Below are 57,313 nucleotides of genomic sequence, written 5' to 3'. Positions count from 1 at the left end.
GGTGCGCGTGGCGCAGCTGTGCCATGAGTTTGGTCTTACCTGGGGTTCTCACTCAAACAACCACTTTGATATTTCTCTGGCGATGTTCACCCACGTGGCCGCCGCTGCGCCGGGAAACATTACCGCCATTGATACTCACTGGATCTGGCAAGAGGGCAACCAGCGTCTGACGAAACAGCCGCTGGTCATTGCGGGCGGCAAAGTGCAGGTGCCCGATAAGCCAGGGCTGGGCGTTGAGCTGGACATGGACCGGGTGATGCAGGCCAACGCGCTGTACCAAAAGCACGGCCTGGGGGCTCGCGACGATGCGATAGGCATGCAGTATCTGATCCCAAACTGGACGTTTGATAATAAACGTCCCTGCATGGTGCGCTAAGCTTACAGCCGCTACTTCGTACAAGGACTGCTTATGAAGATTGTGATTGCCCCTGATTCGTACAAGGAAAGCCTGAGCGCCCTTGAGGTGGCCAGCGCCATTGAGGACGGATTTCGGGCGATATACCCCGATGCCGAGTATATCAAGGTGCCGGTTGCCGACGGCGGTGAAGGCACGGTGGAAGCGATGGTGGCTGCCACCCAAGGCCGCGTGGTGCAGGTGACGGTGACCGGCCCGCTTGGCGAGCCGGTGGCGGGCTTTTACGGTATCTCCGGCGATGAGCGCTGTGCATTTATCGAGATGGCCGCCGCCAGCGGGCTGGCGCTGCTTCCGCCCGCAGCACGTAATCCGCTTAAGACCACCTCATGGGGAACCGGTGAGCTGATCCGCCATGCGCTGGATCTTGGCGTGACGTGGATCATTATCGGCATCGGCGGTAGCGCGACCAATGACGGTGGCGCTGGCATGGTTCAGGCGCTGGGGGCGAAACTGTTGACCGCCGACGGTCAGCCGCTCGCCCCCGGCGGCGCGGCGCTGGCGACGTTAGCGAAAATCGATATCAGCGGGCTGGATAAACGCCTGGCGCGCTGTCGGATTGACGTAGCCTGTGATGTGACGAACCCGCTGATTGGTGAAGAAGGCGCATCGGCCATCTTTGGCCCACAGAAGGGCGCCACGCCGGAGATGGTCGCCCAGCTTGACCACGCGCTGGCACATTATGCCCGGCATATTGCCGACGACTTAGGGCTCGACGTGCTGACTCTGGAAGGCGGTGGTGCCGCGGGGGGAATGGGCGCCGCGCTGTACGCTTTTTGCGGCGCACAGCTGCGTCCGGGGATTGATATTGTCACCGAAGCGCTGCACCTTGATGCGCTGCTGGCGGATGCGGATCTGGTCATTACCGGTGAAGGGCGTATCGACAGCCAGACCATCCACGGCAAAGTCCCTGTGGGGGTTGCGCGGGTGGCTAAGCGCCACCGGATCCCGGTGATTGGTATTGCGGGCAGCCTGACGGCAGACGTTGGCGTGGTACATCAGCATGGTCTTGATGCCGTGTTTAGCGTGCTGTATCGCATTTGTTCGCTGGACGACGCGCTGGCGGAAGCGGGAGCAAACGTACGGATGGCGGCGAGGAATATTGCCGCAGTCATCAAGATTGGGCAGTCTCTGTAGGCCGGATAAGGCAACGCCGCCATCCGGCAATGTGCGCCGGGCGGCCTGATGGCGCGGTGCTTATCAGGCCGCCCTGTTTGCGCTAACCCAGCATTTTCTTTGTTTCGCGCGTGACGTTATCCATTTCATCAAGCAGCTCCAGCAGTTCAGGCTCCAGCTCCTCTGCCGGGGTGCCGCCGCGCAGCTGGCTTTCAATCAGATAACACAGATGCTTCAGACGCGGCACGCCGCTATAGCCGCAGCTGCCGTGCAGTTTATGAATGGTATCGACCAGATTTTCCGGCTCTTCACCGACCAGCTGTTCCTCAACTTTGTTACGGACTTCCGGCAGGAAGGCGATCAGCATGTGCAGCATTTCGCGCGCCAGGTCTGGCTTGTAGGCTGCCTGACGCAGCGCCAGCTGCCAGTCCAGCGTGGCGTTAAGATCCACCGGCGGTTCTATCGGCTCCATTTGCAGCGGGCGCGGCGGAGTGTTCAGGCCGGGTTTGTAGCGTAGCAGCAGGTCGTGCAGCCGGTTTTCTTCAATCGGTTTGGCCAGATAGTCATTCATGCCGGCGGCCATGAGCTTCTCTTTTTGCCCAGCCAGCGCGTGGGCGGTGACGGCAATCACCGGCGTCTGCTGCTGGTGCGGAAGCTGGCGAATCAGCTCACAGGCGCGAATACCGTCGATATCCGGCATCTGAATATCCATCAGAATCAGATCGAACTTCATCTGTCTGGCGCACTCAACCGCCTGCTGACCGCTTTCACACAGCTCGACGTGCTGCACCTGATCGTCAAGCAGCGCGCCGATGAGCTTCAGGTTCGCCGGGTTATCGTCTACGGCCATCACCGTCATTGGCAGGCGATGTTCGCTGGTTGGCAGCGCTATCGTTGACGACGTGACGTGGTTGAACTCCAGCAGCACCGGCAGCAGGCGGGTTGAGGTCAGCGGTTTCAGCAGGCAGGCCGCCGCACCGTTCTGTTTAAGCGACTCAGCGTCGACCTGTGCGTGGCACGGTAGCGCCAGCACCAGATGATCGGTCATCCCCAGCGCGGCGTTCAGCTTATCGCGGTGGATTGCGAGGTCGCGTACCGACACCGGTACGGCAACCAGCAGAATATCGTAGAACTCGGCGGGCAGGGCGGCAATGCTCACCGCGTACACCACCTCCAGCGGCGTTGAGGCCAGAATATCCAGCGTCGCCTGCGCGGCGGCGGCGTTAGCCTCGACGTAGGCGATACGTTTGCCTGCCAGGCTGCGGGTATCGGGCCCGTCGGCGATCACGTTCGGATTGAGATCGAGATTGATGTTAAACCAGAAGGTCGAACCGCGGTTTGGCTGGCTGTGGAAGGAGATATCACCGCCCATCTCGCGCACCAGCTTCTGGGTGATAACCAGCCCCAGCCCGGTGCCGCCGTGGCGGCGGGAGATGCTGGCATCGGCCTGGCGGAAGGCCTGGAACAGCCGCGATTGATCGCGCTCCGGAATGCCGATGCCGGTATCGCGGATTTGGACTTCAATCTGCACTTTGTTATTGCTGACGGCGCGCTGTTCGACCAGTACGTCAATATTGCCGTTCTCGGTGAACTTGATGGCGTTGCCGACCAGGTTGGTGATCACCTGCTGAAGACGCAGCGGATCGCCGATGACGTTGTCCGGCACGTCATTTTTAATGTTTAGCGTCAGCTCCAGACCTTTATCGTGCGCCGAGTGCGCCAGCAGCGTGACCACTTCATCCAGCGAATTGCGCAGCGGGAACGGGATGCTTTCCAGCAGCAGTTTACCGGCCTCGAGCTTCGAGAAGTCCAGCACGTCGTTGATGATCGCCAGCAGGTTGTTGGCCGATCGTTCAATGGTATTGAGGTGATCGCGCTGGGTCGGGTTCAGCTCGGTTTTGAGCGTCAGGCGAGTAAAGCCAATCACGCCGTTCAGCGGCGTGCGCAGCTCATGCGACATGTTCGCCAGGAATTCAGACTTGATGCGCGCCGCTTCCTGGGCGCGTTTCTTGGCCAGATCCAGCTCGACGTTCTGAATCTCCATCTGCTCCAGCGTTTCGCGCAGGTCCGAGGTGGCCTGGTCGACGTTGTGCTGCATCTCCTCATGGTAGGCCGCCAGCGACATGGCCATCGAGTTGATGCCGTTTTTCAGCATATCCAGTTCGCCGAGCATAAAGCCTTCAACGCGGCTGTCGAGCTGCCCACGACGGATACGGTCAACGGTATTCACCATGTTGCGAATCGGCCCGGTCACGTCCTGCATCAATCGCCAGCCGAAGATTAACGCAATGCCGATACAGAACAACATCATCACGCTGGAGATGAAGATCTCTTTGTACTGCTGGAGACGCACGGATTTGAGGTCCAGCTCCAGCGCGACGTAGCCCAGCATATTGACCGGGGTTTTCGCATCTGACTGCGGCGACTCATCCGGCGAGTAGTGCTCGGAAATAATCGGCGTTCGCAGAATCATGATATCGCCGTGGCGCGTCACGCTTAGCCTTCGCGGGAAAGGCATACCGCGCGGCAGCTGAAGCTCGCCGGGGTCCAACTGATAGTTCGAGGTGACAAACAGCTTGTTGTGTTCATCATAAACTGAAATGGCCCGCACGATATCGGAATGGCGGCGGTGAAGTACGCTTATCAACTGACCGATCGATTCACGGTTTTGTAAGTTCATACCGTATTCACTGGAGACGGCAAGCGGCTCGATAATACTCGCGCCGGCGTCTTCCAGTTGACGCTGCAGGTCGTTATAGCGGTGTACGACGAAGAAGATGCTGAGCAGTAAACCGATAAGTACGGTCGGCGCCAGGATCAAAATCATCATTCTTGCACGCAGGCTGTAGTTGGTCATGGAGGTCCGTTGTGGGAGAATCAGGGCAATATATTTGATTGAGAAAAATCTCTACGATGGCGCAATTCTACTCTGCAAAACGGCGCGTGACGACGCGTCAGATCATAACCGTGACAGTCAGCGATCTTGATCCCTTTGGGCAAGGTGTGGCGCGCCACAACGGTAAAGCATTATTCATCAATGGCTTACTTCCAGAAGAACGGGCTGAAATTACCCTCACGGAAGATAAAAAACAGTATGCGCGCGGCCAGGTCAAACGTCGTCTGAACGACAGCCCGGAGCGCGTTTTGCCGCGCTGCCCGCACTTTGGCGTCTGTGGCGGCTGCCAGCAGCAGCATGCTGCGGTTGCACTACAACAGCGCAGCAAGCGCTCGGCGCTTAATCGTTTAATGAAGCATGAGGTTGATGAGGTTATCGCCGGTGACGCCTGGGGATACCGCCGCCGTGCGCGTCTGAGCTTGAATTATCAGCCGAAGACCCAACAGTTGCAGATGGGTTTTCGCAAGGCGAATTCGAACGATATTATCGATGTGGTGCAATGCCCCGTTTTGGTGCCCGCTCTTGAGGCGCTGCTGCCGGCGGTGCGTGAATGCCTGAGTAACCTGAAGGGGCAACGTCAGCTCGGACATGTGGAGCTGGTGGGCGCGGACAACGGCGCGTTGATGGTGCTGCGCCACACCGCGGCGCTGAGCGACGACGATAAAGAAAAACTGGAACGCTTTTCGCATTCTTCCGGCGTGGCGCTGTATCTGGCGCCGGAAAGCGAGATACTTGAACGCGTTACCGGTGAAGCCCCCTGGTATTCTTCAGACGGTCTACGCTTAACCTTCAGCCCGCGTGATTTTATTCAGGTGAACGACGGCGTAAACCAGCAGATGGTGGCCACGGCATTAGCATGGCTGGATGTACAGCCCACAGACCGAGTGCTGGATCTGTTCTGCGGTATGGGTAACTTTACGCTGCCGCTGGCGAAGCGTGCGGCGAGCGTCGTCGGGGTAGAAGGCGTTCCGGCGCTGGTGGCGAAGGGGCGTGAGAACGCCGCGCAGAATCATCTCGAAAATGTCACTTTCTTCCATGAGAATCTGGAGGACGACGTCACCCGTCAGAGCTGGGCGAAGCATGGTTTTGACAAAGTTTTACTCGATCCTGCCCGTGCTGGCGCACCGGGCGTGATGCAGCATGTTATAAAATTAGCGCCGACGCGGGTGGTGTACGTGTCCTGCAACCCGGCTACACTTGCGCGCGATAGCGAGGCGTTGCTGAGTGCGGGTTACCAAATTCAGCGTCTGGCAATGCTTGATATGTTCCCGCACACTGGGCACCAGGAATCTATGGTGCTGTTTGAGCGTCGGTAATAACGGTGGCTTGTCGACTTCGACAGGCCGGTCCCTGAAAGGAGAGGACAATGGTTGCGGTAAGAAGTGCACATCTCAATAAAGCTGGTGAGTTTGACCCACAGAAATGGATCGCAAGTCTGGGAATTTCCAGCCAGCAGTCGTGTGAACGCTTAGCCGAGACCTGGGATTATTGTCGCCGACAGACCGTAGGGCGCGATGACGCCGAGCTGATGCTTTGGCGCGGGGTTGAGATGGTCGAGATCCTCTCCACGCTGAGTATGGATAACGACACGCTGCGTGCGGCGCTGCTGTTCCCGTTAGTCGACGCTAACGTGGTGAGTGAAGAAGTGCTCAGCGAGAGCGCCGGAAAATCGGTTGTTACCCTGATTCACGGCGTGCGCGATATGGCGGCGATTCGTCAGCTGAAGGCGACGCATACCGACGCGGTATCCTCCGAACAGGTCGACAACGTGCGCCGCATGCTGCTGGCCATGGTCGATGATTTTCGCTGCGTGGTGATTAAGCTCGCCGAGCGCATTGCTCACCTGCGCGAAGTGAAAGACGCGCCGGAAGATGAACGCGTGCTGGCGGCGAAAGAGTGTACCAACATCTACGCTCCGCTCGCCAACCGTCTCGGCATTGGCCAACTGAAATGGGAGCTGGAGGATTACTGCTTCCGCTACCTGCACCCGGCCGAGTACAAGCGCATTGCCAAACTGCTGCACGAGCGCCGCATCGACCGCGAACATTACATCAATGAGTTTGTCGGCCACCTGCGCAGCGAAATGAAAACCGAAGGGGTGAAGGCCGAGGTTTATGGCCGTCCGAAGCATATCTACAGCATCTGGCGCAAAATGCAGAAAAAACACCTCGCCTTCGACGAGCTGTTTGACGTGCGCGCGGTGCGCATCGTCGCCGAGCGTTTACAGGACTGCTACGCCGCGTTGGGGATAGTGCACACTCACTATCGCCACCTCCCTGATGAGTTCGACGACTACGTGGCTAACCCAAAACCCAACGGTTATCAGTCTATCCATACCGTAGTACTGGGGCCGGGTGGCAAAACGGTTGAGATCCAGATTCGTACTAAACAGATGCATGAAGATGCCGAGCTGGGTGTCGCCGCGCACTGGAAGTACAAAGAAGGTACTGCCAGCGGGCCACGCTCCGGCCATGAAGATCGTATTGCCTGGCTGCGTAAGCTGATTGCGTGGCAGGAAGAAATGGCTGACTCGGGCGAAATGCTCGACGAAGTGCGCAGCCAGGTCTTTGATGACCGCGTTTACGTGTTTACGCCAAAAGGTGACGTGGTGGATCTGCCGGCGGGATCAACGCCGCTGGACTTTGCCTACCACATTCACAGCGACGTCGGTCACCGCTGCATTGGCGCGAAAATTGGCGGGCGTATTGTGCCGTTTACCTACCAGCTACAGATGGGCGATCAGATTGAAATCATCACCCAGAAGCAGCCGAACCCGAGCCGCGACTGGCTGAACCCGAACCTGGGCTACGTAACGACCAGCCGCGGGCGTTCAAAAATCCACGCCTGGTTCCGCAAACAGGACAAAGACAAGAACGTGCTGGCCGGTCGACAAATCCTCGACGACGAGCTGGCGCAGCTGGGGATCAGCCTCAAGGAAGCCGAAAAACACCTGCTGCCGCGCTACAACTTTAACGACGTTGAAGAGCTGCTGGCGGCCATTGGCGGCGGCGACATTCGCCTCAACCAGATGGTCAACTTCCTGCAGGCGCAGTTCAATAAACCAAGCGCCGCCGAGCAGGACGCGGCAGCGCTCAAGCAGTTGCAGCAGAAAACCTACACGCCGCAGAATCGCAGCAAAGATAACGGCCGCGTGGTGGTAGAAGGCGTGGGTAATCTGATGCACCACATTGCCCGCTGCTGCCAGCCGATTCCCGGCGACGAGATTGTTGGCTTTATTACTCAGGGACGCGGGATTTCCGTACACCGCGCCGACTGTGAACAGCTGGCGGAGCTGCAGTCGCATGCCCCTGAGCGTATCGTTGATGCCGTCTGGGGCGAAAGCTACTCGGCGGGCTACTCGCTGGTGGTTCGCGTGCAGGCCAACGACCGCAGCGGCCTGCTGCGTGATATCACCACGATTCTCGCCAACGAGAAGGTTAACGTGCTGGGCGTTGCCAGCCGCAGCGACACCAAACAGCAGATGGCAACTATCGATATGACGATTGAAATCTATAACCTGCAGGTGTTGGGACGCGTGCTTGGCAAGCTCAATCAGGTGCCGGACGTGATCGACGCGCGCCGCCTGCACGGCGGGTAATCTTTCTGTAGGCCGGATAAGGCGAAGCCGCCATCCGGCAATTTCACCACGCCGGATGGCGGCATAAATGCCTTATCCGGCCTGCTATTTTTAAATTTCCAGGATTGTCACATGACTCAAATCGACCGACTGCTCGGCATCATGCAGCGCCTGCGCGACCCGGAAAACGGCTGCCCGTGGGACAAAGAGCAGACGTTCAGCTCTATTGCCCCTTACACCCTCGAAGAGACATACGAAGTGCTCGATGCGATTGCGCGCGAAGACTTTGACGACCTGCGCGGCGAGCTGGGTGACCTGCTATTCCAGGTCGTGTTTTACGCCCAGATGGCCCAGGAAGAAGGGCGCTTTGATTTCAACGATATTTGCGCAGCCATCTGCGACAAGCTGGAACGCCGCCATCCGCATATTTTTGGCGACGCGCGCGCCAGCAACAGCCAGGAAGTGCTGGCCCGCTGGGAGCAAATCAAAACCGCCGAACGCGCGGAAAAGGCGCAGCATTCTGCGCTGGACGACATTCCACGCGCTTTCCCGGCCCTGATGCGAGCGCACAAAATCCAGAAGCGCTGCTCGGCTGTCGGCTTTGACTGGACGACGCTGGGCCCGGTGCTGGACAAAGTGTACGAAGAGATCGACGAAGTCATGGACGAAGCCAGGCAGGCGGTGGTTGATGAGGCTAAACTGGAAGAGGAGATGGGCGATCTGCTGTTCGCGACCGTTAATCTGTCTCGCCATTTAGGGGTAAAAGCCGAGACCGCGCTTCAAAAAGCCAACGAAAAATTTGAACGCCGTTTCCGCGAAGTGGAGCGAATTGTCGCGGCGCGCGGCCTGGAAATGACCGGCGTAGACCTCGATGTGATGGAAGAAGTTTGGCAGCAGGTAAAGCAGCAGGAACATGATCTCTAAAGAATTTTTGCGGGGAAGGGCGAAAAGTGCGAAATCTTAAATGACAAGCGCTTGATTTGCGTCAAAAACATTTACCCAAAAGGGGCTATTTTCTCACTCCCCATGTTTGTTTCTGCGGCGATTGAGGAGCGAGAATGAAAGTTTGTGGCGCTCGCCATGTTCGGGTATACTACTTTCCCGTCTTGGTTATTCCATCGTTTCACCCTAACTTCTCAGGTTCAGCATGACAACGAACTATATTTTTGTGACCGGCGGGGTCGTATCCTCTCTGGGTAAAGGCATTGCCGCAGCCTCCCTGGCAGCCATTCTTGAAGCCCGTGGCCTCAACGTGACCATGATGAAATTGGATCCGTACATCAACGTCGATCCAGGCACCATGAGCCCGATCCAACACGGGGAAGTGTTCGTTACCGAAGACGGCGCTGAAACCGACCTGGACCTGGGTCACTACGAGCGTTTCATCCGCACCAAAATGACGCGCCGCAATAACTTCACGACCGGTCGTATCTACTCCGACGTTCTGCGTAAAGAACGCCGCGGTGACTATCTGGGCGCGACCGTACAGGTCATTCCTCACATTACCAACGCCATTAAAGAGCGTGTCCTTGCCGGTGGCGAAGGTCACGACGTGGTACTGGTCGAAATCGGCGGTACCGTAGGTGATATCGAATCCCTGCCGTTCCTGGAAGCGATTCGTCAGCTGGCGGTTGATATTGGTCGTGAACACGCGCTGTTCATGCACCTGACTCTGGTGCCTTACCTGGCGGCTGCCGGTGAAGTGAAAACTAAACCGACTCAGCACTCCGTCAAAGAACTGCTTTCTATCGGTATTCAGCCAGATATTCTGATCTGCCGCTCCGATCGCGCGGTTCCGGCCAACGAACGTGCAAAAATTGCATTGTTCTGTAATGTGCCAGAAAAAGCGGTTATTTCGATGAAAGACGTCGATTCCATTTATAAAATTCCAGGCCTGTTGAAATCTCAGGGGCTGGACGATTATATTTGTAAACGATTCAGCTTAAACTGCCCGGAAGCAAACCTGGCCGAATGGGAACAGGTTATCTACGAAGAAGCGAACCCGGCAGGCGAAGTCACGATTGGTATGGTCGGCAAGTACATTGAACTGCCGGACGCCTACAAATCCGTGATTGAAGCGCTGAAGCACGGTGGTCTGAAAAACCGCGTTAGCGTCAACATCAAGCTGATTGACTCGCAGGATGTGGAAACGCGCGGCGTCGAAATTCTGAAAGATTTGGATGCTATCCTGATCCCTGGCGGCTTCGGCTACCGTGGTGTAGAAGGTAAGATCGCGACCGCGCGCTATGCGCGTGAAAATAATATTCCTTATCTGGGCATCTGCCTGGGTATGCAGGTTGCGCTGATTGAGTTTGCGCGCAACGTTGCGGGGATGGACAACGCCAACTCCACGGAATTTGTGCCAGACTGTAAGTACCCGGTTGTGGCGCTCATTACCGAATGGCGTGATGAAGAAGGCAATGTCGAAGTTCGTACTGAAAAGAGCGACCTCGGCGGCACCATGCGCCTTGGCGCGCAGCAGTGCCAGCTTAGCGATGACAGCCTGGTACGTCAGATGTACGGCGAACCCACTATCGTTGAACGTCACCGTCACCGCTATGAAGTCAACAACATGTTGTTGAAACAGATTGAAGCTGCAGGTCTGCGCGTTGCGGGCCGTTCCGGTGATGATCAGTTGGTCGAGATCATCGAAGTACCGAATCACCCGTGGTTCGTTGCTTGTCAGTTCCATCCGGAGTTTACTTCCACGCCGCGTGATGGGCACCCGCTGTTTGCTGGCTTTGTGAAAGCCGCAGGCGAGTACCAGAAGCGCCAGGCGAAGTAAAAAAAGTTAGAACGGCAGCGCCCCACGAGGGGCGTTGTTTGTCTGGAGTTTTAGTTTAACTTGTACTGAGGAAAACCTAATGTCCAAAATCGTTAAAATCATCGGTCGTGAAATCATCGACTCCCGTGGTAACCCGACTGTTGAAGCAGAAGTACACCTGGAAGGTGGTTTCGTCGGTATGGCAGCTGCCCCGTCAGGTGCTTCTACTGGTTCCCGCGAAGCGCTGGAACTGCGCGATGGCGACAAATCCCGTTTCATGGGTAAAGGCGTACTGAAAGCGGTTGCCGCTGTTAACGGTCCGATTGCTCAGGCTCTGCTGGGTAAAGATGCTAAAGATCAGGCTGGCATCGACAAGATCATGATCGATCTGGACGGTACTGAAAACAAATCCAACTTTGGCGCGAACGCAATCCTGGCCGTTTCTCTGGCAAACGCCAAAGCAGCAGCTGCCGCTAAAGGCCTGCCGCTGTACGCTCACATCGCTGAGCTGAACGGTACTCCGGGCAAATACTCCATGCCGGTTCCGATGATGAACATCATCAACGGCGGCGAGCACGCTGACAACAACGTCGACATTCAGGAATTCATGATTCAGCCAGTTGGCGCGAAATCCCTGAAAGAAGCCGTACGTATGGGTTCCGAAGTGTTCCACAACCTGGCTAAAGTTCTGAAAGCTAAAGGTATGAACACTGCTGTTGGTGACGAAGGCGGCTACGCTCCTAACCTGGGCTCCAACGCTGAAGCTCTGGCTGTTATCGCTGAAGCGGTTAAAGCAGCTGGCTACGAGCTGGGCAAAGACATCACTCTGGCGATGGACTGTGCAGCGTCTGAATTCTACAAAGACGGTAAATACGTTCTGGCTGGCGAAGGCAACAAAGCATTCACCTCCGAAGAATTCACTCACTTCCTGGAAGAACTGACCAAACAGTACCCGATCGTGTCCATCGAAGATGGTCTGGACGAGTCTGACTGGGATGGTTTCGCATACCAGACTAAAGTACTGGGCGACAAAATCCAGCTGGTTGGTGACGACCTGTTCGTAACCAACACCAAGATCCTGAAAGAAGGCATCGAAAAAGGCATCGTTAACTCCATCCTGATCAAATTCAACCAGATCGGTTCTCTGACCGAAACTCTGGCTGCGATCAAAATGGCGAAAGACGCTGGCTACACCGCTGTCATCTCTCACCGTTCTGGCGAAACTGAAGACGCTACCATCGCTGACCTGGCTGTTGGTACCGCTGCTGGCCAGATCAAAACGGGTTCTATGAGCCGTTCTGACCGCGTTGCTAAATACAACCAGCTGATTCGTATCGAAGAAGCGCTGGGTGCACAGGCTCCGTACAACGGTCGTAAAGAGATCAAAGGCCAGGCGTAATCCTGTCTTTATCTGATATAAAAATGCCAGCCTTCGGGCTGGCATTTTTTTTATTTGAAATCGACCGCCATCTGCTGAGGGATCGATAGCCCGCGGGTTGTCTGCACGCAGCGATCGATATAGTCGGTAAAACGAGGGGGTTTGGGCATGCCCATGCTCAGCAGCTTATCGTTGCTGAAGCGCACGTTCAGCGTGGCGAACGCGCCGTACAGCCGCATGGCTTTCAACATCAGCCGCTCGTTACAGGGCCCGAAGATGCCTTTAAGCTCGCGGCGCATTTTCACCAGCGTCTCATAGCTTACCTGCGCATAGCGGTCGCCAACCGGTGCCTGCTCCAGCGCTGTCGCCATCGCACTGTCAATGTCGGCAAAACGAACGCTGTTCTCTTCCCCGGCGGAGATGTGCACCACTTCCCCCTGTGCGAGCGGTGAATGAAGCAGCATCAGCAGCGCGCTGGCGCAATAGTCCACCGGAATCACGTCGATGCGGTCTTCCATTGAACACATAAATTTTTGCAGCATCAGCCCCATGCTAAACACCCAGAAGATGCTGCTGGACGGCTGGCAGCCGTGGTGAGTATGACCCACCACGATTGAGGGGCGAGCAATAACTAACGGCAGCGCAGGGCACTGTTGTTGCATCAGCTGTTCAATGGTCGATTTAGAATGGGTGTACTCGACGAGGTGTTCCGCGCGCTCGCGAAATGCGGCGCTCTCGGCTACCAGAGAGTCTGGTTCCGGCGAGCAGGACATCGCTGTGCCAACGTGGAGAAAACGCTGCAGGCCTTCTACCTGTGCCATGCGCTGGGCAAACTTCAGCGTACCTTCCACGTTGACCTTCCAGATCAGCGGGTTGTTACCGAATGACGCTACGGCGGCACAGTTCAGCACGTGGGTAACCTGCGCCAGACGTGGGTCATTAAGAAACCCTTCCGGTGTGGCTAAATCGCCCAGCAGGATATTGCGTTCGCTTAAACCCGCGAGCTGCTCCTCGCTGAGATTGAACTTGCGCAGGTTTGCTTTCACCCGTGCGACAGCCTCTGCACCGTTTTCAGCACGTACTAAAAGCAGTAATTGAGGATGGTTATTGCCATTGAGGATCGCTTCCAGCGCCGCTCCACCCAAAAAACCGGTAACGCCCGTCACTAATAATGTATTCATGAGTACTGTCTCATCAGGGTTGGTTTGCGGATTCTAGGATGAGAAAAGTAAACGGTGATTAAATAAAGAATGGCCGCTTTATGGCGTGTCTTAAGCTTATTTTAAGACTCGGCATGAATGTGGATTACATTCGACAAGTCGCGCTTTGTAAAAATTCAATAAAAATCAATTATAATTATATATTGTTGATTTTATTGTAAATTTATTTATTTCTGAGTTGTAAATTAAAACATTATTTGTTACATCAAAAGTGGCATTTTTTCTTTGTGAAATAAATGAATTATCCGGTTTTAGTGGCGAAATGTTTGCAGGCTAAGTTTTATAATGGTTGGTATGGTTAAATTGAAAAATAATACAATCAACGTTTCGACAACGGAGTTAATTCATTTTCGCGGCGTGTCGTTTTAAAAGATATCTTTAATCAGAAGCGCGGCGTGCGGCGTGTACTCGCGGTTGCGCAAGAAGTGCGCGGGATCGTTGGGGCGAAGTATGCAATAATAACGGTTTACCACTATTGAAGAGTTGACGATGCAGTACCCGATTAACGAGATGTTCCAGACCCTGCAGGGCGAAGGTTATTTTACTGGCGTTCCCGCCATTTTTATTCGTTTACAGGGATGCCCGGTAGGCTGTGCCTGGTGTGACACTAAACATACCTGGGAGAAGCTCGAGGATCGGGAAGTTTCTCTGTTCAGTATCCTGGCAAAAACCAAAGAGAGCGATAAATGGGGCGCGGCAAGTAGCGAAGACCTGCTGGCGATTATTGGCCGCCAGGGCTGGACGGCGCGCCACGTGGTTATTACCGGCGGTGAACCGTGTATTCACGATCTGACCCCGCTTACCACAATGCTCGAGCAGAATGGCTTCAGCTGCCAGATTGAAACCAGCGGCACGCATGAAGTGCGCTGTTCACACAGTACCTGGGTTACCGTCTCACCAAAAGTGAATATGCGCGGCGGCTTCGACGTGCTGTCGCAGGCGCTGGCCCGCGCCGATGAAATCAAGCACCCGGTAGGCCGCGTGCGCGACATCGAAGCGCTGGACGAACTGCTTGAGACGCTCTCCGACGATAAGCCCCGCATTATTGCCCTGCAGCCTATCAGCCAGAAAGAAGACGCTACGCGCCTGTGCATTGAAACCTGTATCGCACGTAACTGGCGTTTATCGATGCAGACGCATAAGTATCTGAATATCGCCTAAGACGCTGTTCTTAACCCAGGGCGAGGGGCAATCCGCCTCGCCCGTGGTTTTTTCGTCGGCTGGATAAGGCGACGCCGGCACTGGTCAATTTGCACCGTAGTGCCCGATGGTGACGCGCTTAGCAGGCCTGCTGATTATTACCTGGCGGCCTCATTCATCAGCTTCGAGAAACGGTCCATCGGACAGAAACCGTTGGCATCCACCGGGCAGCCTTTCAACGCCAGCGTGACGCGCTGTGGCGGTGTTTCCAGCGTCAGCTTATCGGCATTACGCAACTGTTCGGTGCTCTGATAAACGTACTCAATTTTCATTAAGTCCCGATTTTCTTTTGCGTCATGCCAGCGCTGGAAAACGATTTTTCCGCCAATGGGCGTACGCTCATATTGGCCAGGAAGCGTGTAGGCGTCGAAATCGAGCGCGGTTAACAGCGAAGCAATGTTGGAATCATGGCCGACTAATACGGTCACTTTTGGCGCTTTTGCCGCCTCGGTCACCAGCGCATTATCGATATATTTTACCAGCGGTTTTGCGACGTTCTGCGCCACTTCCGTTGAGGTAAACAGGCTATCCTAGTAGCCGTTTTTCAGCTGCGACAGCAGTTGCCACTGCTTATCCGTTTTAATTTCACCCCATGCCACCTGATCCAGCGGGAAACCTTCGTAATATTGCAGCGTAAACGCATCGACGAGCGAGTTACCCACCGCCAGCGGGCCTTTCACGCTCGGCTCTTTTTGGTAGTTAGCGCTAAAGCTGTCTTTTGCTTCGCTCAGAGAGCACTGCTGTTTTTCTTTGCAGGACGGAGAGTCCTGATAGCGAATGATTTGCGACAGCAGTTTAAAGCTTTCGTCCAGATGTTTACCCTGGCGCTCTTTTTCCATCGCCTGCACCGCTTTTTCGCGGAAGGCGTCAGAATCATTGGTGATCACTGGGTTAAACGTAGGGTCCATTGTGCCCATTTTTTCTTGATGGTGGACCACAATATCGCAGCCGGGGAAGGCGCCGTTGATAAAGAACTGAGCGGTGGCGACGGTACGTTGCAGGCTATTGGCATAGGCATAAACGCTGTTCGGCGGCGGGCATTCTCCGCTGGTGACCAGACCCTGCTGCGCCAGCCACTCGCGCATATAGTGCCCCATATACACTTCCAGAATGCCGCCCTTGGTGGTGAGCTGGCCGCCAGGAACTTCCCACGTAGGCCACGCGTTTGGCGTCGACTGTTGCAGCACGCTGCCGTTAGTGGCAAGCGGTGCACGAAGGTTGTGACGGCTCATCACCAGCACCTGTTGAAGCTGATACCCATCCTCGGTCGTTGTCGCGGCGCTCGCGCCAGAGGCAATGCACAGCGCAGAGAGCGCTACCGCAAGAAACGTTTTCTTCATCCCTATTTCCTCATTATGTATTTACCAACCTAATGAGTCTGGCAGATGTGGGCAATTTTTCCGCGCGGCAGGCCGCAGAATGAAAAATCAGTGAAATGAGGATGATAGCGGAAATGGTGGACGAGGCGGGGGAGTCGTGTACCGGCTCCCCGCGTGCGGGAGAAATTACTCGCCGCGATAAACGCAGCCAGCGGTGCAGGTTTCTTTAACCATGACCGCGCTCAGCAGCGGCACAACCGGTTTAACCTGTTCCCAGATCCAGCGGGACAGCACTTCACTGGTCGGGTTCTCCAGGCCAGGGATATCGTTCAGATAGTAGTGATCCAGACGATCGTAGGTCGGTTTGAACGCCGCTTTCAGTTCGGCAAAATCCATGATCCAACCAGTATGGGGATCGACTTCACCGGTAATCTCAAGACGCACCATAAACGAATGGCCGTGCAGGCGACCGCACTTATGCCCTTTTGGCACATGTGGCAGGTGGTGGGCGGCTTCGAAGGTGAAATCTTTAAACAGTGTGGTGGACATCATGAACTCTCAGTCTTGCGGAAAAAAACGCCGCATAGTACCCGAATGCACATTTTTCTGCATTAACTAAAACGGCTAAACGGGCAATGCGTGCAAATATTGGTCATGGTTATAATTATTTTTCAATTATATCAATTGGTTATTAAATCTGTTTTATCGCTATTAACTACCAGGAAAACAGGTTAGTCCATTTGGTTATTTGATATTTCTATCACTTCTTTAATTGTTATTATCGTCGTCGTTAACCTTACATTCAGTTTTGTTTTTCCTGATTAGAAACAGCTTTGCTACTGGAACATAACGACGCATGACAACACAGTCTCCCCCTTCAGCTTTGCTCCCGCTTAATCCGGAGCAGCTGGCGCGCTTACAGGCCGCCACTACCGATTTAACACCGACCCAGCTTGCCTGGGTTTCCGGCTATTTTTGGGGCGTGCTTAACCAGCAGCCAGGCGCAGCGGTCGCAACAGCCGCGCCGGTAGCCGCTGAAGTCCCGAGCATCACGCTGATTTCCGCCTCGCAAACCGGCAACGCGCGCCGTGTTGCCGAAGCGCTGCGTGACGATCTGCTGGCCGCCAAACTGAACGTGAACCTGGTGAACGCCGGGGATTATAAATTCAAACAAATCGCGTCAGAAAAGCTGTTGGTGATAGTGACCTCTACGCAGGGTGAAGGGGAAACGCCGGAAGAGGCCGTTGCGCTGCAGAAGTTCCTGTTCTCGAAAAAAGCGCCGAAGCTGACCGATACCGCCTTTGCGGTGCTGGGTCTGGGCGATACCTCTTATGAGTTCTTCTGCCAGGCGGGGAAAGACTTCGACAGCAAGCTGGCTGAATTGGGCGGCGAGCGTTTGCTCGATCGCGTCGATGCTGACGTCGAATACCAGACCGCGGCTGCGCAGTGGCGCGAGCGTCTGGTTGAGGTGCTAAAAGCCCGTGCGCCAGCAGCGTCTTCCGTCGCGGCCGTGGCAAGCGGTGCGGTCAATGAGGTTCACTCCAGCCCGTACACCAAAGAAGCGCCGCTATCGGCATCGCTCTCGGTGAACCAGAAAATCACCGGCCGTGATTCGCAAAAAGATGTCCGTCATATCGAAATCGATCTCGGTGACTCCGGCCTGCGCTATCAGCCGGGCGACGCGCTGGGCGTGTGGTATCAGAACGATCCCTCGCTGGTCAAAGAGCTGGTTGAACTGCTGTGGCTGAAGGGCGATGAACCGGTCACGGTTAATGGCAAAACGCTGCCGCTGGCGGAAGCCCTGCAGTGGCACTTTGAGCTGACGGTCAACACTGCCAATATCGTGGAAAACTATGCCACCTTAACGCGCAGTGAATCGCTGCTGCCGCTGGTCGGTGATAAAGCCCAGCTTCAGCAATATGCGGCGACCACGCCAATCGTCGATATGGTGCGCTTCTCCCCGGCACAGCTCGACGCCGAAGCGTTAATCGGCCTGCTGCGTCCGCTGACCCCGCGCCTTTACTCCATCGCCTCGGCACAGGCGGAAGTCGAAAGTGAAGTGCACGTGACCGTCGGCGTCGTGCGTTATGACATTGAAGGGCGCGCCCGCGCAGGCGGCGCGTCCAGCTTCCTCGCCGATCGCGTGGAAGAAGAAGGTGAAGTTCGCGTGTTCATTGAACACAACGATAACTTCCGCCTGCCGGCAAACCCGCAGACGCCGGTGATTATGATTGGCCCGGGCACCGGTATTGCCCCGTTCCGCGCCTTTATGCAGCAGCGTGCTGCCGATGGCGCCGAAGGCAAGAACTGGTTGTTCTTCGGCAACCCGCATTTCACCGAAGATTTCCTGTATCAGGTGGAATGGCAGCGCTATGTAAAAGAGGGCGTGCTGAGCCGAATCGATCTGGCCTGGTCTCGCGATCAAAAAGAAAAAATCTACGTCCAAGACAAACTGCGCGAACAGGGCGCAGAGCTGTGGCGCTGGATCAATGACGGTGCCCACATTTATGTCTGCGGCGACGCTAATCGCATGGCGAAAGACGTTGAGCAGGCATTGCTGGAAGTGATTGCTGAATTCGGTGCAATGGACATCGAAGCGGCGGATGAATTTTTAAGTGAGCTGCGCGTTGAGCGCCGTTATCAGCGAGATGTCTACTAATGAGCGAAAAATACCCAGGGCCTTTAGTGGTCGAAGGCAAACTGACTGACGCCGAGCGCATGAAGCGTGAAAGTAATTTCCTGCGTGGCACCATCGCGGAAGACCTGAACGACGGCCTGACCGGCGGCTTCCACGGCGATAACTTCCTGCTGATCCGTTTCCACGGCATGTACCAGCAGGACGACCGCGATATCCGCGCCGAACGTGCCGAGCAGAAGCTGGAGCCGCGTCACGCCATGCTGCTGCGCTGTCGTTTGCCGGGCGGGGTGATCACCCCAACCCAGTGGAAGGCCATCGACAAATTTGCCGCGGATAACACCATTTACGGCAGCATCCGTCTGACTAACCGTCAGACCTTCCAGTTCCACGGTATTCTGAAGAAGAACGTGAAGCCGGTGCACCAGATGCTGCACTCCGTTGGCCTGGACGCACTGGCGACCGCCAACGACATGAACCGTAACGTGCTGTGCACCTCGAACCCATATGAGTCCGAGCTGCACGCGCAAGCCTATGAGTGGGCGAAAAAGATCTCCGAACATCTGCTGCCGCGTACTCGCGCCTATGCAGAGATCTGGCTCGATCAGGAAAAAGTCGCGACGACGGACGAAGAGCCGATCCTCGGTTCAACTTATCTGCCGCGTAAGTTTAAAACTACGGTGGTGATCCCGCCGCAGAACGATATCGATCTGCACGCCAACGACATGAACTTCGTGGCGATTGCCGAAAACGGCAAGCTGGTCGGTTTTAACCTGCTGGTCGGCGGCGGTCTCTCAATCGAACACGGCAACAAGAAAACCTATGCCCGTACCGCGAGCGAATTCGGCTTCCTGCCGCTGGAGCACACCCTGGCGGTGGCGGAAGCGGTGGTCACGACCCAGCGCGACTGGGGTAACCGTACCGATCGTAAAAATGCCAAAACCAAATACACCCTTGAACGCGTTGGTATCGACACGTTCAAAGAGGAAGTGGAGCGCCGTGCGGGGATCAAGTTTGAGCCGATCCGCCCGTACGAGTTCACCGGTCGTGGCGATCGCATTGGTTGGGTGAAAGGGATCGACAATAACTGGCACCTGACGCTGTTTATTGAAAACGGTCGTATTCTGGATTATCCGGGCCGTCCGCTGAAAACCGGGCTGCTGGAGATCGCGAAGATCCACAAAGGCGATTTCCGCATTACCGCTAACCAGAACCTGATTATTGCCGGTGTACCGGAAAGCCAGAAAGCGAAGGTAGAGAAGCTGGCGCGCGATCATGGGCTGATGAATGCAGTGAAGCCGCAGCGTGAAAACTCGATGGCCTGCGTGTCGTTCCCGACCTGTCCGCTGGCGATGGCCGAAGCCGAACGTTTCCTGCCGTCATTCACTGACAAAGTGGAAGCGATCCTGGAAAAGCATGGCATTCCTGACGAGCATATCGTGATGCGCGTCACCGGCTGCCCGAACGGCTGTGGCCGCGCGATGCTGGCGGAACTGGGGCTGGTGGGTAAAGCACCGGGTCGCTACAACGTACATCTGGGCGGTAACCGCATGGGCACGCGCATCCCGCGTATGTATCGCGAAAATATTACGGAATCGGAAATTCTCGACGCCGTTGACGAACTGGTCGGGCGCTGGGCGAAAGAGCGCGAAGCGGGTGAAGGCTTCGGTGACTTTACGGTGCGTGCGGGCATCATTCGCCCGGTGCTCGATCCCGCGCGTGATTTCTGGGAATAACCTGAACTGCCGGATGGCGGCATAAATGCTTTATCCGGCCTACCAACCGCGTAGGCCTGATAAGCGCAGCGCCATCAGGCAAGGCAAACAGCGAGGAACTTATGTCCAAACTCGATCTCAACGCGCTGAACGACCTGCCAAAAGTCGATCGCGTGCTGGCGCTGGCTGAAACCAACGCCGAACTGGAAAAGCTGAGCGCCGAGGAACGCGTGGCGTGGGCGCTGGAAAACCTGCCAGGTGAATATGTGCTGTCATCAAGCTTCGGTATTCAGGCCGCAGTAAGCCTGCATCTGGTGAATCAGATTCGCCCGGATATCCCGGTGATCCTGACCGATACCGGCTATCTGTTCCCGGAAACCTACCAGTTTATTGATGAGTTAACGGACAAACTCAAGCTGAATCTGCAGGTTTATCGCGCGAAAGAGAGCGCGGCCTGGCAGGAAGCACGCTACGGTAAGCTGTGGGAGCAGGGCGTCGAAGGCATTGAGAAATACAATGACATCAACAAGGTTGAGCCGATGAACCGGGCGCTGAAAGAGCTCAACGCGCAAACCTGGTTTGCCGGTCTGCGCCGCGAACAGTCCGGTAGCCGCGCCACGCTACCGGTGCTGGCGATTCAGCGCGGGGTCTTTAAGGTGCTGCCGATCATCGACTGGGATAACCGCACGGTGTATCAGTACCTGCAAAAGCACGGCCTGAAATACCATCCGCTGTGGGATCAGGGCTATCTGTCGGTGGGCGATACGCATACCACCCGTAAGTGGGAACCGGGGATGGCGGAAGAAGAGACGCGATTCTTTGGGCTCAAGCGCGAGTGCGGGCTGCACGAAGGCTAAGGTCTTTTTCTGCACATTTCACGCCCCCGGCTCCGTACCGGGGGCTTTTTTAAGGGAGACGGGTTAGCTGTGCTTTCCCGCCTTCGCCAGCTCTTTCATCAGCGGCATCATCACTTTCACCACATCGCGGCTGCGGTGCTCAATGCGCCCCGGCAGCGCTTTATCAATATGCTGCTGGCTATCGAGCTGCGCATTATGCCAGCTGGTGCCGTCCGGGAAGCTGGCGCTTTTGGCGCGCTGCTGGTAACCGTCTTTTTTGCCGAGCGACCAGTTAGTCGCCTCAATAGACAGGACAGGAATGCCTGCTTTATCAAACACTTCTGCGTCGTTACAGCAGCCGGTGCCCTGCGGATACTGAGGATTAAGGCCCGGATTCGTCGCGGCGGCAATGCCGTGGCTGCGGGCCAGCGTCAGCGCGCGATCGCGGGTGAGTTTGCGCACCGAGGCAGGCGTTTTTACGCCGCTGTTAAAATAGAGTTTATCGCCAACGACGAGGTTATCGAGGTTAATGACCAGCAGAGTATTTTTCTTCTCCGCGCTGCTCATGCGTTTAAGTAAATTCTCTGCGCCGAGTTTGCCTTCCTCTTCGCCGCTGGTGGCAATAAAACGAATACCGTACTGGGTGGGAATATCTTTAAAGCGCTCAGCCAGCTCCAGCATCACGCCCAGGCCCAGCGCGTTATCATCAATGCCCTGTAGCGTCAGGCCGCCAAAATTCTGCTCAACGTCGCTGTCGCTGCGCGGGGCGTAGGTATCCAGATGTGCCATGATGATAATTTGCTGACTGGATTGACCTTCATGCGCGGCAATGACGGTGCTGCCGACCACGTTATGCCAGTTCTTACGGTTATCTTTGCTGGTGTAGATATAGCGGCTGTGAAACGTGCGGATATCGCTCTGGTAGCCCATTTGCGCAAACTGCTGGCGAATGTAGTTTGCGGAGAGCATTTCCGCCGGTGTGCCGGTAATGCGGCCGGGAAAATAAGTGGCGATATAGCGAGCCTGCGTATTGGCGATAGCGCCCAGCGAAGCGGATGCCGCGTGCGCCGGGAGGGTAAGACATACGCCGAGCGCCAGGGCTGCCATGCAGTGGCGCAGTGCGGAGAACATAGGACGTCCTTACAACAGTGCAAAAAAATAGACGCGCCTAGTATGAAACCAAGGTTTTCATTACACAATTTCCAATACGCTTAAATGCCCGAAAAATAGCATGTTAAGCACTTTTTGATATTTGCTTTTCCAGGGCGTTATTCCTTTGAGTAACTACTCATTCCTTTTCGTAATTTCATTTGGTCTAAACCTACCCCTATAGTCCCTCTATTGCTGATTGTTAGCGAGTTGTAGCACGACCCAATAAGCGCCAACGACAAGATCGGCCCTCAACACAACAGACGTGCAATGAATCAGGCTTAAGGAACGGTTATGGACCAAAAACGACTTACTCACCTGCGGCAACTGGAGGCGGAAAGCATCCATATCATCCGTGAGGTGGCCGCCGAATTTTCCAATCCGGTGATGATGTACTCCATCGGTAAAGATTCCAGCGTGATGCTGCATCTGGCGCGCAAGGCGTTTTACCCCGGTACGCTGCCGTTCCCGCTGCTGCACGTCGATACCGGCTGGAAATTCCGTGAAATGTACGAGTTTCGCGATCGTACCGCCAAGGCCTACGGCTGCGAGCTGCTGGTGCATAAAAACCCGGAAGGGGTGGCGATGGGCATTAACCCGTTTGTCCACGGTAGCGCCAAGCATACTGACATTATGAAAACCGAAGGCCTTAAGCAGGCGCTGAATAAATACGGCTTTGATGCCGCATTCGGCGGCGCGCGTCGCGATGAAGAAAAGTCGCGCGCTAAAGAGCGCATTTACTCCTTCCGCGACCGCTTCCACCGCTGGGACCCGAAAAACCAGCGCCCGGAGCTGTGGCACAACTACAACGGCCAGATCAACAAAGGTGAAAGCATTCGCGTGTTCCCGCTCTCTAACTGGACCGAGCTGGATATCTGGCAGTATATCTATCTGGAAAACATCGAGATTGTTCCGCTGTACCTGGCCGCCGAGCGTCCGGTGCTGGAGCGTGACGGCATGCTGATGATGATCGACGACGATAGGATTGATTTGCAGCCAGGCGAAGTGATCAAAAAACGCATGGTGCGTTTCCGTACCCTGGGATGCTGGCCGCTGACCGGCGCGGTAGAGTCCGACGCGCAGTCGCTGCCGGAAATCATCGAAGAGATGCTGGTCTCAACCACCAGTGAACGCCAGGGGCGCGTGATTGACCGCGACCAGGCCGGCTCCATGGAGCTTAAAAAACGTCAGGGTTATTTCTAAGGAGCCGCCATGAACACCACTATTGCACAACAAATTGCCGACGAAGGCGGCGTGGAAGCATACCTGCACGCTCAGCAGCATAAAAGCCTGCTGCGCTTTCTGACCTGCGGCAGCGTGGATGACGGTAAAAGTACGCTGATTGGCCGCCTGCTGCACGACACGCGCCAGATTTACGAAGACCAGCTGTCCTCGCTGCACAATGACAGCAAACGCCACGGTACCCAGGGCGAGAAGCTTGATCTGGCGCTGCTGGTGGATGGCCTGCAGGCCGAGCGTGAGCAAGGCATCACCATTGACGTGGCCTACCGCTATTTTTCGACTGAGAAGCGCAAATTCATCATCGCCGACACCCCGGGGCACGAGCAGTACACCCGAAATATGGCCACCGGTGCATCCACCTGCGACCTGGCGATCCTGCTGATTGACGCGCGTAAAAGTGTGCTCGATCAGACTCGTCGTCACAGCTTTATTTCAACGCTGCTGGGTATCAAACACCTGGTCGTGGCAGTCAACAAAATGGATCTCGTCGACTATAGCGAAGAGACCTTTAACCGCATTCGCGAAGAATATTTGACCTTTGCTGAGCAGCTGCCGGGCAATCTGGATATTCGCTTTGTGCCTCTCTCCGCGCTGGAAGGCGATAACGTGGCCAACAGCAGCGAAAAGCTGCCGTGGTACAGCGGCCCGACGCTGCTGGAAGTACTGGAAACTGTAGCGATTCGCCGCACGGTCGACAGCCAGCCGATGCGTTTCCCCGTACAGTATGTTAACCGCCCGAACCTGGACTTCCGCGGCTTCTCCGGCACGCTGGCTTCCGGCACCGTGAAGGTCGGCCAGCGCATCAAGGTGCTGCCGTCAGGCGTTGAGTCAACCGTTGCGCGTATCGTCACCTTCGACGGTGACCTGCAGGAAGCGGCCGCCGGTGAAGCCATTACGCTGGTGCTGAAAGATGAAATCGACATCAGCCGCGGTGACCTGCTGCTTGACGCAAAGGACGCGCTGCCGTCGGTACAGCGCGCCAGCGTTGATGTGGTGTGGATGGCCGAACAGCCGCTTACGGCGGGGCAGAGCTATGACATTAAGGTTGCCGGCAAGAAGACGCGCGCACGTGTCGACGGCATTCAGTACCAGGTGGACATCAACAACCTGACCCAGCGTGAAGTGGAAGCGCTGCCGCTGAACGGGATAGGTCTGGTGGATCTGACCTTTGACGAGCCGTTGGTGCTGGATAAATACCAGGAAAACCCGGTGACCGGCGGGCTTATCTTTATCGATCGGTTAAGCAACGTTACCGTGGGTGCCGGTATGGTTCGCGAGCCCAATACCCAGCAGGCGGTGGTCAATACTGACTACAGTGCCTTTGAGCTGGAGCTGAATGCGCTGGTGCGTAAGCACTTCCCGCACTGGGGCGCGCGCGATTTGCTGGGAGGCAAATAATGGCGGCACACGACGAGAACGTGGTCTGGCACGCGCATCCCGTCACCGCCCAGCAGCGCGAACAACTCCACGGTCACCGTGGCGTTGTGCTGTGGTTTACCGGTCTGTCGGGATCGGGCAAATCAACCGTAGCCGGAGCGCTGGAAGAGGCATTGCACGAGCTGGGCGTCAGCACCTATTTGCTGGACGGCGATAACGTACGTCACGGCTTGTGCAACGATCTGGGCTTTACTGATGACTCTCGTAAAGAGAACATCCGTCGCGTTGGCGAAGTGGCAAAGCTGATGGTGGATGCCGGGCTGGTGGTATTAACGGCCTTTATCTCGCCACACCGCGCTGAGCGTCAGATGGTGCGTGAACGCGTCGGCGAAGGACGCTTTTTTGAAGTGTTCGTTGATACGCCGCTGGCCATTTGCGAAGCGCGCGACCCAAAAGGGTTGTACAAAAAAGCGCGCGCCGGCGAGCTGCGTAATTTTACCGGGATTGATTCATCATATGAATCTCCCGAGCGACCAGCAATCCATCTCGACGGTGAACAATTAGTAACAAATTTGGTGGCTCAATTATTAGATCTACTGAGGCAGAGCGATATTATCAGATCCTGAAAACGTGTCGGCGTGTGCCTGCTCCGACCTAACAGGATTATTTATGCGTAATACTCAGAACATCAACGTGGCCCCGCCCGAGTCACTCGCCCCTGCTTATGACGAAACCACCTGGTCTTTGTCAGGGGCCTTTGTTGGCTTTGCGGCGTGGTTGATGGCGCTGGGAATTCCCTACCTGCACTACGGCAATAACACGCTGTTCTTCTTCCTCTACACCTGGCCTTTTTTCCTTGCCCTGATGCCGGTATCGGTTGTCGTTGGCGTGGCTTTTCATTCGCTGATGAAAGGCAAACTTGCCTACACTATTGTTGCCACGCTGCTGACCGTTGCCGTGCTGTGCAGCTTGTTATTTATGTGGATTATGAGTTAATCCTTGCGCAGTCGGCCTGGTCCAGCGCGTTAGCCGGTCCCCTGTGCGGGTGAAATGTGGTACATTTCCGGCGATATACGGTATTGCCCGCGGCCGGAGTGGAGTATGACGGCGAGTTATGGGATGATAGTGCCGTTTTTCAGGGGGCAGGATGGGTAAATTAACGCTGCTATTACTGGCTTTGCTGGTCTGGCTACAATATTCGTTGTGGTTTGGAAAAAACGGCCTGCATGACTTTAGCAGGGTCCGTGATGATGTATCCGTACAACAATCAACGAACGCAAAATTAAAAGCGCGTAACGATCAGCTTTTCGCTGAAATTGACGATCTCAACGGCGGTCAGGAAGCGATCGAGGAACGCGCGCGTAACGAACTCAGCATGACCCGTCCGGGCGAAACGTTTTATCGTCTGGTTCCGGATGCGTCTAAGCGCACGCAGAGCGCGGGGCAAACGCAAACTAATCGATAACCAGTCCCAGGATGACGACATGGCCGTGACTTTTCCGGGCGTATGCGCCGTGGTGCCGGCAGCCGGATTTGGCCGCCGCATGCAAACGGGCTGCCCAAAGCAATATCTCTCAATCGGTAACAAAACGATTCTTGAACACTCGGTGGATGCGCTGCTGGCTAACGCCCGCGTCCAGCGGGTGATTATCGCCGTCTCTGCCGGAGACGAACGCTTCGCGCAGCTTCCTCTTGCGCAACATCCTCAGATTACCGTCGTAGAAGGCGGTGCCGAACGTGCCGATTCCGTGCTGGCGGGCCTGCGTGCGATTGATGATGCCGAATGGGTGCTGGTGCATGATGCCGCACGCCCGTGTCTGCATCAGGACGACCTTGCTCGTCTGCTCGCGCTCAGCGAACGTAGCCGCGTGGGCGGCATTCTGGCCGCACCGGTGCGCGATACCATGAAGCGCGCCGAACCGGGGAAAGTGGCCATTGCGCATACCGTCGATCGTAACGATCTGTGGCACGCATTGACGCCGCAATTTTTCCCGCGCGAGCTGCTGTTAGCGTGCCTGACCCGCGCGCTGAACGACGGTGCGTCGATCACTGATGAAGCATCGGCATTAGAATATTGTGGCTTTCACCCCGAGTTGATCGCCGGACGCGCTGATAATATTAAAGTGACTCGCCCGGAAGACCTGGCGCTCGCTGAATTTTACCTCACCCGCTCGGGTAACCCGGAGAATGCATAATGCGAATTGGACACGGTTTTGACGTACACGCCTTTGGGGGCGTTGGCCCGATTATCATTGGCGGCGTGCGTATCCCTTACGAAAAAGGGCTGCTGGCGCACTCTGATGGCGACGTTGCGCTGCACGCGCTGACCGACGCGCTGCTGGGCGCTGCGGCGCTGGGTGATATTGGCAAGCTGTTCCCGGACACCGATCCGGCGTTTAAAGGCGCCGACAGCCGCGCGCTGCTGCGCGAAGCGTGGAAACGGGTTCAGGCCAAAGGCTACACGCTGGGAAACGTCGACGTCACGATTATCGCCCAGGCGCCGAAAATGCTGCCGCACATTCCGCAGATGCGCGTTTTTATTGCCGAAGACCTCGGCTGTCATATGGACGATGTTAACGTCAAAGCGACCACCACCGAGAAGCTCGGCTTTACCGGGCGCGGCGAGGGTATCGCCTGTGAGGCGGTCGCACTGCTGCATAAGGCAACGTCATGATTCAGTTTGATGAACTCACCTGGCTGCACGGTAAACCGCAGGGGACGGGGCAGTTAAAGGCCAATCCGGAAGATTTTCTGGTGGTCGAAGATTTAGGCTTTGAGCCTGACGGCGAAGGCGAGCATATTCTGGTACGCATCCTGAAAAATGGCTGCAACACCCGATTTGTGGCCGACGCGCTGGCGAAGTTTTTGAAAATCCACGCCCGCGAAGTGAGCTTTGCCGGGCAGAAAGATAAGCATGCGGTGACCGAACAGTGGCTATGCGCACGCGTGCCGGGCAATACCATGCCGGATTTAAGCCAGTTTCAGCTTGAAGGTTGTCAGGTGCTGGAATATGCCCGCCATAAGCGTAAGCTGCGTTTAGGGGCGCTGAAGGGCAACCAGTTTACGCTGGTGCTACGCGAGGTTCGCGGGCGTGACGACGTTGAGGCGCGCCTGCAGGCCATCGCCGAGCGCGGCGTGCCAAATTACTTCGGGGCCCAGCGTTTCGGCATCGGCGGCAGCAACCTGCAGGGCGCACTGCGCTGGGCAGAAAGCGGCGCGCCGGTACGCGATCGGAATAAACGCAGTTTTTGGTTGTCGGCGGCCCGCAGCGCGTTGTTTAATCAGCTAGTGAGCGAGCGCCTAAAAAAACTGGACTTTAATCAAGTTGTTGACGGCGATGCGCTACAATTAGCGGGACGCGGCAGCTGGTTTGTTGCCAGCGAAGAAGAGCGGGCCGAATTGCAGGCTCGCGTCGACGCGCGTGAATTGATGATTACCGCAGCGCTGCCCGGGAGCGGCGACTGGGGGCCACAGCGTAGCGCCCTGGAATTTGAACAGACCGTGCTGGCCGACGAGACGGCGTTGCAGTCGCTGCTGCTGCGCGAAAAAGTCGAGGCCGCGCGTCGCGCGATGCTGCTGTATCCACAGCAGCTAAGCTGGAACTGGTGGGACGACGTTACCGTCGAACTGCGTTTCTGGCTTCCGGCGGGCAGCTTTGCAACCAGCGTGGTAAGGGAACTTATCAATACAACAGGTGATTATGCGAATATTGCTGAGTAACGATGACGGGATCCATGCGCCAGGTATTCAGACGCTGGCCAGAGCCTTGCGGGAGTTTGCCGAGGTTCAGGTAGTTGCACCCGATCGTAACCGCAGCGGCGCATCGAACTCACTGACGCTGGAATCCTCGCTTCGTACCTTCACTTTCGATAATGGCGACATCGCCGTACAAATGGGCACCCCGACGGACTGCGTCTATCTGGGCGTCAATGCGCTGATGCGCCCGCGCCCTGATATCGTGGTCTCCGGCATCAATGCCGGGCCCAATCTGGGCGATGACGTCATTTACTCCGGCACGGTGGCGGCCGCGATGGAAGGCCGCCATTTAGGCTTTCCCGCGCTGGCGGTGTCGTTGAACGGTCATCAGCACTACGATACTGCTGCCGCCGTGACCTGCTCGCTGCTGCGGGCGCTTTCTCGCGAACCGCTGCGTACCGGGCGTATCCTGAACGTGAACGTTCCGGATCTGCCGCTCGATCAAATCAAAGGGATTCGCGTTACCCGCTGTGGCAGCCGCCATCCGGCGGATAAAGTCATCCCGCAGCAGGATCCGCGCGGTAATACGCTCTACTGGATTGGCCCGCCGGGCGACAAATGCGATGCCGGCCCGGATACCGATTTTGCTGCCGTTGATGCCGGCTACGTGTCGGTTACGCCGCTGCATGTCGATCTCACGGCACACAGCGCCCACGACGTGGTCACCGGCTGGCTTGAGCAGGCGAGGGTCGATACACAATGGTAGTCAGTAAACGTATCCAGAGCCTGCTTAATCAGCTTCGTCAGCTGGGCATACGCGATGAGCGCGTGCTTGAGGCAATGGCGCAGGTGCCGCGCGATAAATTTATTGATGAAGCGTTCGAACACAATGCGTGGGAGAACGTTGCGCTACCGATAGGTCAGGGGCAGACGATTTCGCAGCCGTATATGGTGGCGCGGATGACCGAGCTGCTGGAGCTGACGCCGGAGTCCCGGGTGCTGGAAATCGGCACCGGTTCAGGCTATCAGACGGCGATTCTGGCGCATCTGGTGCATCACGTCTGCTCGGTTGAGCGCATCAAAAGTCTGCAATGGCACGCCAGGCGTCGCCTGAAGCAGCTTGATTTGCATAATGTATCTACCCGCCACGGTGATGGCTGGCAGGGGTGGCAGGCACGCGCCCCGTTTGACGCCATCATCGTGACGGCGGCTCCGCTGGAGATCCCGGTTGCGCTGATGTCGCAGCTGGATGAAGGCGGAATTCTCGTTTTACCCGTGGGCGATGATCAGCAGTATCTTAAGCGCGTTCATCGGCGGGGAGACGAATTTATTATTGATACCGTTGAGGCCGTTCGCTTCGTTCCTCTTGTTAAGGGGGAACTGGCCTGAGACCCGGATTTTTCTGAGGGTTTTCAGCCCAATTCAGCGTATGGTGAGCATATTTTCCAGTGTTCATCACCTGCGTTGCACGGTATTAAGTCACTGGCAGTTAACCTATTCCTGGGGGATAAATGAGCGCGGGAAGCCCTAAATTTACCGTCAATCGTGTTGTGGCATTATCACTGGTTTCACTTTGGCTGGCCGGCTGTTCTTCTTCAAATAATGCGCCAGCGCCAGTGAGCTCCGTGAACAGCGGTGGCACCAGCAGCACCAACTCCGGCATGCTGATTACGCCGCCGCCAAAAATGGGCAGCACGGCGCAGTCAACGCCTCAGATTCAGCCGGTACAGCCGGTGCAGACCCAGCCCGTTCAAACCCAGCCTCGCGTGTCTCAGCCCGTTGCCGAGCAGCCGGTGCAGATGCAGAACGGCCATATCGTCTACAACCGTAAATACGGCGATATTCCAAAAGGCAGCTACACCGGTGGCAGCACCTATACGGTCAAACACGGCGACACGCTGTTCTACATTGCCTGGGTGACCGGCAACGACTTCCGTGACCTGGCGCAGCGTAATAACGTGGCGGCCCCGTACGCGTTGAACGTGGGTCAGGTACTGCAGGTCGGCAACGCTTCCGGCCAGCCGATTACCGGCAATAACCCGGTCGCTGTGGCCAGCGCGCAGGCCAGCGGTGGAAATACCGGATTAGTCTCAAAACCTGCACAAAAATCAACCGCGGTTGTTGCGTCGACTCCGACAATTACGTATTCTGAGGATTCAGGTGAACAAAGTGCTAACAAAATGTTGCCTAACAACAAGCCTGCGACGACTGTCACAGCGCCTGTAACGGCACCGACTGCGAGCACGACCGTACCGACTGCCAGCAGTACTTCAACCAGTTCGCCAATTTCTTCATGGCGCTGGCCGACTGACGGCAAGATCATCGAAAACTTTAGCGGCACCGACGGTGGCAATAAAGGCATCGATATTGCGGGCAGTAAAGGACAGGCAATCGTCGCAACCGCCGATGGGCGCGTCGTCTATGCCGGTAACGCACTGCGCGGTTACGGTAATCTTATTATCATCAAACACAACGATGATTACCTGAGTGCCTACGCTCATAACGATACAATGCTGGTCCGGGAACAACAGGACGTCAAGGCGGGGCAGAAAATCGCTACCATGGGTAGCACCGGAACCAGTTCAACACGTTTGCATTTTGAAATTCGTTACAAGGGGAAATCCGTCAACCCGCTGCAGTACTTACCGCAGCGATAAGTCGGCAAAGTCCTTCACATGAACGCTTTCAGGCGGCATCGGCAGCCGCAGAGGTCGCCTGAAGAGTGACATGATAAGGTGCATTGCCTGGGGATCACGGGTAGGAGCCACCTTAAAATGAGTCAGAATACGCTGAAAGTTCATGATTTAAATGAAGACGCGGAATTTGATGAGAATGGAGTAGAGGCGTTCGATGAGAAGGCCTTAAATGAAGAGGAACCCAGTGACAACGAACTCGCAGAAGAAGAGCTCTTATCGCAGGGTGCTACTCAACGTGTACTCGATGCGACCCAGCTGTACTTAGGCGAGATCGGCTATTCTCCGTTATTGACCGCTGAAGAAGAAGTCTATTTTGCACGCCGTGCTCTGCGTGGCGATGTGGCCTCACGCCGTCGGATGATTGAAAGCAACCTCCGTCTGGTGGTGAAAATTGCCCGCCGTTATGGCAATCGTGGTCTGGCGCTGCTGGATCTGATCGAAGAGGGCAACCTGGGGTTGATTCGTGCCGTAGAGAAGTTTGACCCGGAGCGTGGGTTCCGTTTCTCAACCTATGCCACCTGGTGGATTCGTCAGACGATTGAACGGGCTATCATGAACCAAACCCGTACCATCCGTCTGCCTATCCATATCGTTAAAGAGCTGAACGTCTATCTGCGTACCGCGCGCGAGCTGTCCCATAAATTGGACCATGAACCGAGCGCAGAAGAGATAGCTGAACAGCTGGATAAGCCGGTTGATGACGTTAGCCGTATGCTGCGTCTCAATGAACGCATCACCTCAGTTGATACCCCTCTGGGGGGGGATTCTGAGAAAGCGCTGCTGGATATCCTGGCCGATGAAAATGAAAACGGTCCGGAAGACACCACGCAGGACGATGACATGAAGCAAAGCATCGTGAAATGGCTGTTCGAACTGAACGCCAAACAACGAGAAGTGCTGGCGCGTCGTTTTGGTCTGTTGGGGTATGAAGCAGCGACGCTGGAAGATGTCGGCCGCGAGATTGGCCTGACCCGCGAACGCGTGCGTCAGATTCAGGTTGAAGGTCTGCGCCGTCTGCGTGAAATCCTGCAGACGCAGGGGCTGAATATCGAAGCGCTGTTCCGCGAATAAGCCTGTTTTATTCAAAGAGGTCAGTCGAGAGACTGGCCTTTTTCTTTGCCATTTTTCCGCGCTAGTCCATCATTTTACGAATCAACTGCGTAAACTGCTGCTGCTCTTCGGCGGTTAAGCGCTGTAAAAATTCATTATCGACGCGATTCCCCACCGGCTGACTGGCCGCCAGCAGCGCTTCACCTTCCGGCGTTAAAAAGACGAACCGACGGCGCTTATCGTCGGGATCGTGCTCGCGTTTGACCCATCCGCGCGTTTCCATCCTGCTCAACATCTCAGCCAGCGTGGCTTTCGTGCTGACCGCCACGCTGGTCAACGCCACCTGCTCAATACCGGGGCATTCGGCGATGGAGCGCATCACCGCGTATTGCGGTTTCGTCAGCTCGGGCAGCTCTTGCTGCCAGCGTGATGTATGTTGCTGAAAAAGATGGCGAAGCAGGTGAAAGGCTTCATTTTTAATTTCCACGAACGCTCTCCGACGATAACCCTGCGACTATGATAGCCGCTCACGTGTCATTGAACAAAAAATGCGAACGACCTTGTCAGATACCGTCGACAGGAGTAGGTTAAGCACATTGTTCGTACACGAACGAATTTGAGGTGAACGATGAGACTGATTATTGGCATGACCGGCGCAACCGGCGCACCGTTGGGCGTTGCGCTTCTGCAGGCGCTGCGCGACATGCCGGAGGTGGAAACGCATCTGGTGATGTCGAAATGGGCCAAAACCACCATCGAACTGGAAACCCCGTGGACCGTGCGCGAAGTGGCGGCAATGGCCGACTTCAGCCATAACCCGGCCGATCAGGCTGCGACCATCTCTTCCGGCTCATTCCAGACCGACGGCATGATTGTGATCCCCTGCAGTATGAAAACGCTTGCCGGTATTCGCGCGGGATATGCCGATGGTCTCGTTGGCCGTGCGGCCGACGTCGTATTGAAAGAAGGGCGCAAGCTGGTGCTGGTGCCGCGCGAAATGCCGCTTAGCACCATTCATCTGGAAAACATGCTGGCGCTCTCGCGCATGGGCGTTGCCATGGTGCCACCTATGCCGGCGTTTTATAACCATCCGGAAACGGTGGACGACATCGTGCAGCACGTGGTGACCCGCGTGCTCGATCAGTTCGGCCTCAAACATGATAAGGCGCGCCGCTGGCAGGGGCTGTCGACGGCGACACCACTTTCACAGGAGAATGCATAATGGCTTTTGATGATTTACGCGGGTTCTTGCAGGCGCTGGAGGACCAGGGTCAGCTGCTCAAAATAAGCGAAGAGGTTAACGCCGAGCCGGATCTGGCGGCGGCGGCCAATGCGACCGGGCGCATTGGCGACGGCGCACCTGCGCTGTGGTTTGACAATATTCGCGGCTTTACCGATGCGCGTGTGGTGATGAACACGATTGGCTCATGGCAGAACCATGCCATCTCGATGGGATTGCCAATCAACACGCCGGTTAAAAAGCAGATTGATGAATTTATTCGCCGCTGGGACAACTTTCCGATTGCCCCGGAACGCCGTGCTAACCCGGCATGGGCGGAAAACACCGTCGACGGTGACGACATTAACCTGTTCGACATCCTGCCGCTGTTCCGCCTGAATGACGGCGACGGGGGCTTCTACCTCGACAAAGCGTGCGTTGTCTCGCGTGACCCGCTGGACCCGGATAACTTCGGCAAGCAGAACGTCGGTATTTACCGTATGGAAGTGAAGGGCAAGCGCAAGCTTGGCCTGCAGCCGGTGCCGATGCACGACATTGCGCTGCACCTGCATAAAGCGGAAGAGCGCGGTGAGGATTTACCGATCGCCATTACCCTGGGCAACGACCCGATCATCACCCTGATGGGCGCCACGCCGCTGAAGTACGATCAGTCCGAATATGAAATGGCCGGCGCGCTGCGTGAAAGCCCGTACCCCATTGCCACCGCGCCGCTGACCGGTTTCGACGTACCGTGGGGCTCGGAAGTGATTATCGAAGGGGTAATCGAAGGCCGTAAGCGTGAAATTGAAGGTCCGTTCGGTGAATTCACCGGTCACTACTCCGGCGGTCGCAACATGACCGTGGTGCGCATCGACAAAGTTTCCTATCGTACAAAACCGATTTTTGAATCGCTCTACCTCGGCATGCCGTGGACCGAAATCGACTACCTGATGGGGCCGGCGACCTGCGTGCCGCTGTACCAGCAGCTGAAGGCTGAATTCCCGGAAGTGCAGGCGGTGAATGCGATGTACACCCACGGCCTGCTGGCGATTATCTCCACTAAAAAACGCTACGGCGGCTTCGCCCGCGCGGTCGGGCTGCGTGCAATGACGACGCCGCACGGCCTGGGGTACGTGAAGATGGTGATTATGGTTGACGAAGACGTTGACCCGTTCAACCTGCCGCAGGTGATGTGGGCGCTCTCCTCGAAGGTCAATCCGGCGGGCGATCTGGTGCAACTGCCGAACATGTCGGTACTGGAACTCGATCCGGGATCAAGCCCGGCGGGAATTACCGACAAACTGATTATCGACGCGACGACCCCGGTTGCGCCGGACAACCGCGGTCACTACAGCCAGCCCGTACAGGATCTGCCTGAAACGAAAGCATGGGCTGAAAAACTGACCGCTATGTTGGCTAACCGCAAGTAAGGAGAAAATGATGATTTGCCCACGTTGCGCCGATGAACATATTGAAATCATGGCAAAATCGCCGGTCAAAGATGTCTGGACCGTATACCAGTGCCAGCACTGTCTGTACACCTGGCGAGATACCGAGCCGCTACGCCGCACCCATCGCGAACATTACCCGGAAGCGTTCCGCATGACGCAGAAGGATATCGACGACGCGCCGATGGTGCCGAGCATTCCGCCGCTGCTGGCGGAAGATAAGCGCTGATAAACGGGTCGGCAAACTGTCGGTAGGCCTGATAAGTGAAGCGCCATCAGGCCATCCCGCTCTCTCTAAAGCTCGGACTCTCCGGGCTTTTTTATTTTGCGAGCAGCCTCGTAGCAACGGACTGAATTTATTCGCGATGCGGCAAGCGGACATAGAATAGCGGCGGGTGCTTGAGGCTTTGTGGGCTTTGAGCATTTTCAGGGTTCCAGAAAGACGAAAGCCCCAGACGATATTTCTATCAACCTGAGGCTAGCGTACAAACCCGAACAGTTTGAATGTTAGTCTCTTCTTTGCAGGGAGGCAAGATATGCTGACGAAGTATGCCCTGGTGGCAATCATCGTGCTGTGTGCCACAGCACTAGGGTTCACGTTAATGGTGCGCGATTCGCTGTGTGAGTTGAGTATCCGGGAGCGTGGTATGGAGTTTAAAGCTATTCTCGCTTACGAACCGAAGAAGTAGCGACGACGCGGGGGCAACCCCGCGTATTGACTGCCCGGGTTTACCCTCCAGCACCCATTCATTTCCACCTGCCGGGCTACAGGCGTAGCCCGGCCGCGCGCTGCGGCATCGGGAACGATTTACACCATGCCTTTCAACCGATAAATCCACTCCAGCGCCTGACGTGGGGTTAACGCATCCGGATCCAGACCTTCCAGCGCTTCTACCGCCGGCGACACCTCTTCTGGTACCGACAGCAGCGACATCTGCGTACCATCAACCTGGGTCGCAGCCGCATTTGGCGAGAGGCTTTCCAGCTCGCGCAGCTTCTGCCGCGCGCGCTTAATCACGTCTTTCGGCACGCCAGCCAACTGGGCGACCGCCAGCCCGTAGCTTTTACTCGCCGCACCGTCCTGCACGCTATGCATAAAGGCAATCGTGTCGCCGTGCTCAAGCGCATCGAGGTGCACGTTAGCTACGCCTTCCATTTTTTCCGGCAGTTGGGTCAGCTCAAAGTAATGGGTGGCAAACAGCGTTAACGCTTTGATTTTATTTGCCAGACTCTCGGCGCAGGCCCACGCCAGCGACAGGCCGTCATAGGTTGAGGTTCCGCGGCCAATTTCGTCCATCAGGACCAGGCTGTGCTCGGTGGCGTTATGCAGAATGTTGGCCGTTTCAGTCATCTCGACCATAAAGGTCGAGCGGCCGGATGCCAGATCGTCCGCCGCGCCCACGCGGGTGAAAATACGATCGATGGGGCCAATTTCGACGCTTTGCGCCGGCACGTAGCTGCCGATATAGGCCAGCAGCGCAATCAGCGCCGTTTGCCGCATATAGGTACTTTTACCGCCCATATTGGGGCCGGTGATGATTAACATCCGGCGCTGTGGCGACAGGTTTAGCGGGTTGGCAATAAACGGCTCGTTAAGCACCTGTTCCACTACCGGATGGCGGCCTTCGGTAATGCGAATGCCGGGCCTGTCGGTAAAGGTAGGGCAGGTGTAGTTCAGCGTATATGCGCGCTCGGCGAGGTTGATGAGCACGTCCAGCTCGGCTAACGCGCTAGCACTCTGCTGAAGATCGGCCAGATGCGGCAGCAGCAGCTCAAACAGCTCGTCATATAGCTGTTTTTCCAGCGCCAGCGCCTTGCCTTTTGAGGTCAGCACTTTGTCCTCGTACTCTTTCAGCTCGGGGATGATATAGCGCTCGGCGTTTTTCAGCGTCTGGCGGCGTACGTAGTTGATGGGCGCCAGATGGCTTTGGCCGCGGCTGATCTGAATGTAATAGCCGTGGACGGCGTTATAGCCCACCTTCAGCGTGTCCAGACCGGTACGTTCACGCTCGCGAATTTCCAGGCGGTCAAGGTAGTCGGTCGCGCCATCGGCCAGCGCGCGCCACTCGTCCAGCTCGGCGTGATAGCCGGGGGCAATAACCCCGCCGTCGCGGACCAGCACCGGCGGCGCATCAACGATCGCCCGTTCCAGCAGCTCGCGCAGTTCGCGAAATTCACCCATTTTTTCACGCAGCATCTGCACCGGCGCGCTGTCGACGCTAGCCAACTGAGCGCGCAGCTCTGGCAACTGCTGAAAAGCATGGCGCATACGGGCAAGGTCGCGCGGGCGCGCGGTACGCAGCGCCAGACGGGCGAGAATACGTTCCAGATCGCCTACCTGGCGCAGCACCGGCTGCAGCTCGGCGGTGGCATCCTGCAGGGCGCCGATGGTTTGTTGACGCTCGGTAAGGATTTTTGTGTCGCGTACTGGCATATGCAGCCAGCGTTTGAGCATGCGGCTGCCCATTGGGGTTACCGTGCAGTCCAGCACGGCTGCCAGCGTATTTTCTACGCCCCCGGCCAGGTTCTGGGTAATTTCCAGATTCCGGCGGGTGGCGGCGTCCATAATAATGCTGTCCTGCTGGCGGTCCATGGTGATGGATCGAATGTGCGGTAGCGAGGTGCGCTGGGTATCTTTTACGTACTGTAACAGACAGCCAGCGGCGCACAGACCCCGGGGGGCGCCTTCGACGCCAAAGCCAACCAGATCGCGAGTGCCAAACTGCATATTCAGCTGCTGGCGCGCGGTGTCGATTTCAAATTCCCACAGCGGGCGGCGGCGCAGGCCGCGACGGCCTTCAATCAGCGACATCTCGGCGAAGTCTTCGGCATACAGCAGCTCGGCGGGATTGGTACGCTGCAGCTCTGCCGCCATGGTTTCGCGGTCGGTGGGTTCGCTCAGGCGGAAACGCCCGGAGCTGATGTCCAGCGTCGCGTAGCCGTAGCCTTTGTTATCCTGCCAGATAGCCGCCAGCAGATTGTCCTGACGCTCCTGCAACAGCGCTTCATCGCTGATGGTGCCGGGGGTTACGATACGCACCACTTTACGTTCAACCGGCCCTTTGCTGGTGGCCGGGTCGCCAATTTGTTCACAAATCGCGACCGACTCCCCCTGATTCACCAGCTTGGCGAGGTAGTTTTCTACCGCGTGATGCGGAATACCCGCCATTGGAATCGGCTCCCCGGCGGAGGCGCCGCGCTTGGTCAGCGAGATGTCCAGCAGCTGCGATGCGCGCTTTGCGTCATCGTAGAACAGTTCATAGAAGTCGCCCATGCGGTAGAACAGCAGAATTTCCGGGTGCTGTGCTTTTAGCTTCAGATACTGCTGCATCATTGGGGTGTGAGAGTCTAGATTTTCTATTGTACTCATCGGTTTGTGATGTCCGTTTTCTTAATTTTTAATGAGTTAGTGGTTTTTGTGGTTATCGTTAGGTTTCACTATGTCTCATCGAATATCATGAAATCCTACATTTAAATGTAGGTTAAAGTGTAGCTTGCCAACCTGTGACTTGGTAAAATATGGGCACACACAGTGCAACCTACATTTATGTTCATGACTGCATAAGGTGCATGATAACGGAGTCTTTATGGTAGGAAAACAAGAGGGAAAGCCACTTTCGTTTAAAGCGGTAGAAATGATGAAGCCTGGCGACAAAGATAAGGCTGATGTAGGCGAAAATCGTGGCTTACGTGTCTCCTGCGGTGCAACTGGGGTTAAGTCTTTTTTCTACCGTTACACAAGTCCTCTGACTGGCAAGCTTGCTCAGGTTAAAATTGGTAACTTTCCGCAGACTTCTCTAGCTGCTGCACGTCTCAAACTCCACGAATTAAAGCTCCTCCGACAGGAAGGTCGGTGCCCTGCGACTGAACTCAAACAAGATAAGCTCCAGCGTGCGATTGAAGCTGAACAGGCTAAGATCCCTGAATTGACCGTACAGGGATTGGTTGAACTGTATCTTACCGAACGTATTGAGGATCGTAAAACGAAGGACGGGAAGGTCATTCCCGGTGCCAGAAAGCCGAAAGGGCAGGCTGAGGTTCGTCGTACTCTCTATGGTGACGCTGTTAAAAGCTTAGGAACCCGGAATGCTGCTGAGATTACGCGCCAGGATGTCATTAATTTAATCAATAACATTGTAGCTCGAGGTGCAACCGTACAGGCTGGGAATGTACTGAGGGAGCTTTCACTCGCATATGAATTTGCAATCGGCCTTGGGCGATTTGATGATAATTTCGCGAATCCGGCGCTGTTAGCAAAATCCAGCTTACGACAGACCAGAATCAAGCTCACAAACGGACGTGGAACACGAGTACTGAGCGAGGACGAGCTTGCAAAATTCCTTAAATGGCTTCCGGGTTCGGCTTACACGCCAACGATCAAAAACGTGTTACGTCTGACTCTCTGGACCGGGTGTCGTACCGGTGAAGTCTGCAATATGGCATGGAAGGATGTTGACCTTGAAAAGGGGACAATACACCTACGTGAAACAAAAACAGGCATTGAACGCTATGTGCAGCTACCTAATCAGGCCATTGATTTTTTAAAGGTTTTACGACTCAATTCCGATGCTTATTTGTTCCCTTCATCCCGTACGAAGTTGCCAATACAGCAGAAATATCTCACTGAGAACGCTTGGCGTATGCGGGAATCAGGAAAAATGCTAGATATACCCGGTTGGAGGCCACATGATTTAAGGCGGACGGTACGAACAGGGTTATCACGGTTACAATGCCCTAATGAAGTCGCTGAGGCTGTTCTTGGGCATACCAAAGGCGGGGTAGAAGGTATTTATAATCTATATAAATATGATGCTGAGTGTAAAAAATGGTTGCAGATATGGGCTGATTATTTAGATACCCTTCTGGATTAATTACATCAGGGGGCTGTGGCGTATTTGCCACGTTGTAACTGGTGTTGCCATCCGCTTGGTATAATCACTCACAGATTGCGATTGTGATGATAACTATTTGCACAAAGGAAATGATATAACCGAAGGCCCACTTCTCGCTCAAAGCGGATCTCCAACCCAGTTAACAAGTCCGCTTCGTGCCAAAAGCAGAACTTGCTTACATTGTGCTATGTTAATTTGTTGGGAGCAGGTCACAAAATCCAGCCAGGACGAAAATAAATAATTGCCATACATTTAGTGTTGATTATTTCGGGATTGTTCATCTATTCTGATTGTATCAGCGAGCAGGCCGGAGTCACTCTTCGTGGATCATCCCATACTTCAGAAAACAATCGTTCTCTTTATTCTTGCCCTATGGGTAATTGATCCATTCAGGACAAAGAGAAGAAAGCATACTGAATCCACCATTGAAGAAGCCGATGCCAGAGAACGTCATAAATGGCGATATCTCAGATGGGGAGTGCGAACAATACAAATTGCAGCGACAGTATATATGTTTGCTATGCTGATTCAGTTTTTACTGAAGTAGACGGCTCAGGCAGGTACGACCGGACGGAATTGGCAGCCAATTCAGCGGAGGCCGGACGGGGTTAAACGTCCCCTCTGTGCCAGTGACCTGCTCCTCGTTGATTCACACGGAAGGCTGTTAGAAATGTGCAATTTTTGCTCACAGCAGACTGTAAGAGTTGATTGTGTGTTGCACTGTGAGATCAAATCAAAACCAATATATTCAGGCATCTTCCCACAGCGCACCCCATTCAACAGGCAATTGCTCCTTATCAAATCCCTCAAACCAGTAAACACTACTTTTTGCCCAACAATAGGCACTTCTCCCCAACCCTAATGAAACAATGCGCGACTCCAGTCCGGCTTGAGACGACCATGCCGTTTAAGGCGCACACCATTACAAGCAGTTGCTCATATTGAGGGAAAGTTAATAAAGAAACTTAACGGCATTTCCTCTTTTGCGCACGTTTCAATTGCCTTGATATCCAGTCTTGGTTACGTTTGCGAATTTTTTGTTTCATTGGCTACTGTTCTGATTCGACTCACTTATTAATCAATGATCTTACTGTATTCCAACGCCATGCTTTGTACAGGAATGTCCGCTTTTCGCTCATAGCAGACGGTTTATAATAATTGTGCCCTGCTGGAGGGCACATCGCTATGTGAAATTTCAATTGATGCAGATTGGTTTTGCCAACTTAAGTTAAGCTTGGTTTCTCAATCCTTTTTCCCATCCAGCATGTCAATCATCATGGGATAAATTCTGTCGCAACTTATCTCTGGATTTTGTACAGCAAAATTCCATCCTTCATCCATCGCAGCAGCAACTTCAGTTGTTGAAGCTATGGGCCAGTCGCTTACGGTGCCATAGACTTTACGGATGGCCTGGTTCTTGTCCATACCCGAACGCTGCTGCTGGCACATACTGACCATCACTTCTGCGGCCTGAGCAGGCTGGCTTACCGGGTACGCTGCCAGCGCCGGAGCGGATACTGTTGTGATGAGCAGTGCGGTAATAATATGCTTCTTCATTGTGTTACCCCTCACTGAACCGGAATACCCTGGACCGGGCTGTTGTCCCATGTCATCGGTCGGTCTTCCGGAATTGCCGGGGCACTGTCAGTGGCCGGTTTGTCAAAAACAGGTTTTGCGCTGGCGGGAAGGTCATCCGGTGAAATAACTCGAGTTTTCACACCCAGCTTCCCACCAACAGCGGCGTTCATCTGGTCGCAGAGGGTTTTTATCTGGAGCCGGATACCGCTCTGGTTTATTCCTTCGCTTTTGAATTGCTGCTCAAGAATAAAGCGGTCCTGAAGGGAATGGTAATAGTTAATATTGTCCTTCGTTAATGTCATGATGTTGCCGGTATTATCCTGATAGCGATTGCTGCGGATAAGTTTGTCCAGTGCGGTTAAGGCCTCATCGCCAGTGTAACCATACTGGTGGCAGGTATTCAGGGTGGCATAAGCCTCATACAGCCCCTGCAAATTTTCTGCGGGGAGTGTTTTTGCCCCGGCACAACCTGAAAATGCCAGAAGCAACATGGCAGCGGTTTTCCTCATCTTCGGTGATCTCCTTTCATTGACGTTTTCATTATCCGTTATGCGCGCTACCGTTAACGGATGCGGATATTTCTGGTGATTTTCCTGGGTGTCAGCGGGCTGCGTTTTTCCACAAAGAAATACGCAACATTGAACGCTGATTTACGATGGTTGCCTCGGCCCAGGGAGGGCCAGTTTCTGAAGGACTCAATCTGTTCTTCGGTATAGGGCGTGTCAGAAAAATCGAACAGTACCAGCAGGGCTTTGCCGTCATACTTCATCAGTTTCTTTACCTCCGTGCTGTTGACTGAGGCTGACAGTGCAGAACGGGCGGCTCCTGGCTTACGGACGGCGAACTCCACCGCCACATCGTCAATGACGAAATCAATATAGCCATGCCCGGAGATACTGCCGGGCAGTTTCCCCCGGACTTCCGGTGAGACGCTGTCGGCAAACCAACCCAGCAGGTAGCAGCGTACCAGCGGTAGCAACTCCCGTTCACTGCATTCGTTAAGGCGCAGGGTTTTGACAAATGCTTTCCGGTAAAGGGAACTAAAAAGGTACTCAAAGCATTCCGTTACTTCAGTAATGGTGGTCGACATACCCTGCTTCCTTCAGCTTTCGTTTTTGACAGACCTACCTGCATAGCGCTCAGGCCAGATGGTTTCGGGCGTAGTGTTCAGTGCCTCCGCAATAATCTTTTCCGCCCGCGGATAGTGGCGCTCAAAAGCGTTATTCAGCGTCCTGGAAGCCAGCCCGTGTTGCCGGGAGAGAGCTGACAGGGAAAGTCCCCGCTTATGCAGGGCGGCGACAATATCTGCCCGGTGCCAGTTAACAGCACTTCCCTTACTTCGCTTTTTTTGCGAATCTGTTGAGTTACTCAATGTATTCACTCCGGGTTGTTAGTACCGGAGATATTAAAAGCGAACAAAAGGAAGTTATCAAGTTCCTTTTATGGTTATTTGCGCTCATTTAACTAACGCTTTGATAAGAGGTGAAATTTTATGAGCAGTGAACAGATGACTGAGCCCTGTGATGCCGGAATGACGGACAGGGGGGAGTGGCTTACAGCAGAGCAGTTTGCCGGAATGGAAGGAATGCCGGGCACAGCGAAAGGGGCGCGGCTACGTCTGGAAAAGCTCACAGCCCTACATCCGGAAATCCGCCGCAAACGCACCAGTGGGAAGGGGTTTCTGTACCATATCAGCGCGGCAGGGATGGCGTTGAAAAGTGAGCGGGATGCGGCAGATACCTCAGCAGACGAGCAGCTTAACCTGTGGATACAGTTGTTCCGTACCATGAAACCGGCCTCTAGGGATAAACTTTTGCAGCAGGCTCTGGCTCAGGTTGCAAGGGACCTGTCTGAAGGAGACGTTAACCAGTAACAAGTGAAGGAGTCGCTGGATAAGTGATAACAAGAATCACTTGCATTAATATATTGATTTTGTTATAATTTATACAGTGGCAGCCATCATGCGCTCAGCCACTGTATCACCACCATTCCGGCTGGTTCACAGCCATCACTTATCCCGGAAATTTACAATGACACTTCCTCGAGACGTTCATGCGTCCCGCCAGGGACAGCATGACTATTTGTGTGGCATCTACAGCCTGATTAATACCCTGAGTTACCTCTATGACGGCAGAGTAAGGCGGGAAAAATTAATGTACCGCCTGCTAAGCAGCTATAAGCGACGATGGGACTTATTTGATCTCCTGACGCTTGGCCTGGATGAAGAGCAGATGGACCACCTGATAGCAGATGTTCTGCTGAGAGGGCATTACGCCCAACATTATCCCCTCTATTTTCATACTCCCTTCCGTTATCGAACCTTGAGAACTCACCGAATATTTCATGATATCAGCGACTGGCTGGCTTCACCGGAGAATCAAGCGCAGCGCGTGGTGATTATGGGGACCACATGGCACTGGTCAGTGGTGGTTCGTACCGATGCTACCCGGTTGTTTTTGTTTGATAGCCTGGGGATACGCAGCCAGCGAAAGGACACGTTTTCAGTACAACCTGAGCTGAAGCGCCATACGTTGCTGCCGGATGCCATTTACTTTGTTGAACGTGAATTCTGAACTAAAAGGTAAGGAGTACATCATGACGTTTATCGCAAGTGATCGTAGCGGTCATTATCAGACGCTGGAGCCGGTTACCCGCGAACAGATTATCCGGTTTGCCCATTCTTTGCTGACCCGCCAGTTTCGCAATCGCCGAAAAATCACCTCATCTGAAGATGTACGTCAGTGGCTGGTGATGAAGCTGGCGCTTGAAAACCGTGAATCTTTTGGTGTGATAATGCTTTCACAGCAACATCATATTCTCGGCTATCAGACATTGTTTACCGGTACGCTGAGCCAGACGATGGTTTATCCCCGCGAAATAGTCAGCCTGGCACTGACGCACAACGCTGCTGCTGTGATACTGGTGCATAACCATCCCAGTGGTGAGCCTGAACCGAGCCAGGCCGATAAACTCATTACCCAAAAAATTACAGACGCACTGGCGTTGCTGGATATCCGCGTGACCGACCATCTCATTGTGGGAGGCGACAAAGCCTGGTCTTTCGCTGAACACGGGTTACTGTGAGTTACCTGGTTTAATACACATTATCCACGCTAAGACACGTCCGCTTTATCCCTTCACGTTTTTTTAAACTGTAAATACTGAGGTTTTACCCATGAACATCAATGCCGTTATTCAGCCGGCAGGCTTTGTGCTGCCTGTCAGTCTGCAGTTGTTCGACATGCTGATGGCAGAGGCGAGAGAAATACCCGCTCACAAGCATCGCGTCACCGCCGTTACACTCAACTTCCGGGACCCGGACTACAGCGCGGAGCGGGGCGGTTATCACCCGGTGGAAATCCGGCTGGTTCACCAGGGGGACGAGTGGTGCCTGGACTATGCCACCGATTTTGGCTACGTCGGCACGGTCTACCCGGAACTGGAGAAAATCATCGATATCAGTTGGTCGCAGGGCTACGTCTGGCACTGGCGGACAGGGGATTTGTCCCCGTCTGACGCGCGGGCGCTCTACACCTTGTGGGAGCGCAACTTCCTGAGCTATCACGCCAGTGGGGTCTACACCACCCGTGTGCTGTGGGAAAGCTGAACCACTGAGCTGTCGGGCGCACCGGTAAACATCCGTTCTCCCTTCTGGCGGGCGGATTTCCATAAGCGCGGATCGGGTTGCCGTTCATGTTCGCGCCTTCTTTTCAATACCATTCACATTACCTACGAGAATACTGTCATGAAAAAACAACCTGTCTCACCGACACGGGTGACATCGTGCTGCCTGTCGCCCGCTGATGTCTGGCGTACCCTGCTGACTCACCTGCTGGCACAGCACTACGGGCTTGCCCTCAACGATACGCCGTTTGGTGAGGAAGGCACCATTCAGGCGCATATTGACGCTGGTGTTTCCATGATGGAAGCCCTGAATACCGTCGTTGAGAAGTATGACCTGGTACGCACAGATCGGGGCCATGCGGGCTTTCACCCTGACTCCTCATTGATTACTGCTATTGATGTTCTCCGGGCGCGAAAAGCCACCGGGCTCCTGAAGCGGGAAACGTATCAGGTCGTCAGTTACATCACGCAGGGGCGCAGGCCCGGCCCGGACAGCTCAGTACCAGCAAGCCCCTCCACGCCGTTGCCATTGCTACCATCGGACACATTCACCCGACAGGACGCGGAGTCCATTATGGCGGCGTATGACCGTGTGGCTATTGAGGATGACCAGCATACCCATTTCCGTCTGGCAATACGCGATGCTGAAGGTCAGCTTATCTGGCGGGCATGGAACTTTGAGTCAGGAGCCGGGCAGGGGCTTAACCACTATCTGCAACGTTATGGTGTGAAAAAGTGACCACACAGGGCTGAATGGCATCACCAGATGAATTGACGGCTTCCCCGGTCTGCATGGCCGGGATACTCCATTTTTAAGTATTGAGGATGATGTTATGACCTCGAACCGCAAGGGCAGGCGTGCGGAAACTGTGCGCCAAAAAAACGTCCCCACCATCAACCCGGCACAGCTTTGGCTGGCAGGTCTGACGCCTGCCGGGCGCAAGGGGATGCAAAGCCAGCTTCGGCGCTGTGCCGGTATCCTGCTTCCGGGCTCGGATACCAACAGCTATCCCTGGCAGATGCTGAACTACACGGGGGTGATGCTGGTCCGTGCGCACATGCTGGATGCTGGCTATGCTGTTGCTACCGTGAACATGGCACTGTCGGCGCTGAAATCGGTTGCCATGAGCGCGTTCAGTATGGGTCTGATGGATGCTGACACGCTTGCGCGCATACGCAACGTTAGGCGGGTCAGTGGTGACGGTTGTAGGCTGGGGCGTGCGCTGGCCCGCCATGAAATTCGGTCAATGCTGGCGGCGGCAGCGACGTTCTCCGCTGTGCGCTGTCAGCGCGAACGGGCCATTTTGTTGCTTCTGTGTGGTGCCGGGCTGCGAGCGGGTGAGCTGGTTGCCCTCAATGCGGAGGATATTGACGTTGCCGCAGGGATTGTCTGGGTCAGGGAGGGGAAAGGGCGCAAAAGTCGTGATATTCACCTTGCCGCGAAGGTATGCACGCAACTGCGCCGCTGGCTGAAGTGCCGTGGAGACCATGAAGGGCCGTTGTTCAGTCGTATCAGCCGGGCAGACCGGCCAGGGCCACACAGGCTTACCACGACTGGATTGACGGGGCTGTTAGCACAGCTACGCGAGGCCGCTGGCGTAAACTATTTCACCCCGCACGACCTCAGACGAACGTTCATCACACAGTTGCTGGAGCAGGGAGCCGACCTCAACGTGGTACGCCAGCTTGCGGGGCATGCCGATATCGCCACAACCACCCGATATGACTACAGAGGCCGGGGTACGCAGGACAGAGCCTCTAGGGCTTTCTGTTGCTGGTAAATCATCATGGGGTGGGGGATGGCCTTCGTCACCTGCTGATTAAATTCACCAGAGGGTCCCGGAGATATTTTTGATGCCCCAAAGGCACGTCCAGGGCGGGCTCAGTGCAATGGGGTGGCCGGGGAAATACGACCAACTCACCACCCCTGATGAATGACACTATCGTACTCCCCCGCGTGGGGGGATAACGTGGCAGCATACTTTTCCTCAAAGTGGGTACAGCATATGCCTGTAATCAAGACGACGCCATAGTCTCACTTGTCAGCACTTCCTTAGCCAGACAGAATTGTTCTTTATCAGGCGTTCCCGACGCGCCGCTTTGTGGGGTTGGCGGGGCGCTGGACGCCATCCAGTTTTTCCATTATCCGTATCAGGCTTCGATAGTTTGTTAGCAGCGCTAGGCTTGTGCTTGACCACTTTACGTTCTTCTTTGGTTGTCCGCGGCTGATGGACTGTGGGGAGGGGTATTTCTTGCGCAACATTTCGATAGTTTCATCCACTGAGTGAGTTCCACGTAATTGATGAAATTCCAGATATAGTTTTTTCAGCAGTTTCGCTTCTTTCGACACGGGTTCGTATACATAGTCTATGTAGACCATGTTGATCACATCACTCAGCGCTTTCCGGTATACGTTCCCCATGCCTTTCTTCAGCGTTGAGTAATCCTCGCCATCGAGCCAGTTGGTTATTTCCAGCAATCGCGCCAGGCTGTCTTCATGTAGGTTGGTTTCAAACCGCTTTCCATATTTCTCCTCCAGCCCTTCCCGGCTTTTCTGCTTAGGCGTCTTGGGCTCCGCCTCACCCATATTTTCTTCGTTTTTTCCCATAACTCATACCTCACTTTCGGATTGCCACTATCAGAGGTCTTTTTGGACCGTCATAAATCAATGACGGTCATTCTACACCGAAGAATGACCGTCCAAAAGTGGGCCGCGAACACTTTGACCGGCGATCGCCATGAATAATCGGCCGAAATCAACTTTGTAAAGGGAGGGCTGGCCGCCCGCTGGGGGTGGATAGATGGAGTTAAAAGTATGAATAACTGCAGGCTGCTCGATATCAAGACAGTGCTCGGGATGTACCCAGTATCACGCGCAACGCTATATCGCCAGATCAAGGCGGGGCTCTTTCCGGAGCCTGTACGCATCGGTACCCGTCGGGTGGCATGGCGTATGGAGGATATCCACGCGCATATCAGTGGGCTGCCCAATGTTGAGCTGGCTGAAGCAGCTCGTCTGTAAGCCTCATATAGCCCCTCGTACAGGGGGTCATTCACCATAGTCAGTAGCAACCTCTACGGATAGCTGCTGCCCATGAATGGCCGTGAGGCTAAGGGAACTGGCGATGATTACAGTTAATCGTGAGCGTGTGGACAATCTCTCCGGGTCTGTATACCTGGGGCGAAATACTGACGGCAATAGGTGCTATGGGCGAATTGATAAACTCGCCTGGGTAATGGATTTGTCTGATGATAGCGAGAATGCAGTGCTGAGCGGGCGTCTGGCTGGGCTGCGAGCGGGAGGAAACTATATCGTGCGGTGCCGCCCTGCCGGTAAAGGGGAGTGTTCTGGCCTCTATCGATCCGTGGTGGAGATCCGTCTCAAGAGCAAATCCAGTCATCATCCGCTGATGCTGGTCATTTACTTTGCGCCGACGAATACGGTGCGGGGCTCAGTGCGTATGGAAATGAGTCCTCAGCACTATTCAGCAGAGCAGATCACCGGACTGTTCATCTGGCTTGGGCGTAAGGGACGTCTGGGGAAGTACCTGTACAGGGGGTTGCGCCAGGCATGGGTGACGTCCATTCACTACGCACTGGATGTAAAGGGAATGAAACTTCATGACTACCTGATTGGTCTGGCAAAGGTTCATGATGGTGAGTTTTACGATTTGTATGGTGAACACGAAGGGTTGCGTCTGGGCTCTGCCACGCTGGTAGCCTCTGTCTACGCCAAGGTCCATTCTCCGTCGTTGAGCGTGGAGGAGCGCTATGCATCTCCAAAGATTACGCTGGAGGAGGCACAATTCGAGCGTTTTTTACGTCTGGAACTTCGCCTGCAGCCGGGGCGTCAGCAACTGAAGCTGAGTCAGATGACGAGTATGGCCAGTCTGGTCAGCAGGCTGATGTTCTGGCGTCGGGAGGTACTCCAGGATCGTTGGCTGGATCCGGATTTTGCGCAGCGGCTGGTGTTAATGTCAGTACCACGCGCACGGGCCACATTTGAACCCGCGACGAGTCTGAATGGTCGACTTGTCAGTACGGCTCCAAAGGCCGCCAGGAAACGCGTGGACAAGGTCATGGCTAATTACCGGGTGGCATTGTTTGATTCTGCGGCTATCTGGGACCAGTTGCCGGTCATTCTCGCAAAACTCGGGCTTCTCGCGCAGCCTCAGTACTGGATTTACCGTAATCGCGTGAAGTGGCGAGGGAGCCGCTGAAGATAAGCCAGAAGTATATCAGAGGGGGTGTGATGCCACCCTCGTCTGTTGGCGACCAAAAAAAGGGCTCCCCCTGATATATTCTGTGAGGCACGCCTCATCACAGCTGAACAGGGGGTATGGCTATAGTATGGTGTATACAGTATATACCAGTACCAGTCTGTTCTTCCTCTAGAACCCTCAATGAGATTGCGACAAGCCACAAGGCATTGTTTTGAGGAAAATTCAGATCCTGAGATAGCCCCCCAAAAAGTGCAGCCAGCCTGAGTCACATCACTCAGCGCAACCGTAATTCACTGTGCAAATGTACAGCCTGTAAACAGGCAGCATGTTCATAAAACGGAGCACAGTGAAATGAAAGCCTACTGCACACAAAACAATATTCTCGTCACGGAAAGCACGATGAATGCTTTCAGCGAGGCTATTTTTAGCGTCCCATTCGACGACGCATGTGACGGGCGATGCAAGCCAACGTGGTATATGTCCATTGCTATTTTTTTGCAGCATCTTATTTGCAGCGCCACTGCGAGCCGTAACACGCGTAAGCGGTCGCAATTTAAGGGGAACCGACTATGGACCTGTTCAGTTCCGTTTCCTTATGCACTGGGAGAAAAAGTGGCTCCGGCAGTATTCAGACGCTCAAGAGAGCTACCGTTTGAAAGAGCGCTGGAAAAGCTAGAGGAAGTAGGGTTTATCAGAATCATTACACACGATGTTATACGTCACAAATGCCGGGAATTTGCGCTTTCTCGGCGGTTTCTCGACGTGCTGTTTCCCGGGGACAGAACTGCTTATCTCAACCTGGAAGATCGGTATGGCTATCTGACCGATGTTTACCGCAGACGTATGGGACCGATGACGCTGGAAGAACGGCTTGCTCAGGCCATGTTACGAAAGTGCAAAGTCAGGCATTTAACGTCAACCCGGAATATACCTGATAAGGCCTTTCGTGAGCGGGTTGCAGCGGTGTATGACCGGCTTGAAGCGTTGCCGGTTAACATCGATGCGCTGAGGATGTACTGTAACGAGCAACCATCCACTGTGAACAGGGTTTATTATCACAATTTTATCAGCCATCTTTGTGAAGCCGGTGTTGACGTTATCAGCCTGAGTCCGTTAATCGTCTCATATCGGCAGGTATATCGTACGGCTAGGCTGGGCGGGCGTTCGTTTGAGGTGGGGAAGGGGTTTCAGTATCTGCCAAAAGGCATGAAATGGGCATGTCTGGGGCAGGGCTATAACTACGATATAAAAAGCAGCCAGCTTGAGATACTGCGTCATGAGCTGCAGCGTATCGGATTATCCGATAAAAACCTGAAGCGGCTGGAAACGGATTACATTACAAAGAAACTGGGCGTCACCACGGATGAGGTAAAACAATTCAGGTTTGCCGCTATTTTTAGCGCCGGTTCGGTCAGCCTATCGGTGAAAAGTGGAGTAAGGAAGAGGCTGAATAAAGTTCTGGGCGATAAGAAGGCAGAAAAAGTGCTCAAACGCTGGAAAAAATTGATGCAACCGCTGCGGGAAGATCTGAAGAGGCTGACCGACGATTATTTGGCGACGGGAACCACAAATCGATACGGGCTTAGCGTGAAAAATGCTGTGGGGCAGAATTTTAACTGTAGCTGGAAGAATTTCAGCGCCAGACAGGCATGGCAGCCAGCGCAGATGCGCCGAAAGCTACTTGCGCACATGTTACAGGGGCTGGAAAGCCAGGCTGTGTACGATTACGTTGCCATCCATAAGGGCGTTTGCGCACTGGAGCACGATGGGTTTGTTTCATATGAAGAGGTCACTGACTGGTCCCATCCATATCTTTTGATTGAGAAAAAGCATTGAAGCAAGTTATACATTATCTAAATCTGAGAGCTCATAGACAGGGCTGTTGCCCGGTTAAATTATTGTATCTTTTCATTATGTTATAGTGTATTCTCATTTAAAGTGAGCGCAACTATATCCTGAGTTAATTGAAAATATGAAGCAAGAAACGATCGTTCAAAAAATTTGGAGTCTCTGCAACATACTAAGAGGTGATGGTATCACCTATTATCAGTATGTTTCTGAACTAAGTTATTTGCTTTTTCTGAAGATTGCTCAAGAGAATGGTTCAGAAAAACTGATACCTCAAGGCTACCGTTGGGCTGATCTTGAATCCCATCCAGAAGCAGGATTATTAGGGTTTTATCAAGAGATGCTCACCCACTTGGGTGCGCATGTTAAAAATGAAGTCATAAGAGAGATTTACGCATTCCCTACAACTGTTTTCTCCCATTCTGAAAATTTAAAAGCTGTTGTAGATGGTATTTCGAAAATAGAGTGGCACCAAGTAGGAAAAGATGGATTTGGCGACCTCTATAGTGGCTTAATTGATAAAAGTGCTCAGGATACTCGTTCTGGAGCAGGGCAGTATTTCACTCCACGTTCTTTAGTCAATACTATAGTGAGATTAATACAGCCAGAGTGTGGCGAATTAATTCAAGATCCAGCGACTGGAAGTGGCGGCTTCTTAATTTCTGCTGACAGCTATATTCGGAATAAATATTCACGAGAAAAATACAAATCTAACCCTCCTAAATATCAAGGGGTGGAAATAGAGAAAAATACTCGTCGAATTTGCTTAATGAATGCCTTTTTACATAATTTAGACGCAAATATTATTTATGGCGATGCACTGACTGATGACGTAGCCGAGTTGGACAAAGCCGATGTAATCGTAGCCAACCCTCCCTTTGGCAATAAGGCCGGGGGACAACGTCCTTTGCGCAACGATATTCCATTCCCCAATACAAATAAGCAACTCGCTTTTTTGCAGCATATTTATTTGGGGCTTAGAGCTGGCGGTCGGGCTGCTGTCGTGTTGCCAGATAACGTATTGTTTGAATCCGGTGTCGGTACTGATGTACGCCGCGACTTAATGAATAAGTGCAATTTGCATACTATTTTGCGCTTGCCTACCGGTATCTTTTACGCTCCAGGCGTTAAAACTAATGTCTTGTTCTTTACCAAAGGCTCCGCCAAAGACAAATCTCAGCAAGAGAACTGTACTAAAAACATCTGGGTATACGACCTACGTACCAATATGCCCAGCTTTGGTAAACGCACACCCTTTGGTAATGCCGACATTGGCTTTGCACCAGAAGGCTTTGGCACAGACCCACACCTCGGTGCATTTGAGAGAGTGTTTGGCGACAGTCCCGATGGAACCAGCAAGCGTACAGAAGGTGAATATAGCTTTGGCGCGCAAGATATTGAAGTAGATAAAGAGGCCATAGAAGAAAATAAGGATATTGATGAACAGCTCGCTCATTCTCGCTGGCGCTGCTTTAGTCGAGAGTGGATCGCCAGCACCAAGGGCGACTCTCTGGATATCTCCTGGCTAAAAGATAAAGATAGTGTAGATACCGCTGGTTTGCCGGAGCCGGACGTACTGGCGAGCGAGGCAAGAGAGGAATTAGAGGCTGCATTGAACGAGCTGGACAGGCTGTTGACGGCATTAGAAGAGGCGAATTAATGAACAAAGTTAATTTACCAGAGGGATGGTGCCTTACAACTCTAGGAAACGTAGTTGAATTAAAATACGGCAAGTCTTTACCTGCCTCAAAAAGAGACAATGGGAAATTTTCAGTTTTTGGTTCAAACGGCATCGTTGGAAGCCATTCCGAACCATTAGTAAAAACAGAAGGTATTATCGTGGGCCGAAAAGGCTCATATGGGGAAGTGCATCTATCAAACTCTCCATTTTTCCCAATCGATACAACTTATTATGTGGATAATCTATTTAACCAACCATTAAAATATTGGTTTTATCAGCTTAAGGCGTTACCTCTAACAGAGTTGAATAGATCTACAGCAATACCCGGTTTAAACAGGGAAGATGCATATAGTCAATATATAGCACTTCCTCCGCTAGCCGAACAAAAAATGATTGCTGATAAACTTGACGCTCTGCTGGCGCAGGTGCAAGCTACCAAATCCCGCCTCGAACGCATACCCAAAATTCTAAAAACTTTCCGCCAATCAGTGCTAGCCGCGGCTGTAAGCGGCAAGCTAACAGAGGAGTGGCGAGTCACCAACGCTAAAGTGTTTGGTGAGATTAAACCTCTGGCATTTGCAGGGAAAGTAATTGCGGGACAATCACCTAGCAAATCAGAAGTTAATTCTGAAGGTAAAGGTGAGCCATATGTAACTGGCCCAGAACAGTGGGATGGTAGACAAATATTGCATCACAAATGGACTGAGTATCCGAAGCGAATGGCTCCAGAAAGGTCAATATTTGTGACCGTTAAAGGTGCCGGAGTTGGCACTACATTTCCTGGTTGCTATGCTGCAATTGGGCGAGATGTATATGCATTCGTACCTAATGAAAATATGAACTACACCTATATTCTTTTTGCCATTCAGGCATCAGCAAAAGATGTTGTTTTAAAAGCAAAAGGGCTGATTCCTGGCTTAACTAAAAGCGATATAGTTGACCACGAAGTGTATTTGCCTTCAATCAATGAACAAACTGAAATCGTCCATCGTGTTGAAGAACTCTTCGCCTTTTCCGATTCCATCGAGCAAAAAACTAATTCTGCATTGGCACGGGTGAATAATCTCACTCAATCAGTTTTAGCCAAAGCTTTTCGTGGTGAGCTTACTACTGATTGGCGAGCAATTCACCCAGATTTAATCAGTAGTGAAAATAGCGCTGAAGCTTTACTTAAAAAAATAAAAATTGAACGAGAGACAATAAAAAAACAGCCCCGTTCTTCTATAGTCAAGAAAAAAAAGGAGAGTTCTACTATTATGGCGAATAAACTTATTAGTGTGCTTGAAGAAACCAGAGATTGGATAGCTGCACAAGAAGCTTTTCGTCTGTGTGGAGTGGCAGATGGAACACCGACTGAGCGAATAGAAGAACTATACTCTGAATTGCGTGATTTAGACAAAGCTGGTCGCTTGAAAATTGATCCCGTGACTGATGAGCAAGGTCGGAAGCTTTATGACCGCTTGAAATTGGTAGGAGTCTAAATATGCGTCTGGACAAGCTAACAATTGGAAGTCTTAAAGATAGCCCATCGCATCAGTTTAAAAATCTGAAGAATGTTACTATCGATTTTGCTCAAGGACGTTGGGTGACAGTAGTAATTGGTTGGAATGGCACTGGCAAGTCTAATGTTCTAGAGGCTTTGGCTATTATATTTCGTGACTTAATTGCTAAGAAACGCACTCCAGAATTTGCCTTTCAACTTTCCTACTGCATGGGAGCGGGTAATGACAAGCAAAGAATACGCATTGATGCCGACCCTGACCGTAAGAAAGACGCATTTTTAATTTACGTTACTAACCTAAAAGAAAATAAATCAAATAATAATATCCTTGACGCTCAAGATCTTGACGTTGATTATACAACACTATCTGAAAAACCGATAAAACTGACTGCGTTCCTTAACTCTGATACACAGTATCTGCCTCATTATGTATTCAGCTATTACTCTGGCGAAAGCTCACGAATGCATGAAGTATTTCGTCCTTATCTAGAAAGTTATGATAGTAAACTGCGTAACGGTGTAGACCCTGGGCTAAAGCGCCTATTCTATGCGATGCCAGTACATAGCCAGTTTGTCTTACTAGCCTTTATGATCCAACAATCAGACGATGTACGGGAATTACTTGAAAAAGACATGGGCATTGATCCAGATGAGGGTATTGAATCAGTTCTCTTTGTTCTAAAGCAGCCAGGATGGAGTAAAAGAAGAGGAAAAAAAAATAACTCGGACGGAGATGATAGATTTTGGGGTTCAAAAGGTGTCGTTCAAACCTTTTTAGATCGTCTGCAAAATATAGCTATGGCACCGATTAAAGTAAAACGAGACAAGCAAATTACTCTTTGGAATAAGGAATCTACTGAGTTTCAATATCTTTTTATTAAGGATATACATGCTCTCCGAAGTCTTGTTGATAATCAGTCCCCTGCACAATTTTTCCGTGATTTAGAAAGTACTTATGTTTCTGAGTTAATTGAAGAAGTTCGTATTCGTGTACGCTTAAAGAAAAATGATGGAAGTGTAACTTTTCGTGAGCTAAGTGAAGGAGAGCAACAGTTACTCACCGTATTAGGTTTGCTACGTTTCACTGCCGAAGAAGAAAGTCTTTTTTTGCTTGATGAGCCAGATACACATCTAAATCCTCGTTGGAGTGTGGATTATATCTCTTATCTAAAGAGATTTATCATAGATGGTGCTCAACAAACAGAAACCAGTCATATCCTAATGACAACGCATAATCCACTTGCCATTGCCGAATTAGAGCGCGAACAGGTACAGATTTTATGTATGTCAAAACAAGAGGAGCGTCGTCAAATTGTCGCATGCTATCCAGAAATAGCACCTCGAGGAATGGGATATGCTGCGATCGTAACGAGCGACATGTTTGGTATCGCTTCTACATTAGATCAGCCAACCCAGCTTCTACTCGAAGAGCAGAGAGCTTTTGCTGCCAAAGAAACGTTAACTTTAGATGAGCAACACGATTTAGATTCAATTAATGCCAAGCTTGACAGGCTTGGATTTAGATTTTTCCATCCAGATGATGAATATTCACGTTATCTACGCTTAAGAAATTCAATTTTGGTTGAACGATTTAATACTGAACTACCTCAAGAATTAGCAAAGCAAGTGGTTGAAATGCCTCGTGCAGAGCGTGAGGAATTAGCTAAATACTTAATTGCAGAGCTCCTATCGAAACATCCAAATAAGGATGAAGGAGAAAACTCTTGAGATATGTAAGTCGGCTAAAATTATCTATGCCTACAGGTTGGTTACAGCGAGCTCAAAGAGCTACACAAGCGGTTGCCTCTGGGGCAGCCCCTAATGATTACGACCATATTTGGCGTGAATTAAAAGATGGATTAGCAGAATTACTGCACGACAAGTGTTGGTACTGTGAGTCTCCCATAACCCGTTCTGATAATGCGGTAGATCATTTTCGTCCTAAAAATTGTGTTAGTGATGCAATAAATCAACATGATGGCTATAAATGGTTAGCTTTCGATCGATTTAATTTTCGCTATGCTTGTACTTACTGTAATAGCAGGCGCTTAGGTGTTAATACAGCAGGAGGAAAAGCAGATCGTTTTCCTCTAATCGATGAAACTTCACGTGTATATAGCGAAGGTCCCATAGATCAAGAATATCCAATGCTCTTAGATCCTTGTGAACTTACAGATTGGAAATTACTGGGTTGTCATCAGGAAAATGGGCAGCCTTGTGCAACTAGTACAGATACTATATCCAAACAGCGTGCAGAAGTTTCTATAGAAGTTTACCATTTGAACTATGAGCCTACTTGTAAGCATAGACATACTGTTGCAGTTCAACTTATGGCTGATCTTGATGAAGCTAAACGCCTTTTTGAGCTGTCTACCCATGATCATAGTAGACGAAGTGATTTCATAAGAGTAGCTGAACGTTTACGACGAGCAATAGACCGAGACGCACCTTTTAGTGGTGATATGCATTTTCTCATGCGTGGGCAACGCAGTGCTGCGCACTCATGGATACAAGATCTATTAGAGGCATAATCTGATAATTTTGGTATAATGTTTGAGTGATGTTTTCAGCCCAGATTCCGTTTTTCAGGAGTAATTATGAGCAACAACAAAAAAACGCAGGCAGCCTACGCTAAGCCATCTCGTGCTGACATTGTTCGCTCAGTAGCAACATCTACGGCTGTTGAAACAGGGCAGTCCTCCGCGAAGATCGAAGCTTCACTTGAAGCCACGCGCAAAAAATTTGCTCATTTGCGTCTTGCGGTTTAATCCCTTCTTAATGCTTCTCGCACCCAGTGTTTCATCGGCTCATAGTCCATTGATACGCCAGCATGGATAGCCGAGATATACTGGGTTTTGTTTTGCTCCCAGCTTTGATAATCCAGCGGTTTGTACCCACCCTGAACGGCCATTACGTCGGCTAGCAGTCGCGACAGGCGTCCGTTTCCCTCTCTGAATGGATGGATAAGTATCAGCTCGACATGGGTGATGGCGATAGCGGTGATGAGTTGTTCTTCGTCCA

The 57,313-nt window shown here is 53.5% G+C and carries 54 protein-coding genes and 2 pseudogenes (2 of these 56 only partly in view); 43 read left to right on the top strand and 13 right to left on the bottom strand.

All coding sequences use genetic code 11. The features are described from left to right. Together gudD and V6942_RS07465 are read left to right on the top strand one after the other, a co-directional pair. Positions 1-376, top strand: partial view of a glucarate dehydratase gene (gene gudD / locus V6942_RS07470; protein WP_106926027.1) — the 3' portion only. It extends 965 nt beyond the left edge of the window; only the last 376 of its 1,341 coding nucleotides appear in the window; the start codon falls outside the window, past its left edge; its stop codon occupies positions 374-376. Between the two features lie 33 nt (positions 377-409). After that, positions 410-1,549 carry a glycerate kinase gene (locus V6942_RS07465; protein ID WP_106926029.1) on the top strand — a complete coding sequence of 380 codons (1,140 nt, stop codon included), beginning with the start codon at positions 410-412 and terminating at the stop codon, positions 1,547-1,549. Positions 1,550-1,631: 82 nt separating this feature from the next. On the opposite strand, the gene barA is transcribed toward V6942_RS07465, so the two are convergent. After that, the gene (gene barA / locus V6942_RS07460) at positions 1,632-4,385 is read right to left on the bottom strand and encodes a two-component sensor histidine kinase BarA (RefSeq protein WP_182967164.1); all 2,754 of its coding nucleotides are present in this window, start codon (positions 4,383-4,385) and stop codon (positions 1,632-1,634) included. A gap of 56 nt (positions 4,386-4,441) precedes the next feature. Between barA and rlmD the strand changes: the two genes are divergently transcribed. From rlmD to eno, 5 genes are all read left to right on the top strand, one after another. Continuing rightward, positions 4,442-5,740 (top strand): 23S rRNA (uracil(1939)-C(5))-methyltransferase RlmD, encoded by a 1,299-nt coding sequence (gene rlmD / locus V6942_RS07455; RefSeq protein WP_333501045.1) that lies wholly within the window; start codon positions 4,442-4,444, stop codon positions 5,738-5,740. A gap of 50 nt (positions 5,741-5,790) precedes the next feature. Then, entirely contained in the window at positions 5,791-8,022 is a 2,232-nt protein-coding gene (gene relA / locus V6942_RS07450; protein ID WP_106926035.1) for a GTP diphosphokinase, read from the top strand. Between the two features lie 111 nt (positions 8,023-8,133). Next, positions 8,134-8,925: a nucleoside triphosphate pyrophosphohydrolase gene (gene mazG, locus V6942_RS07445; protein WP_106926037.1), complete on the top strand. Its 792-nt coding sequence runs from the start codon at positions 8,134-8,136 to the stop codon at positions 8,923-8,925. A 223-nt stretch (positions 8,926-9,148) separates the two neighbouring features. Next, the gene (gene pyrG, locus V6942_RS07440; RefSeq protein WP_106926039.1) at positions 9,149-10,786 is read left to right on the top strand and encodes a glutamine hydrolyzing CTP synthase; all 1,638 of its coding nucleotides are present in this window, start codon (positions 9,149-9,151) and stop codon (positions 10,784-10,786) included. A 79-nt stretch (positions 10,787-10,865) separates the two neighbouring features. After that, the gene (gene eno, locus V6942_RS07435) at positions 10,866-12,164 is read left to right on the top strand and encodes a phosphopyruvate hydratase (protein ID WP_106926041.1); all 1,299 of its coding nucleotides are present in this window, start codon (positions 10,866-10,868) and stop codon (positions 12,162-12,164) included. 50 nt (positions 12,165-12,214) lie between these two features. Here eno and V6942_RS07430 read toward each other — a convergent pair whose 3' ends face one another. Further along, entirely contained in the window at positions 12,215-13,324 is a 1,110-nt protein-coding gene (locus V6942_RS07430) for an SDR family oxidoreductase (protein ID WP_106926043.1), read from the bottom strand. A gap of 528 nt (positions 13,325-13,852) precedes the next feature. On the opposite strand from V6942_RS07430, the gene queE reads away from it, so the two are divergent. Continuing rightward, complete coding sequence (gene queE, locus V6942_RS07425) at positions 13,853-14,524, top strand: 7-carboxy-7-deazaguanine synthase QueE (protein ID WP_106926045.1); 672 nt, start codon at positions 13,853-13,855, stop codon at positions 14,522-14,524. Between the two features lie 137 nt (positions 14,525-14,661). Here the strand turns inward: queE and agp are convergent. Further along, positions 14,662-15,903 (bottom strand): annotated as a pseudogene (gene agp / locus V6942_RS07420) (bifunctional glucose-1-phosphatase/inositol phosphatase). A gap of 165 nt (positions 15,904-16,068) precedes the next feature. Next, positions 16,069-16,434, bottom strand: coding sequence for a 6-carboxytetrahydropterin synthase QueD (queD, locus tag V6942_RS07415; RefSeq protein ID WP_181357981.1), 366 nt, complete (start codon positions 16,432-16,434; stop codon positions 16,069-16,071). Between the two features lie 304 nt (positions 16,435-16,738). Here queD and cysJ point away from each other — a divergent pair, with 304 nt between their 5' ends. The 3 genes from cysJ to cysH all read left to right on the top strand — a co-directional run bounded on the left by cysJ (position 16,739) and on the right by cysH (position 21,089). Then, positions 16,739-18,541 (top strand): NADPH-dependent assimilatory sulfite reductase flavoprotein subunit, encoded by a 1,803-nt coding sequence (gene cysJ / locus V6942_RS07410; RefSeq protein ID WP_333501044.1) that lies wholly within the window; start codon positions 16,739-16,741, stop codon positions 18,539-18,541. Beyond that, positions 18,541-20,253: an assimilatory sulfite reductase (NADPH) hemoprotein subunit gene (gene cysI / locus V6942_RS07405; protein WP_106926051.1), complete on the top strand. Its 1,713-nt coding sequence runs from the start codon at positions 18,541-18,543 to the stop codon at positions 20,251-20,253. The genes cysJ and cysI overlap by 1 nt, the downstream gene beginning before the upstream one ends. A 101-nt stretch (positions 20,254-20,354) precedes the next feature. Further along, positions 20,355-21,089 carry a phosphoadenosine phosphosulfate reductase gene (gene cysH, locus V6942_RS07400; protein WP_106926053.1) on the top strand — a complete coding sequence of 245 codons (735 nt, stop codon included), beginning with the start codon at positions 20,355-20,357 and terminating at the stop codon, positions 21,087-21,089. A gap of 63 nt (positions 21,090-21,152) precedes the next feature. On the opposite strand, the gene V6942_RS07395 is transcribed toward cysH, so the two are convergent. Continuing rightward, on the bottom strand, positions 21,153-22,199 hold the full coding sequence (locus tag V6942_RS07395; protein ID WP_333501043.1) for an aminopeptidase: 1,047 nt from the start codon (positions 22,197-22,199) through the stop codon (positions 21,153-21,155). A gap of 312 nt (positions 22,200-22,511) precedes the next feature. Here V6942_RS07395 and cysD point away from each other — a divergent pair, with 312 nt between their 5' ends. From cysD to rpoS, 12 genes are all read left to right on the top strand, one after another. Then, a complete protein-coding gene (gene cysD / locus V6942_RS07390; protein WP_106926057.1) occupies positions 22,512-23,420 on the top strand; it encodes a sulfate adenylyltransferase subunit CysD in 909 nt (302 codons plus the stop codon). A 9-nt stretch (positions 23,421-23,429) separates the two neighbouring features. Continuing rightward, positions 23,430-24,857 (top strand): sulfate adenylyltransferase subunit CysN, encoded by a 1,428-nt coding sequence (cysN, locus tag V6942_RS07385; protein ID WP_333501042.1) that lies wholly within the window; start codon positions 23,430-23,432, stop codon positions 24,855-24,857. Next, positions 24,857-25,462: an adenylyl-sulfate kinase gene (gene cysC, locus V6942_RS07380; RefSeq protein WP_106926062.1), complete on the top strand. Its 606-nt coding sequence runs from the start codon at positions 24,857-24,859 to the stop codon at positions 25,460-25,462. Before cysN ends, cysC begins: the two co-directional genes overlap by 1 nt. Before the next feature lie 43 nt (positions 25,463-25,505). Next, positions 25,506-25,832 carry a DUF3561 family protein gene (locus V6942_RS07375; protein ID WP_106926064.1) on the top strand — a complete coding sequence of 109 codons (327 nt, stop codon included), beginning with the start codon at positions 25,506-25,508 and terminating at the stop codon, positions 25,830-25,832. A 151-nt stretch (positions 25,833-25,983) separates the two neighbouring features. Then, positions 25,984-26,301, top strand: a complete 318-nt coding sequence (gene ftsB, locus V6942_RS07370) for a cell division protein FtsB (protein WP_106926066.1) — start codon at positions 25,984-25,986, stop codon at positions 26,299-26,301. A gap of 19 nt (positions 26,302-26,320) precedes the next feature. Continuing rightward, positions 26,321-27,031: a 2-C-methyl-D-erythritol 4-phosphate cytidylyltransferase gene (gene ispD / locus V6942_RS07365; protein ID WP_333501041.1), complete on the top strand. Its 711-nt coding sequence runs from the start codon at positions 26,321-26,323 to the stop codon at positions 27,029-27,031. Then, positions 27,031-27,510, top strand: coding sequence for a 2-C-methyl-D-erythritol 2,4-cyclodiphosphate synthase (gene ispF, locus V6942_RS07360; RefSeq protein WP_106926070.1), 480 nt, complete (start codon positions 27,031-27,033; stop codon positions 27,508-27,510). Before ispD ends, ispF begins: the two co-directional genes overlap by 1 nt. Next, entirely contained in the window at positions 27,507-28,556 is a 1,050-nt protein-coding gene (gene truD / locus V6942_RS07355) for a tRNA pseudouridine(13) synthase TruD (protein WP_182930114.1), read from the top strand. Before ispF ends, truD begins: the two co-directional genes overlap by 4 nt. Beyond that, the gene (gene surE / locus V6942_RS07350) at positions 28,537-29,298 is read left to right on the top strand and encodes a 5'/3'-nucleotidase SurE (protein ID WP_182930115.1); all 762 of its coding nucleotides are present in this window, start codon (positions 28,537-28,539) and stop codon (positions 29,296-29,298) included. The genes truD and surE overlap by 20 nt, the downstream gene beginning before the upstream one ends. Further along, positions 29,292-29,921 carry a protein-L-isoaspartate(D-aspartate) O-methyltransferase gene (locus V6942_RS07345; RefSeq protein ID WP_106926076.1) on the top strand — a complete coding sequence of 210 codons (630 nt, stop codon included), beginning with the start codon at positions 29,292-29,294 and terminating at the stop codon, positions 29,919-29,921. Before surE ends, V6942_RS07345 begins: the two co-directional genes overlap by 7 nt. Before the next feature lie 122 nt (positions 29,922-30,043). Continuing rightward, positions 30,044-31,189, top strand: a complete 1,146-nt coding sequence (gene nlpD, locus V6942_RS07340) for a murein hydrolase activator NlpD (protein ID WP_106926078.1) — start codon at positions 30,044-30,046, stop codon at positions 31,187-31,189. Between the two features lie 117 nt (positions 31,190-31,306). Further along, positions 31,307-32,299 carry an RNA polymerase sigma factor RpoS gene (rpoS, locus tag V6942_RS07335; protein ID WP_106926080.1) on the top strand — a complete coding sequence of 331 codons (993 nt, stop codon included), beginning with the start codon at positions 31,307-31,309 and terminating at the stop codon, positions 32,297-32,299. A gap of 61 nt (positions 32,300-32,360) precedes the next feature. Here rpoS and V6942_RS07330 read toward each other — a convergent pair whose 3' ends face one another. Continuing rightward, the gene (locus tag V6942_RS07330; protein ID WP_106926082.1) at positions 32,361-32,765 is read right to left on the bottom strand and encodes a MarR family winged helix-turn-helix transcriptional regulator; all 405 of its coding nucleotides are present in this window, start codon (positions 32,763-32,765) and stop codon (positions 32,361-32,363) included. Positions 32,766-32,906: 141 nt separating this feature from the next. Between V6942_RS07330 and V6942_RS07325 the strand changes: the two genes are divergently transcribed. The 4 genes from V6942_RS07325 to V6942_RS07310 all read left to right on the top strand — a co-directional run bounded on the left by V6942_RS07325 (position 32,907) and on the right by V6942_RS07310 (position 35,634). Beyond that, positions 32,907-33,500: a non-oxidative hydroxyarylic acid decarboxylases subunit B gene (locus V6942_RS07325; protein ID WP_333501040.1), complete on the top strand. Its 594-nt coding sequence runs from the start codon at positions 32,907-32,909 to the stop codon at positions 33,498-33,500. Further along, entirely contained in the window at positions 33,500-34,927 is a 1,428-nt protein-coding gene (locus V6942_RS07320) for a non-oxidative hydroxyarylic acid decarboxylases subunit C (RefSeq protein ID WP_106926086.1), read from the top strand. Before V6942_RS07325 ends, V6942_RS07320 begins: the two co-directional genes overlap by 1 nt. Before the next feature lie 10 nt (positions 34,928-34,937). After that, on the top strand, positions 34,938-35,174 hold the full coding sequence (locus V6942_RS07315) for a non-oxidative hydroxyarylic acid decarboxylases subunit D (RefSeq protein WP_106926088.1): 237 nt from the start codon (positions 34,938-34,940) through the stop codon (positions 35,172-35,174). 307 nt (positions 35,175-35,481) lie between these two features. After that, entirely contained in the window at positions 35,482-35,634 is a 153-nt protein-coding gene (locus V6942_RS07310) for a Hok/Gef family protein (protein WP_106926090.1), read from the top strand. A gap of 119 nt (positions 35,635-35,753) precedes the next feature. On the opposite strand, the gene mutS is transcribed toward V6942_RS07310, so the two are convergent. Beyond that, the gene (gene mutS / locus V6942_RS07305) at positions 35,754-38,315 is read right to left on the bottom strand and encodes a DNA mismatch repair protein MutS (RefSeq protein WP_333501039.1); all 2,562 of its coding nucleotides are present in this window, start codon (positions 38,313-38,315) and stop codon (positions 35,754-35,756) included. Positions 38,316-38,532: 217 nt separating this feature from the next. Here mutS and V6942_RS07300 point away from each other — a divergent pair, with 217 nt between their 5' ends. Continuing rightward, positions 38,533-39,816 (top strand): tyrosine-type recombinase/integrase, encoded by a 1,284-nt coding sequence (locus V6942_RS07300; protein ID WP_032333284.1) that lies wholly within the window; start codon positions 38,533-38,535, stop codon positions 39,814-39,816. Positions 39,817-41,079: 1,263 nt separating this feature from the next. Here V6942_RS07300 and V6942_RS07290 read toward each other — a convergent pair. From V6942_RS07290 to V6942_RS07275, 4 genes are read right to left on the bottom strand one after another with little or no spacing between them, the layout of a single operon-like run. Further along, the gene (locus V6942_RS07290) at positions 41,080-41,394 is read right to left on the bottom strand and encodes a hypothetical protein (RefSeq protein ID WP_032333283.1); all 315 of its coding nucleotides are present in this window, start codon (positions 41,392-41,394) and stop codon (positions 41,080-41,082) included. 11 nt (positions 41,395-41,405) lie between these two features. Further along, a complete protein-coding gene (locus tag V6942_RS07285) occupies positions 41,406-41,924 on the bottom strand; it encodes a hypothetical protein (RefSeq protein ID WP_032333282.1) in 519 nt (172 codons plus the stop codon). A 53-nt stretch (positions 41,925-41,977) separates the two neighbouring features. Continuing rightward, entirely contained in the window at positions 41,978-42,505 is a 528-nt protein-coding gene (locus tag V6942_RS07280; RefSeq protein ID WP_000108266.1) for a hypothetical protein, read from the bottom strand. Between the two features lie 12 nt (positions 42,506-42,517). Beyond that, positions 42,518-42,787, bottom strand: a complete 270-nt coding sequence (locus tag V6942_RS07275; RefSeq protein ID WP_001442951.1) for a helix-turn-helix domain-containing protein — start codon at positions 42,785-42,787, stop codon at positions 42,518-42,520. Positions 42,788-42,907: 120 nt separating this feature from the next. Between V6942_RS07275 and V6942_RS07270 the strand changes: the two genes are divergently transcribed. From V6942_RS07270 to V6942_RS07240, 7 genes and pseudogenes are all read left to right on the top strand, one after another. Continuing rightward, complete coding sequence (locus tag V6942_RS07270; RefSeq protein WP_032333280.1) at positions 42,908-43,288, top strand: hypothetical protein; 381 nt, start codon at positions 42,908-42,910, stop codon at positions 43,286-43,288. A 157-nt stretch (positions 43,289-43,445) separates the two neighbouring features. Beyond that, the gene (locus tag V6942_RS07265; RefSeq protein WP_000174655.1) at positions 43,446-43,988 is read left to right on the top strand and encodes a hypothetical protein; all 543 of its coding nucleotides are present in this window, start codon (positions 43,446-43,448) and stop codon (positions 43,986-43,988) included. Positions 43,989-44,010: 22 nt separating this feature from the next. Next, positions 44,011-44,499 carry a JAB domain-containing protein gene (locus V6942_RS07260; protein WP_045146589.1) on the top strand — a complete coding sequence of 163 codons (489 nt, stop codon included), beginning with the start codon at positions 44,011-44,013 and terminating at the stop codon, positions 44,497-44,499. 91 nt (positions 44,500-44,590) lie between these two features. After that, a complete protein-coding gene (locus V6942_RS07255) occupies positions 44,591-45,022 on the top strand; it encodes a DUF2787 family protein (RefSeq protein ID WP_136374382.1) in 432 nt (143 codons plus the stop codon). A 138-nt stretch (positions 45,023-45,160) separates the two neighbouring features. Further along, positions 45,161-45,523 (top strand): annotated as a pseudogene (locus V6942_RS07250) (TA system toxin CbtA family protein); the annotation flags it as partial. 39 nt (positions 45,524-45,562) lie between these two features. Continuing rightward, positions 45,563-45,778 carry a DUF905 family protein gene (locus V6942_RS07245; RefSeq protein ID WP_282097671.1) on the top strand — a complete coding sequence of 72 codons (216 nt, stop codon included), beginning with the start codon at positions 45,563-45,565 and terminating at the stop codon, positions 45,776-45,778. A 94-nt stretch (positions 45,779-45,872) separates the two neighbouring features. After that, the gene (locus V6942_RS07240) at positions 45,873-46,820 is read left to right on the top strand and encodes a tyrosine-type recombinase/integrase (protein WP_136374380.1); all 948 of its coding nucleotides are present in this window, start codon (positions 45,873-45,875) and stop codon (positions 46,818-46,820) included. Positions 46,821-47,116: 296 nt separating this feature from the next. Here the strand turns inward: V6942_RS07240 and V6942_RS07235 are convergent, their stop codons facing one another. Beyond that, positions 47,117-47,647, bottom strand: coding sequence for a hypothetical protein (locus tag V6942_RS07235; protein WP_262817493.1), 531 nt, complete (start codon positions 47,645-47,647; stop codon positions 47,117-47,119). 207 nt (positions 47,648-47,854) lie between these two features. On the opposite strand from V6942_RS07235, the gene V6942_RS07230 reads away from it, so the two are divergent. The 8 genes from V6942_RS07230 (at position 47,855) to V6942_RS07195 (ending at position 57,060) form a co-directional block, all read left to right on the top strand. Continuing rightward, positions 47,855-48,061, top strand: a complete 207-nt coding sequence (locus V6942_RS07230) for a helix-turn-helix transcriptional regulator (RefSeq protein WP_136374378.1) — start codon at positions 47,855-47,857, stop codon at positions 48,059-48,061. Positions 48,062-48,164: 103 nt separating this feature from the next. Beyond that, on the top strand, positions 48,165-49,259 hold the full coding sequence (locus tag V6942_RS07225; RefSeq protein WP_136374377.1) for a hypothetical protein: 1,095 nt from the start codon (positions 48,165-48,167) through the stop codon (positions 49,257-49,259). A 354-nt stretch (positions 49,260-49,613) separates the two neighbouring features. Continuing rightward, on the top strand, positions 49,614-51,098 hold the full coding sequence (locus V6942_RS07220) for a hypothetical protein (protein WP_136374376.1): 1,485 nt from the start codon (positions 49,614-49,616) through the stop codon (positions 51,096-51,098). Positions 51,099-51,234: 136 nt separating this feature from the next. After that, positions 51,235-52,770: a type I restriction-modification system subunit M gene (locus V6942_RS07215; RefSeq protein WP_262817495.1), complete on the top strand. Its 1,536-nt coding sequence runs from the start codon at positions 51,235-51,237 to the stop codon at positions 52,768-52,770. Then, entirely contained in the window at positions 52,770-54,272 is a 1,503-nt protein-coding gene (locus tag V6942_RS07210; RefSeq protein WP_262817496.1) for a restriction endonuclease subunit S, read from the top strand. The genes V6942_RS07215 and V6942_RS07210 overlap by 1 nt, the downstream gene beginning before the upstream one ends. 2 nt (positions 54,273-54,274) lie before the next feature. Then, positions 54,275-56,020 carry an AAA family ATPase gene (locus tag V6942_RS07205; RefSeq protein ID WP_262817497.1) on the top strand — a complete coding sequence of 582 codons (1,746 nt, stop codon included), beginning with the start codon at positions 54,275-54,277 and terminating at the stop codon, positions 56,018-56,020. After that, positions 56,017-56,823, top strand: a complete 807-nt coding sequence (locus V6942_RS07200) for a hypothetical protein (RefSeq protein WP_262817498.1) — start codon at positions 56,017-56,019, stop codon at positions 56,821-56,823. The genes V6942_RS07205 and V6942_RS07200 overlap by 4 nt, the downstream gene beginning before the upstream one ends. Positions 56,824-56,889: 66 nt before the next feature. After that, complete coding sequence (locus V6942_RS07195; RefSeq protein WP_168733709.1) at positions 56,890-57,060, top strand: hypothetical protein; 171 nt, start codon at positions 56,890-56,892, stop codon at positions 57,058-57,060. Here V6942_RS07195 and V6942_RS07190 read toward each other — a convergent pair. After that, positions 57,057-57,313, bottom strand: partial view of a Fic/DOC family protein gene (locus V6942_RS07190; protein ID WP_136374375.1) — the final stretch only. The gene runs 361 nt beyond the window's last position; only the last 257 of its 618 coding nucleotides appear in the window; its start codon lies off the right edge, out of view — the gene reads right to left on this strand; the stop codon is at positions 57,057-57,059. The genes V6942_RS07195 and V6942_RS07190 overlap by 4 nt on opposite strands.

The organism is Kluyvera genomosp. 2 (assembly GCF_036759865.1).
In the GTDB taxonomy this organism is placed as follows: Bacteria; Pseudomonadota; Gammaproteobacteria; order Enterobacterales; family Enterobacteriaceae; genus Kluyvera; species Kluyvera ascorbata_B.
The sequence above is the reverse complement of the archived record's forward strand: the minus strand, read 5'-3'. Positions and strand labels throughout refer to the sequence as shown.

What these genes read in the sequence shown, in the direction of transcription:
- V6942_RS07465 (WP_106926029.1), top strand. Translation starts at nt 410, where the DNA reads ATGAAGATTGTGATTGCCCCTGATTCGTACAAGGAAAGCCTGAGCGCC.
- barA (WP_182967164.1), bottom strand. Translation starts at nt 4,385, where the DNA reads ATGACCAACTACAGCCTGCGTGCAAGAATGATGATTTTGATCCTGGCG.
- rlmD (WP_333501045.1), top strand. Translation starts at nt 4,442, where the DNA reads ATGGCGCAATTCTACTCTGCAAAACGGCGCGTGACGACGCGTCAGATC.
- relA (WP_106926035.1), top strand. Translation starts at nt 5,791, where the DNA reads ATGGTTGCGGTAAGAAGTGCACATCTCAATAAAGCTGGTGAGTTTGAC.
- mazG (WP_106926037.1), top strand. Translation starts at nt 8,134, where the DNA reads ATGACTCAAATCGACCGACTGCTCGGCATCATGCAGCGCCTGCGCGAC.
- pyrG (WP_106926039.1), top strand. Translation starts at nt 9,149, where the DNA reads ATGACAACGAACTATATTTTTGTGACCGGCGGGGTCGTATCCTCTCTG.
- eno (WP_106926041.1), top strand. Translation starts at nt 10,866, where the DNA reads ATGTCCAAAATCGTTAAAATCATCGGTCGTGAAATCATCGACTCCCGT.
- V6942_RS07430 (WP_106926043.1), bottom strand. Translation starts at nt 13,324, where the DNA reads ATGAATACATTATTAGTGACGGGCGTTACCGGTTTTTTGGGTGGAGCG.
- queE (WP_106926045.1), top strand. Translation starts at nt 13,853, where the DNA reads ATGCAGTACCCGATTAACGAGATGTTCCAGACCCTGCAGGGCGAAGGT.
- queD (WP_181357981.1), bottom strand. Translation starts at nt 16,434, where the DNA reads ATGATGTCCACCACACTGTTTAAAGATTTCACCTTCGAAGCCGCCCAC.
- cysJ (WP_333501044.1), top strand. Translation starts at nt 16,739, where the DNA reads ATGACAACACAGTCTCCCCCTTCAGCTTTGCTCCCGCTTAATCCGGAG.
- cysI (WP_106926051.1), top strand. Translation starts at nt 18,541, where the DNA reads ATGAGCGAAAAATACCCAGGGCCTTTAGTGGTCGAAGGCAAACTGACT.
- cysH (WP_106926053.1), top strand. Translation starts at nt 20,355, where the DNA reads ATGTCCAAACTCGATCTCAACGCGCTGAACGACCTGCCAAAAGTCGAT.
- V6942_RS07395 (WP_333501043.1), bottom strand. Translation starts at nt 22,199, where the DNA reads ATGTTCTCCGCACTGCGCCACTGCATGGCAGCCCTGGCGCTCGGCGTA.
- cysD (WP_106926057.1), top strand. Translation starts at nt 22,512, where the DNA reads ATGGACCAAAAACGACTTACTCACCTGCGGCAACTGGAGGCGGAAAGC.
- cysN (WP_333501042.1), top strand. Translation starts at nt 23,430, where the DNA reads ATGAACACCACTATTGCACAACAAATTGCCGACGAAGGCGGCGTGGAA.
- cysC (WP_106926062.1), top strand. Translation starts at nt 24,857, where the DNA reads ATGGCGGCACACGACGAGAACGTGGTCTGGCACGCGCATCCCGTCACC.
- V6942_RS07375 (WP_106926064.1), top strand. Translation starts at nt 25,506, where the DNA reads ATGCGTAATACTCAGAACATCAACGTGGCCCCGCCCGAGTCACTCGCC.
- ftsB (WP_106926066.1), top strand. Translation starts at nt 25,984, where the DNA reads ATGGGTAAATTAACGCTGCTATTACTGGCTTTGCTGGTCTGGCTACAA.
- ispD (WP_333501041.1), top strand. Translation starts at nt 26,321, where the DNA reads ATGGCCGTGACTTTTCCGGGCGTATGCGCCGTGGTGCCGGCAGCCGGA.
- ispF (WP_106926070.1), top strand. Translation starts at nt 27,031, where the DNA reads ATGCGAATTGGACACGGTTTTGACGTACACGCCTTTGGGGGCGTTGGC.
- truD (WP_182930114.1), top strand. Translation starts at nt 27,507, where the DNA reads ATGATTCAGTTTGATGAACTCACCTGGCTGCACGGTAAACCGCAGGGG.
- surE (WP_182930115.1), top strand. Translation starts at nt 28,537, where the DNA reads ATGCGAATATTGCTGAGTAACGATGACGGGATCCATGCGCCAGGTATT.
- V6942_RS07345 (WP_106926076.1), top strand. Translation starts at nt 29,292, where the DNA reads ATGGTAGTCAGTAAACGTATCCAGAGCCTGCTTAATCAGCTTCGTCAG.
- nlpD (WP_106926078.1), top strand. Translation starts at nt 30,044, where the DNA reads ATGAGCGCGGGAAGCCCTAAATTTACCGTCAATCGTGTTGTGGCATTA.
- rpoS (WP_106926080.1), top strand. Translation starts at nt 31,307, where the DNA reads ATGAGTCAGAATACGCTGAAAGTTCATGATTTAAATGAAGACGCGGAA.
- V6942_RS07325 (WP_333501040.1), top strand. Translation starts at nt 32,907, where the DNA reads ATGAGACTGATTATTGGCATGACCGGCGCAACCGGCGCACCGTTGGGC.
- V6942_RS07320 (WP_106926086.1), top strand. Translation starts at nt 33,500, where the DNA reads ATGGCTTTTGATGATTTACGCGGGTTCTTGCAGGCGCTGGAGGACCAG.
- V6942_RS07315 (WP_106926088.1), top strand. Translation starts at nt 34,938, where the DNA reads ATGATTTGCCCACGTTGCGCCGATGAACATATTGAAATCATGGCAAAA.
- V6942_RS07310 (WP_106926090.1), top strand. Translation starts at nt 35,482, where the DNA reads ATGCTGACGAAGTATGCCCTGGTGGCAATCATCGTGCTGTGTGCCACA.
- mutS (WP_333501039.1), bottom strand. Translation starts at nt 38,315, where the DNA reads ATGAGTACAATAGAAAATCTAGACTCTCACACCCCAATGATGCAGCAG.
- V6942_RS07300 (WP_032333284.1), top strand. Translation starts at nt 38,533, where the DNA reads ATGGTAGGAAAACAAGAGGGAAAGCCACTTTCGTTTAAAGCGGTAGAA.
- V6942_RS07290 (WP_032333283.1), bottom strand. Translation starts at nt 41,394, where the DNA reads ATGAAGAAGCATATTATTACCGCACTGCTCATCACAACAGTATCCGCT.
- V6942_RS07285 (WP_032333282.1), bottom strand. Translation starts at nt 41,924, where the DNA reads ATGAGGAAAACCGCTGCCATGTTGCTTCTGGCATTTTCAGGTTGTGCC.
- V6942_RS07280 (WP_000108266.1), bottom strand. Translation starts at nt 42,505, where the DNA reads ATGTCGACCACCATTACTGAAGTAACGGAATGCTTTGAGTACCTTTTT.
- V6942_RS07270 (WP_032333280.1), top strand. Translation starts at nt 42,908, where the DNA reads ATGAGCAGTGAACAGATGACTGAGCCCTGTGATGCCGGAATGACGGAC.
- V6942_RS07265 (WP_000174655.1), top strand. Translation starts at nt 43,446, where the DNA reads ATGACACTTCCTCGAGACGTTCATGCGTCCCGCCAGGGACAGCATGAC.
- V6942_RS07260 (WP_045146589.1), top strand. Translation starts at nt 44,011, where the DNA reads ATGACGTTTATCGCAAGTGATCGTAGCGGTCATTATCAGACGCTGGAG.
- V6942_RS07255 (WP_136374382.1), top strand. Translation starts at nt 44,591, where the DNA reads ATGAACATCAATGCCGTTATTCAGCCGGCAGGCTTTGTGCTGCCTGTC.
- V6942_RS07240 (WP_136374380.1), top strand. Translation starts at nt 45,873, where the DNA reads ATGACCTCGAACCGCAAGGGCAGGCGTGCGGAAACTGTGCGCCAAAAA.
- V6942_RS07235 (WP_262817493.1), bottom strand. Translation starts at nt 47,647, where the DNA reads ATGGGAAAAAACGAAGAAAATATGGGTGAGGCGGAGCCCAAGACGCCT.
- V6942_RS07230 (WP_136374378.1), top strand. Translation starts at nt 47,855, where the DNA reads ATGAATAACTGCAGGCTGCTCGATATCAAGACAGTGCTCGGGATGTAC.
- V6942_RS07225 (WP_136374377.1), top strand. Translation starts at nt 48,165, where the DNA reads ATGATTACAGTTAATCGTGAGCGTGTGGACAATCTCTCCGGGTCTGTA.
- V6942_RS07220 (WP_136374376.1), top strand. Translation starts at nt 49,614, where the DNA reads ATGAAAGCCTACTGCACACAAAACAATATTCTCGTCACGGAAAGCACG.
- V6942_RS07215 (WP_262817495.1), top strand. Translation starts at nt 51,235, where the DNA reads ATGAAGCAAGAAACGATCGTTCAAAAAATTTGGAGTCTCTGCAACATA.
- V6942_RS07210 (WP_262817496.1), top strand. Translation starts at nt 52,770, where the DNA reads ATGAACAAAGTTAATTTACCAGAGGGATGGTGCCTTACAACTCTAGGA.
- V6942_RS07205 (WP_262817497.1), top strand. Translation starts at nt 54,275, where the DNA reads ATGCGTCTGGACAAGCTAACAATTGGAAGTCTTAAAGATAGCCCATCG.
- V6942_RS07195 (WP_168733709.1), top strand. Translation starts at nt 56,890, where the DNA reads ATGAGCAACAACAAAAAAACGCAGGCAGCCTACGCTAAGCCATCTCGT.